A 48,187-nucleotide genomic window follows, 5' to 3' on the forward strand; every position below is an offset into this window, starting at 1 on the left:
TCGTCGATCTCCGCGTACGGACAGTCCTGCTCGGCGACGAAGACGTCCACGCGCAGTTTGTACAGCGCGTGGACGTCCATCGGGCCCAATTCGGCGAGGGGTGAGGCGATGACCCTCACGGCTGAGCCGTGCTCGCTCATACCGCGACGGTCAGGGCTTCTCGGTCGGCGTCCCGGTGACGGGGATGTCGTCCGACGGCTGCGGTGCGGATCCGGCGCCCACACCCGGGGCGGCGCTGCCGGCGGCGGGAGAGGTGCCGTCGGCCTGACCCGCGGGGCCATCGGGATCGGGGGAGTCGATCGTCAGATCCTCACCGGTCTCGGACGCCGGGGCCGGTGTGGGAGCGGGAGTCGCTGCCGTGGGCGTGGGCGCAGCCGCCGGGGCGGGTGCGGACGCGGGTGCGGACGCGCCGTGCTCGCGCAGGAAGTACGCGGTGGCGCCCGCGACGGCCGCGCCGCCGGCGAGTCCGACGATCCACAGCGGCGCGAACCGGCGCATCGGGCTGCGCTTCTGCTGGGGTTCGATCAGGGCCGAGGTGTGCTCGCGGAGCGCGTCGGAGTGCTTCTTGGCGTCCGCGGCCAGGCCGCTGAGGATCTCGGCCTGCTCGGCGCGGCGCTGGCGCAGCACCTCGATGCCGCGGCTCGCCCCGAAGAGGGCGAGGCCCACGGGGCCGCGGGTCGCGGCGACGGCGGCCTCGCCGAGGAACCGGGGGTCACGGAGGTCGAATGCCTTGCGGGCGGCGGTCCGGGCGTCCCGCTTGTCCTTGTCCGCCTGCTTCACTGCCTTGCGCTCGGCGGCGCGATCGCTACGTTTGCTCATAGGTAGATGGTGGCACAGCACCCGGGTACCGAGTACCTCCTCGCCGACATCCCCTGCGGACGCGTGGCAGGATGGACCCCGTGAGCATCGCAACGCAGACGGCAACCATCCACACGAACAAGGGCGACATCGTCGTCGACCTGTTCGGCAACCACGCCCCGGAGACGGTCGCGAACTTCGTCGGCCTGGCCGACGGGTCGAAGGACTACTCGCAGGCCAACGCCAAGGGCGAGAAGTCGGGACCGTTCTACGACGGCTCGATCTTCCACCGCATCATCTCCGGCTTCATGATCCAGGGCGGGGACCCCACGGGCACCGGACGTGGCGGCCCGGGCTACCAGTTCAAGGACGAGTTCCACCCCGAGCTGCAGTTCTCCGCGCCTTACCTGCTGGCCATGGCCAACGCCGGCCCGGGCACCAACGGCTCGCAGTTCTTCATCACCCTCGGCCCCACGCCGCACCTGAACAACAGGCACACCATCTTCGGCAAGGTCGCGGACGCGGACTCGCAGAAGGTCGTCGACGCCATCGGCGCCGCCAAGACCGGGGCCATGGACCGTCCCGTCGAGGACATCGTGATCGAGTCGATCGAGATCTCCTGACCCACGGGTCTTCGCACATCTGAACCCGGGCCCGTGGTGACACGGCCCTCTCGCGGCGCGGGAACCGGACGCCCCGGTCCCGCGCCGCAGGTCTATCCGGACCTCGACCAACTGAGCCAGGAATCATGACCACCCAGACCTACCGCGGCGGCGCCGTCTCGCGTTTCTTCCGTCTACAGCCGGTGACGGCGTGGCTCATCGCCGCCAACTTCGCGGTCTACGCGGCCACGGTTGCGCAGGCCCGGAGCCTCCTGGGAAACAACGCCTCAGCGTTGTTCGAGGCCACCGCGCTCTACCCGCCGCTGGTAGTGGTGTGGGACGAGTGGTGGCGGCTGCTGACCTCGGCCTTCCAGCACTTCGGGCCGGTGCACATCCTGCTCAACATGTACATGCTGTGGATCCTCGGCGTGGGGATCGAGCGCAGTATCGGGCACCTGCGGTTCCTGGCGCTCTACCTGGTCTCGGCGCTGGGCGGGTCCGTGGCGGTGATGTTCTTCAGCCAGAACGCCCTCACCGCCGGCGCGTCGGGCGCGATCTTCGGCCTGATGGGCGCCTACGCGATCGTCGCGGTGTCGATGCGCCTGGACGCCAAGGGGATCCTTCTGCTCCTGGTGATGAACATCGGCGTGAGCTTCCTGGTCCCCGGGGTCTCACTGGCCGCACACCTCGGTGGCCTCGTGGTGGGCGCGCTCGGGGCGTTCGCCCTCGTGGTGTTGCCCCGCCGGTTGCCGACGCGCGTGGGCCGCGGCGGGCGGGAGACCGTGTCGTGGGTCGGTTATCTGGTGGTGGTGGCGCTCGTCGCCGGTGCCGCCCGGGTCGCGGCCGACACCATGTCCGTGGGATTCATGGTCACCGGCTGAGCGTCCCCACCCGCTCGACACCACCCGCTCGACACCGCCCGCTGGACCCCGCGCCGCCAGTTCCCGCTGGCCCCCGCCGTCAGCCCCCGTGCGCGCGGGACCCTGACCCGGTGAAGCCCAACCCGGCCAGCGTCTCGACCACCTCGCGAGGATCGGTCCCCAGGTCGCCGCGGGTGAACACGTCGAGCTGCTCCCTGCCGCGGTCGTCGATGTACTCCAGGCGCATGAGGTGTTGTCGCGCGCCCCACCTCGCGACCCCCAGGGCCCGCACCTCCACGAGCTCCGCCGGCGACACGAAGATCACCCCGCCGAGCTTCTTGATCGCCAGCTGCCCGTCCACGACCTCTATCCGGGGACGACGGAGCAGCTGCAACGCGCCCGCCGGGATGAGGAAGAGCGCCAGCACGCCGGTGAGCAGCAGTGCCAGCGGATCCTGATCGGTGACGCCCACCACCACCGCGCCGATCCCCAGGGCGATCTGCGATACCGGCCACATCGTCCCGGACGACCAGGACGAGGCGCGATGTCCGCCGCCCGGAGTTGCTTCCTCACTCATGCCCGTCATCCTCCCTTATCCACAGGCGTTATCCACACTGTGAATGAATAACACCGTTGGAGTTCGATCCGCGTTCGAGGCGGCAGCACTCCGACCTGCAACGTCGTCCTCGTCGTCGTATTCCTGTAGTTATCCCCAGTGTGGAGGGAGTTGTCCACAGCCTGTGCGGGTGGGTCGGGGCGCGCGTGGACCCCGCTCACTTGGTGGTCCTACCACCTTGACCTGCACGGATGTCAATTCCGGAAATAAAAGCAGGTCACCCCCCGCACGTGGCGGGGGGTGACCTGTGGATAAAGCTGTGGAATGCCCGAAAAGGGGCTCCGGGAAGGGGCTACGTTCCGTGGCTGTGTGCTACCGCCAGTTCATGGTCATGAGCAGTCCCACCACAGCGAGGCCGAATCCGATGGCGAAGTTCTGCCAGGTCTCGAGATCCATCATGAACGGGATCTTCTCGCCGGCGAGGTAGTAGACGACCAGCCAGAGGAGTCCCAGGAGCATGAGGGCGAACATCGTGATGAGATACCACCGGCCGGTCGGCGTCCCCTTGACCTTCACGGGGGTGCGGCTGACGGCTGCGTCGGTGTACTCGGTCTTCGACCGGACCTTTGACTTGGGCATGGAGTCCTCGAACTGCTGGGGGATGTCCCGGCCACTCTAGCAAGGCCCGCTCCGGACGTTCACCTCGCGGACGGCAGTACGCTGCACCTATGCGCATCCTCGTCGTCGACAATTACGACAGCTTCGTCTACAACCTGGTCCAGTACCTGGGTCAGCTGGGCGCGTCGTGTGACGTGTGGCGCAACGACGACGAGAGGCTCGCCGGCCCGGACGGCGGCTACGACCCGGCGGTGCTCGAGCGCGTGATCTCGGAGTTCGACGGCGTCCTGCTCAGCCCGGGCCCGGGAACGCCGGACCGGGCGGGGGCCACGATCCCGCTGATCGGGGTGTGTGGCCGCGCCGGCGTCCCGGTGCTGGGCGTCTGCCTGGGGCACCAGGCGATCGGTGAGGCGTTCGGCGCCACGGTCGACCGGGCGGCGGAGCTCATGCACGGCAAGACCAGCCAGGTGACCCACGACGACTCGGGCGTGCTCGCCGGGATCCCCAGCCCGTTCACCGCGACCCGCTACCACTCGCTGACGGTGCTGCCCGAGACCGTGCCGGCCGATCTGGTGCCCACCGCGTGGACGGAATCCGGGCTGATCATGGCGATGCGACACCGCGAGTTCCCCGTCCACGGGGTGCAGTTCCACCCCGAGTCGGTGATGAGCGACGGCGGCCACCGGATGCTGGCCAACTGGATGGGGATGTGCGGCCGGCAGCCGTCGGAGACGCTGGTCTCGAGTCTCGAGCAAGAGCTCGACCGGGCCCGCGGCGCCGCGCTCGCCTGAGCCCCGCATCGAGACGAGCGTCCCGCACACATCCGCCGAGAAGGGGGTGTGCGGAACGCTCTTGTCGACGGTCGGGGCGGATCGGGGTCAGCCCAGCCGTCTAGCCCGGGCCGGGGATCAGGCCGAAGCGGATCACGCGGACCACGACCTGGTCGTTCACCCCGGCCTCGCCAACCGGGGGCTGCTGCGAGTAGATCCGGCCCACGCGGCTGAGGTCGGGATCGTTCTGCGGCAGCTCCACCAGTTGCGCGCGACCGCCCTGCCACCCGGCCTGCTCCAGCGCGGCCAGCGCCTCCGCCACGGTCGCCCCCACGACGTTGGGCATGAGGAAGCGGTTGCCCGCCGAGACCTGGATCGTGATGGTGGCGCCCTTGAGCTGGGTCTGGCCGGCCGGGGTCGACTGCTCCATCACCTGACCCTCCGGGGCGGTGCCGTCGACCCTCCTGGTGTCCACCCGGAATCCCGCGGCCTCGAGGGTGGCGCGGGCGGAGCCGATGGGCTGGCCCACCACGCCCGGAACCTGGATCTGCTCGGGGCCGGACCCCACCGTGAGCCGGACGGGCTGGTCTGACGGCACCTGTGCGCCCGGGGCGGGATCGGTGTCCACGACCTTGTCCAGGTCCTCGGCCGTGGACGGGCGGGCCTCGTTCTCCGGCACCACCTGGAAACCGGCGTTCTCGAGGGCTACGCGCGCGTCGGCGGGGGACATCCCCATGACGTTGGGCACCGACAGGATCGGCTTGCCCGTCGACACCACCAGCCGGATCTCGCTGCCCACCGGCAGGCGTTTGCCGGCGATCGGGTCCGAGGAGACCACGAGGCCCACCGGGACCTGCGGGTCGGGTCGGGGATCCTGGATCGGCTCGAGCCCCATGGCCGAGAGCTCGTCCACGACCTCCTGGACCGGGCGCTGGGCGACCTCGGGGATGGTCACCTCCTGGACCTGGACGGTCCCGCCGCCGCGGAGATCGGAGGTGGCCCAGATCGCGGCACCGGCGATGACGGCCAGGACCAGCAGGGCCGCGGCCGCGATCGTCACGCCCCGGGGTCGCCGGCCGTCGCCGTCGCGGGAATCCCTCCGGTGGCCCGGCCGGCCGTCCGACCCCGTCGTTCTCGGGGCGGGAGCACCAGAGCCCGTGTTCCCGCCTCCCCCAGCGGCGCCGGCCGCGAGACCGGGCAGCGCGTGCGCCTCGGTCGGGGCCTCGGACGGGGATGACCAGTCCGATCGGCCGGATCCGTACCCGGCGCCGGTGAACCCGTGCGGGGCGTCGGGCCGGTGCTCGTCGTCGAGCTCGTCGTCGGACAGCACGAGAGGCGCCGCCGGCCGCCCCCCGGACAGGACCGCGAGCAGGTCCGTACGCATGTCCCCGGACGAGTCGTAGCGGTTCTCCGGGTTCTTGGCCATCGACTGCATCACCACGGCGTCGACGTACCGGCCGATGTCCGGGTTGACCGTGGACGGCGGCTGGGGCGACTCGCGGACGTGTTGGTAGGCCACGGCCACCGGGGATTCGCCGGTGAACGGCGGGACACCGGTCACCAACTCGTACAGCACGCAGCCGGCGGAGTACAGGTCCGACCGGGCGTCGACCTTCTCGCCGCGGGCCTGCTCCGGGCTGAGGTACTGGGCGGTGCCGAGGACCGAGGAGGTCTTGGTGAGCGTGGAGGTGGAGTCGCTGATCGCCCGCGCGATGCCGAAGTCCATGACCTTGACCGCGCCGTCACGGGAGATCATGATGTTCGCCGGTTTGACGTCCCGGTGGATGATCCCCTTCTTGTGGGAGAAGTCGAGCGCACCGCAGACGTCGGCCATCACGCCGAGGGCCCGGTTGATCTCCATCGGACCGTCCATCTTGACGATGTCCCGGAGGGTGTCGCCCTCGACCAGCTCCATGACGATGAACGGCAGGTCGCCGTCGTCGGTGTGCTCCTCGCCCGTGTCGTAGATCGCGACGATGGACGGGTGGTTCAGGGACGCCGAGTTCTGGGCCTCGCGGCGGAAGCGCTGGTAGAAGGTGTCGTCGCGGGCCAGTTCGGGCCGCATGATCTTGACCGCCACGTCCCGCGAAAGGACTGTGTCGCGACCCCGGTGGACCTCCGACATGCCGCCGAAGCCCAGCGCCTCGCCGATCTCGTACCGACCTGCCAGCAGTCGAGGTGTGGTCATCCGCCGTCACCCCCTCCGCTGTTGCCCGCACGCCCGTTGTTCGCCAACCCGCCCGGGCCGTCGTCGTCTGCGCCGTTGTTGCCGTTGGCGTTCCCCGCACCGCCGTCGGCCGCGGGGCCGTCGCCCCCGCCCCCGTTGCCCTGTCCCTGCTGCGGGGCCGGGGAGCGGAACTCCGAGGTGAGCGAATCGAGCATGTCCTGCAGGTCGGGAGGCGGCGGCTGGATCGACGGCGACGGCTGGACCGTCGGCGTGGGCTCGGGCGTCGGGCTGGGCGTGGGAGTCGGGGTGGGCGTCGGTGACGGCCGCTCCGAGGTCGTCGACGGGGCCCGGGTCGTCGGGGTGGTCGGGCCGAACAGGCCGCCGGGGCCGAAGACGCCCGCGTTGGACAGGGCGATCGCGGCCGCGACGGTGAGTGCGGCGATCAGGACCACCACGACCAGGAGCCAGGCCGCGCATCCGCCGCCACGCCGTCGCCGGGCCGGTCGGGAGGAGACGGGCGGCGCCGGGGGTCGGCGGGCGGGAGCCTGCGCGGGGGGCTGGCTCCGGTACTGCGGCCGGCGCTGCGTTGACGGCGGCGAATGCGGGGGAGGCCCGGATGCGAGTCGCGTGTAGGCGCGGGTGGAGTCGGGTCGGGCGGCCGCGGTAGCCGCCCGGGTGCCGGTACCGGCGCGCTCGTCGGGCAGGACGGTCGTGGCGGCGGTCGCACCGGCTGCGCCGACCACTCCGCCCGCCGCTCCTCCGGCCAGGCCGGCCGCCACGGCGTGGAACGAGCTCGGCGGGCGGGGGTCGCGGCCGGCCCGCACGTCGGCGACCGCCTCGGCGAAGGCGGCTCCGTCGGGGTACCGGCGTCCCGCTTCCTTGGCCATCGCGCTGGTGATCAACCGCCGCACCGGAACCGGCACCGGGTCGGGGAGCGGCGGCGGGGTGTCCCGCACGTGCATCATCGCGATGGACACGGGCGAGTCGGCCACGAACGGCCGCCGCCCGGCCACGCACTCGTAGCCCACGACCCCGAGGGAGTAGACGTCCCCGGCCGGGGTGGTCTCGTGCCCCATGGCCTGTTCGGGGGCGATGTACTGGGCTGTGCCCACGACCATGCCGGTCTGGGTGACGGCGGCCGCGCCCATGGACTTGGCGATGCCGAAGTCGGTGAGTTTGACCTGCCCGGCGGGCGTGATGAGGATGTTGCCCGGCTTGACGTCCCGGTGCACGAGGCCGATCGCGTGCGCGGCGTTGAGCGCCCGCCCGGTCTGCTCGAGCATGTCGAGGGTGTGGCGCAGCGGCAGTGTCCCCTCGCGGGCCAGGACGTCCGAGAGCGGCTCGCCCACCACGAGTTCCATGACCAGGTAGGACAGCGGGCTGCCGGAGGACGGGTCGTCGATCTGGCCGTAGTCGTAGACCGTCGCGATCCCGGGATGCGAGATCCGCGCGGTCACCTTGGCCTCGGACCGGAACCGCTCCACGAACTCGGAGTCGGAGGAGAACTCGGCCTTGAGCACCTTGACGGCGACGTGACGATCGAGGACCGCGTCGTCGGCCTCCCACACCTGACCCATGCCGCCCGTGGCGATGAGGCGCAGCAGGCGGTACCGGTCGGAGAGCAGTGCTCCCGAGTTGAGGCTCATCGGGTGGCCCCGAGGAGGGCGCCCAGGACCTCGCGCCCGATGGGAGCGGCGTAGGTGGCGCCCACCGTGTCGCGGGTGATGCCCGGTCCGGATTCGATCGCCACCGCCACGGCGACGTCCTGCCCGGGGACGAACGCGATGTACCACGTGTAGGGGATCGACTCGGAGGAGTCCACGCCGTGCTCGGCGGTGCCGGTCTTGGACGCGATGGTCACCCCGGACTGCCCGCCGCCGGCGCCCCGCTCGGCGCCCACCATGAGCTCGGTGAGGGTGCCGGCCTGCTCGTCGGTCAGCGCCCGTCCGGCGTCCTCGGGTGTGAACCCCTCGACGACGGAGAGGTCGGGCGCCGTCAGGGAACGGATCAGCTGCGGCTGCATGCGGACCCCGCCGTTGGAGACGGTGGCGGCCACCATCGCGTTCTGCAGCGTGGTCATGCGGACGTCGCTCTGACCGATGGCGCTCATGGCCAGCTGGGCGTCGTCCTCCATCTGTCCGAGCCCCGAGGGCGCCGCGGGGATCCCCAGATCGTCGGGGCGACTGCCGTCCACCCCGAACTTCTCGGCCATCTCGGTGAAGGCCTCCGCGCCGATCTGCTGGCTGAGCTCGACAAACGGCACGTTGCACGAGAGCTCGAAGGCGGTCCGGAGGGTGACGGTGCCGCCGCCGCAGGTCTGGCCGGCGTAGTTCTCCAGGTAGGTCGTGGTCCCGGGCAACAGGGTCCGGTCGGCGCCGGAGACGGGAGTCTCCGGGTCCAGGCCCTGCTCGAGTGCGGCGGCGGCGGTGATCACCTTCATGGTGGAGCCGGGCGGCAGGGCCTGCTGGGTGGCGTGGTTGAGCAGGGGCCGGTCGGCGCTCTGCTCGATCATCGCCATCTCCTGGGTCCGGACGGTCTGCTCCTGACTGGAGAGCGCGTTGGGGTCGAAGGACGGGCTGGAGGCCAGGGTCAGCACCTCGCCGGTCGACGGGCGGACCGCCGCGACCGAGCCCACCACCGGCCCTTGGCCGGCGCCGCGCTGGAGGGCGGCGTAGGCGACCTCCTGGGCCACGGGGTCCAGCGTGAGCTCCACCGACCCGCCCTGCGGGGTGCGGCCGGAGATGAGGCCGGAGATGCGCTGGGAGAGCAGCCGGGAGTCCGACCCGTTGAGGAACTCGTCCTGGGAGCTCTCGATCCCGGAGGTGGCGAACTGCAGGGAGTAGTAGCCGACCGTGGGGCCGAACGCGGTCGGGTCGGTGGGGTAGGTGCGCTCGAACTCGTAGCGGCCCTCGGAGGGGAGCGACATCGCCAGGACGCGGCCGCCGGCGGTGATCTGCCCGCGCTGGCGGGAGTACTCGTCGAGCAACATCCGGGTGTTGCGGGCGTCGGCGCGCAGTTCGTCGGCCCGGAAGACCTGGACCCAGGTGAGCTGGAGCAGCAGCGCCACGATCATGAACATGGCGGCGATCGCGACCCGGCGGATGGCGGCGTTCATGCGGCGCTCACCCGGACTTCCTCATCCGCGACCTGAGCGGGGTCCGCATCATGCCCGTGGCGGCCTCGGCGAGCGCGGGCGCCTGACGCGGGGTGGGCAGCGGCCGGCGCGCGTCGTTGGACAGCCGGAGCAGGATGGCCAGTAGGGCGTAGTTGCTGAGCAGGCTGGATCCGCCGTAGGCCATGAACGGCAGGGTGAGCCCGGTGAGCGGGATGAGGGTGGAGACGCCGCCGACCACCACGAACACCTGGAAGGCCATGGTGAAGGCCAGGCCCACGGCCACGAGCTTGCCGAAGCTGTCGCGGATGGTCAGCCCCACCCGGATCCCGCGCAGGACCAGGATCGCGTAGATCATCAGCACGGCGGCCAGGCCGATCAGCCCCAGCTCCTCGCCGATGGTGGAGGTGATGAAGTCGGTGCCCGCGAACGGCACCTGGTCGGGCCGCCCGTTGCCGAGCCCGGTGCCGCCCATGCCGCCGGAGGCGAGCCCGAACAGGGCCTGCGAGCTCTGGTAGCCGCCGGTGTCGAAGAAGGCGAAGGGGTCCTCCCAGGTCTGGAACCGCACCCGGACGTGGCCGAAGAGGGCGTAGGCCAGCACGCCGCCGATGGCCACCAGGAGCACGCCGATCAGGAGCCAGCTCACGCGTTCGGTGGCCACGTACAGCATGGTCAGCACGGTGGCGAAGAGCAGCAGGCACATGCCCAGGTCGGTGTTGAACACCAGGACGCCGAGGGACAGGAACCAGGCCACGATGATCGGCCCGAGGTCTCGCGCCCGGGGCAGGTCCACACCCAGGACCCGCCGGCCGGCGGTGGTGAACAGCTCCCGCTTCTCCACGAGGATCGAGGCGAAGAAGATGATGAGCAGGATCTTGGCGAACTCGCCGGGCTGCAGGGTGAAGCCGGGCAGGATGATCCAGTTCTTGGCGCCGTTGATCTCGGAGAACCGCGAGGGCAGCACGGCCGGGATCGCGAGCAACACCAGGCCCGCGAACCCCGCGGTGTAGCCGTACCGGGACAGCACCCGGTGGTCGCGGAGGAAGAACAGGACCGCCGCCATGCCGGCCAGCGCGATGAGCGTCCACAGCAGCTGCCTGGTCACGTCCATCCCGGGCGGGTCGTCGCCGCTCGCCACGGCGCGAGCGGCGTACGCCAGGTCCAGGCGGTAGATCAGCACCAGTCCCAGACCGTTGAGCAGGGCGACGCCGGGAAGGAGAACCGGGTCCGAATAGGGGGCCAACCAGCGGATCACCAGATGGGCGCCGCCGAACAGGCCGAGGAACGCGAGCGTGATCCACAGCAGCGCCAGGCTGAGCTGCTGCTCCTGGGCCAGCTGGACCAGCAGCAGGGCGAAGCCGACGATCACCGAGGCGGCGACCAGCAGGACGAGCTCCTTGCCGCGGCGGGGCCGGGCCGGAGCCGGTGGGCGTCCGTTGTCAGGCGTGGATGCGGTCACAGGTCAGCTCACCGCCCGGCAGTTCTCCCCGGGCACCGGCGCGGGCGCGGGCCGGGATGCCGGCCGCGGGGTCGAGGTGGGGGACGATTCGGAGGAGGGGGCCGGCGTCGCGTCTGATGACGGGTCCGCGCCCGGTGTCGGGGTGGAGGAAGTCGTGGGTGAAGCGGTGGGTGATGCGGTGGGTGACGCGGTCGGGGACGACGACGAGGTGGCGCCGCCTGCCCGCGGTGTGACGCCCTCCGCCGGGTCGCAGGGGGGCAGGAGGTTGTCCTGCGCGAGCCGGGAGACCTGGGCTCCGGCATCGGAGAGGCTGCCCGACGGCATCCCGGCGCGCACCGACTCGCGGGCCGGCTCCCGCAGGTCGCCGAGTGTGAAGACGTTGCACCCCGACGGGATCGCGTCCGGGTCGTGCATGGTGAGCGTCCCGTCCGCCGTCAGGCACGCCACCTGGCTGACCGAGGCCAGCGAGATGCCGAACACCTGGCCGGCGATGCCCCGCTTGACCACCACCTGGCTGTCGGAGTCGGTGACGAAATAGTTGCTCCGGACGAGCAGCGTGGACACCCCGACGATGCCGGCGATCAGAACCAGTACCCCGACGACGCTCAGCGCGAAACGCCAGCTGCTGCCGCGCGGACCGGGAGGGTCCACCTCGTCGTCGTCGGATCCGTCCGCGTGCCCCGGACCCGATCCGGTTCCGGCCGGGGACCCGGCCCCGCCCGCCCCGCCTGCCGTACCCGCGCCGTCCTGCGAGGCGACCTGGGCGCGCGAGAACGCGGCGGCCCGGCCGGCGGCGGTGTTGGAGTGGGGGTCTGCGGCGGGGTCCACCACGCCCGGCTCGTCGGAGGACGCGGCGCCCACCACCACGGGGACGACCGGGGCGTCGCGGGGGGAGTCCGACACGTCCGCCACCACGACGGTGATGTTGTCCGGGCCGCCCGACCGCAGCGCCAACTGGACCAACCTGTCGGCGGCGACCTCCACCGTCCCGGTTCCGAGGGTCTCGGCGATGGTCTCGGCGCTGACCGGGTCCGACAACCCGTCAGAACACAGCAGGTAGCGGTCGCCGATCCGGGCCTCGCGGATGACGGCGGTCGGCTCGACCGGCTCCCCGGTGAGCGCCTTGAGGATGAGCGAGCGCCGGGGATGGGTGTGGGCCTCCTCGGCCGCCAGCTCCCCGCGGTCGACCAGCGACTGCACGAAGGTGTCGTCCTTGGTGATCTGGGTCAGCACTCCGTCGCGCAGCAGGTAGGCGCGCGAGTCGCCGACGTGGATCAGGCCCATCCGGCGGCCGTCGAAGAGCAGGGCGGTGGCCGTGCAGCCCATGCCCTCGGTCTCGGGGTGCGCGTCCACGTGCGCGGCGATCGCGTCGTTGCCGGCGGTCAGTGCCCGGGAGAGGGCGGCGGTGAGGTCCTGACCGGGCTCGTCCTCGTCCAGCCGGGCCAGCGACGCCACCACGAACTGGCTGGCGATCTCGCCGGCGGCGTGCCCGCCCATGCCGTCGGCCAGCGCGAGCAACCGGGGACCGGCGTAGGCCGAGTCCTCGTTGTTCTCCCGCACCATGCCCAGGTGGGATCGCGCCGTGTAGACGAGCGCCGGGGTCACGTTCGGAGCTCGATCACGGTCTTGCCGATCCGGATCGGCGTGCCGGCGGCCACCTTCACCGGGGTCGTCACCCGAGCCCTGTCCAGATAGGTGCCGTTGGTCGAACCGAGGTCCTCCAGGAACCAGTCGGGTCCGTGGGGTGAGATCCTCGCGTGCTGGTTGGAGGCGTAGTCGTCATCGATCATGAGGGTGCACGAATCCGCGCGGCCCAGCAGCACCGGTTGCTCGGTCAGGGTGATGCGGGTCCCGGCCAGCGCCCCCTGGGTGACGACGAGGTGGCGGATCGACTTGGCGCCGCGGTTGAAGACGCCGCTCCGACGCTCGCCCTGGGAGCCCGACCGCATGCCCACGTTGCCGAACACGTCCGTCTTCAGGGCCCGCAGTGTGAGGTAGATGAACAGCCACAACAGGACCAGGAGGAGCCCACGGGAGAGCTGGAGAACGAGTCCCTGCACGAGTTCGGCCCCCCTCTTGTCGATCCGGTCACCTCAGGGCAACGCGTGATGGCCCCGAGCGGTTCCCGGGGAGCATTCCTGTAGAGGCTAGTCGAACCGGACGGTGATCTCAGAGTGTCCGACGCGGATGACGTCGCCGTCGGCGAGCTGCCAGTCCTGGACGGGGCCACCGTTGACCGTGGTTCCGTTGGTGGAACCGAGGTCGCTCAGGAGCGCCTCGCGACCGTCGAAGCGGACGTCGGCGTGCTGACGCGACACCCCGGTGTCCGGGAGTCGGAACGCGGCGTCCTGGCCGCGTCCCAGCAGGTTGGAGCCGCGCTGCAGCCGGAAGGTGCGCCCGGATCCGTCCTCGAGGTGCAGTGTCACCGCGATCGAGGCCCGGCCCTGCGTGATCTGGGTGGGCGCGTCGGACGGCCCGCCCCAGCCGGTGTTCTTGCCGGCGGACCCGGGCCGGGTGGAGACGGGATAGTTGGAGGCGGGTGCCTGCATGGGGATGTCCTCCTGATCGGCGCCGGGCAGCTCTGGGGCCGGCGACGACGGCGCCGGGTGGGAAGGCGCCGGGTGGCCCGGCGCCGGTGCCGGCGCGGCGGCCGAGATGTGGAACGGGACGGCGTCGGGATCAACGACCCCGTTGATGCGCATCTGCCCGGTGTGGAGGTCGTCGCGCTCGATGAAGTTCACGGTGATCGGGCCGTAGGTCTCCCAGCCCTGCTCGGAGATGTGGTCCGAGAGGTGACGGGAGAAGGTCTTGACGGCGAGGGCCTCGTCCTCCGTGAACGACGCGTAGTCCGACCGGGCGAGCGTGATGGAGTAGCTGTTGGAGACCAGCAGGTGACCGTCGACCACCTTGAGGGAGTCCTCGGCCTGCTTGCGCAGTTGGGCTTCCACCTCGGCCGCCACGACCCTGCCGCCGAAGAGTCGGGCGAAGGCGTCGCCCACGGCGCCCTGCAGGCTGCGTTCGAACTTGCCGACGATTCCCACGGGCGTCTCCTCTCTCGTGTGCTGCTGGTCAGTAGATTGCGTCTTCCGCTTCCTCAGCCACCGCTGACGGCGGCATCCGGTAGATCATAGAGCCGTCGGCGGTGTGAAGCACGCGCCGAGGGACCCCACCAGCGGATTAGTACGGGTCGTTTGGCCCGTGTTAACGTATTCGCGTTGCTCGGGCGAGTGGCGGAATGGCAGACGCGCTGGCTTCAGGTGCCAGTGTCCTTCGGGACGTGGGGGTTCAAGTCCCCCTTCGCCCACAATCAGATGCCCTCGGATCCTCGCGATCCGGGGGCGTTTCCCGTCGGTGGCTGCTCGGCACCCGTCGGTTGCTGCCCCGCACCGGTCCGGGACCCCACGGTGGTGATCGGCACGAGCGACCGCAGCTGGGTGACGTGGCGGGGTTCGAGTTCGTCGACCGAGGCCACCTGCAGGAGCTTCATGGTGCGCCGGACCTCGGAGGCGAGGATCTCGATGGCCCGGTCCGCCCCCTGTCGCCCGCCGCTCATGAGCCCGTAGAGGTACGCCCTGCCGACGAGGGTGAAGGTGGCGCCGAGCGCGATGCTCGCGACGATGTCGGAGCCGTGCATGATGCCGGTGTCCACGATGATCTCCACCTCACCGCCCACCTCCCGGGCGACCCGGGGGAGCAGGTGGAACGGCACCGGTGCGGTGTCGAGCTGACGGCCCCCGTGGTTGGACAGGACGATGGCGTCCACGCCCAGCTCGGTCAGCTTGCGGGCGTCGGCCACGGTCTGGACGCCCTTGATCGCGAGCTTGCCCGGCCACAGCGCCCGGATCTCGGCGAGGTCGTCGTAGTCGATCGACGGGTCCATCGCGCTGTCGAGCAGCTGCCCGACCGTGCCCCCCGTGGTGGTGAGCGAGGCGAACTCCAGGGGTGGCGTGGTGAGGAGATCCCACCACCACCAGGGCCGGGGGAGGGCGTCCAGGACGGTCCTGGCCGTGAGCTGCGGTGGGATGGAGAAGCCGTTGCGGGCGTCCCTCATGCGGTTCCCGGCGATCGGGGTGTCGACGGTGAAGAGCAGGGCGTCGTACCCGGCCGCGGCCGCGCGCTCGACCAGGCCGTAGGAGATGGCCCGGTCCTTCATCACGTAGAGCTGGTACCAGAGGCGCCCGTCCGGCGCGGCCGCGCGGACGTCCTCGATGGACGTCGTCCCGAGGGTGGACAGGGTGAACGGGATCCCGGCGGCCGCTGCGGCGCCGGCCCCGGCGATCTCACCCTCGGTCTGCATGAGCCGGGTGAACCCGATCGGCGCGATGCCGAAGGGCAGCTCGGCCCGGCCGCCGAGCACCGATGTGGACGTGTCGAGGTGGGAGACGTCGGTCAGGACCCCGGGATGGAGTTCGATGTCCTCGAAGGCCTGTCGTGCCCGCGTCAGGGAGATCTCGCGATCAGCGGAGCCGTCCGTGTAGTCGAACGCGGCGGACGGCGTGCGTCGTCTGGCGATCGCGCGGAGGTCGGCGATCGACTGGGCGCGGGACAGGCGGGTGCTGCGGAAGTCGAGGCTCGGTCTCCTGAACTGCAGGAGTTCCCGCAGTTCGTGCGGCCTGGGCATCTGACGCTTGACCATCGCTCGGGCACCTTCCGGTTGCTTCGGGCTCCGACTGTGTCGCGCTTCACATGGTAGGCCCGCGCCGAGGCGCAGAGCCGGGCTTCTCGCCGAGCCCTGACGCTTGCGATCCACTACCTGAATCCAGTTCAATTACGGGTGTGACGTAGGCTCACCCGGAAGTTCGGACGGAGGACCAGACACCACCCTGCCTGCCCCGGAAGACGACGCCACTGCGGTGGATGAAGCACGGGCCACCATCTCTCCCGACACGCTTCGTGTGCTCTGATCCTGGATCGGTGACTGGAGCGCACCCTGGCAGACAAAGCGCCGGGGCCTGTGAACAATAGGTAGTGAACAGTCACGAACGCCTGAGCCGGTGCGAGGGCATCGGCTCGCCATACGCTGTCAAAGGAACCCCTATGGCCTCGAGCCTCGAAGAGATCCCCGATATGTCCCCGGAGACCGACGCCCGCGAGACCGCCGAAGCGCCGTCGGTGATCGGCGTGGTCGCGGAGTCCAATCCCGCCGAGAACCGCGTGTCGGCCACCCCGGCGACCGTGGCCAAGTTGATCGCACTGGGCTACCGCGTCGTCGTGGAATCCGGCGCCGGCAGGCGCGCCGAGTTCTCCGACGACTCCTACGCCGAGGCGGGCGCCGACCTGGTCTCCGGCGACCAGGCGTGGTCGAGCGACGTGGTGTTGAAGGTCGCCGTCCCCACCGAGGCCGAGGTCGCCCGACTCCGGTCCGGCGCGACCCTGGTCGGTCTGCTGGCGCCCGCCCAGAACGAGCGGCTGCTGTCGGTTCTGGCCGAGCGGGGCGTGACCGCGCTGGCGATGGACGCCGTCCCGCGGATCTCGCGCGCGCAGTCGATGGACGTGCTCTCCTCGATGGCCAACATCGCCGGCTACCGCGCCGTGATCGAGGCCGCCCACCACTTCGGCCGCTTCTTCACGGGCCAGGTCACCGCGGCCGGGAAGGTCCCGCCGGCCAAGGTGCTGGTGGCCGGCGCAGGTGTGGCCGGCCTTGCCGCGATCGGCGCCGCCAGCAGCCTGGGCGCGATCGTCCGCGCGACCGATCCGCGGCCCGAGGTGGCGGACCAGGTCAAGTCCATCGGTGGCGAGTACATCCCGATCGAGGTCGCCGAGGAGAACAAGGAGGTCTCCTCCGACGGCTACGCCAAGGCCACCAGCGAGGCCTACAACCAGCGCGCCGCCGAGGTGTACACCGAGCAGGCCGGCGACGTGGACATCGTCATCACCACCGCGCTGATCCCGGGCCGCGCGGCGCCGCGACTGCTCACCGCCGCGGATGTCGCGCTCATGAAGCGCGGCTCGGTGATCGTGGACATGGCCGCCGCGCAGGGCGGGAACGTCGAGGGCAGCGTCGCCGATCAGGTGGTGGTCACCGAGAACGGTGTGACCATCATCGGCTACACCGACCTGGCCGGGCGTCTGCCCGCGCAGGCCTCGCAGCTGTACGGCACCAACCTGGTCAACCTGACCAAGCTCGTCACCCCGGAGAAGGACGGCCGCTGGGCGCTGGACATGGACGACGTGGTCCAGCGCGGCGTGACCGTCACCCGGGGCGGCGACGTCATGTGGCCGCCGCCTCCCGTGCAGGTCAGTGCTGCGCCGGCAGCGGCCCCGGCAGTACAGGCCGAGCCGCCCGCGGAGAAGAAGAAGCTCTCCGCCGGGGCCAAGCTCGGCCTGATCGCACTGGGTATGGCGCTGCTGCTCGTGCTCACGGCCATCGCGCCGGATCCGATCCCGCGGCACATCACGGTCTTCGTGCTGGCGATCGTGATCGGTTACTACGTGATCGGCAACGTCCACCACGCACTGCACACGCCGCTGATGTCGGTGACCAACGCGATCTCCGGCGTGATCGTCGTGGGCGCGCTGCTGCAGATCGGGATCGACAACTCCGTCGGCCTCGCGCTGGCCACCATCGCGATCCTCTTCGCGTCCATCAACGTCTTCGGCGGTTTCGCCGTGACCCGTCGCATGCTCGGCATGTTCTCGAAGGGAGCTTGAGAAGATGTCACTCGTGACCGCCGCTAATGCGGCCTACCTCGTCGCCGCGCTGCTGTTCATCCTGTCGCTGGCCGGCCTGTCCAAGCACGAGACCGCCCGCCGCGGCCTGAACTTCGGCATCGCCGGCATGGCGCTCGCGCTCCTCGCCACCGTCGCGCTGGTGATCGATCACCAGCCCGCCACGGTCGGTATCGTCCTCATGGTCGGGGCGGTGCTCATCGGCGCCGCGGTGGGTTTGTGGCGCGCCCGCAGCGTGCAGATGACCGAGATGCCCGAGCTGATCGCCCTGCTCCACTCCTTCGTGGGCCTGGCCGCCGTCCTGGTGGGCTGGAACGGCTACCTCGAGCCGGACCTGCACGGTGAGCTCACCGGTTCGCTGCTGGGCATCCACCACGCGGAGGTGTTCATCGGCGTGTTCATCGGCGCCGTCACCCTCACCGGCTCGATCGTGGCCTACCTCAAGCTGTCCGGGAAGATGAAGTCCGCGCCGCTGGTGCTGCCGGGCAAGAACCTCATCAACGCCGGGATCCTGGTGGCGTTCGTCGCGCTCACCACGGCGTTCGTCATCAGCCCGGCGCTGTGGATGCTCGTCGTCGTCACCATCCTGGCCCTCGCGCTGGGCTGGCACCTGGTGGCCAGCATCGGAGGCGGCGACATGCCGGTCGTGGTCTCGATGCTCAACTCCTACTCGGGCTGGGCCGCCGCGGCCACGGGCTTCCTGCTGGGCAACGATCTGCTGATCGTCACCGGCGCGCTGGTCGGCTCCTCGGGCGCCTACCTGTCCTACATCATGTGCAAGGCCATGAACCGCTCGTTCTTCTCCGTCATCATGGGCGGCTTCGGGATCGCGGCCGCCTCCGGCGAGGGCAAGGACCACGGCGAGCACAGCGAGATCGACGTCGCCGGTGCGGCCGAGCTCCTCGCGGGCGCGTCCTCGGTGATCATCACCCCGGGCTACGGCATGGCCGTGGCGCAGGCCCAGTACCCGGTCGCCGACCTCACCCGCACCCTGCGCGAGCGGGGCGTGGACGTGAAGTTCGCCGTGCACCCGGTCGCCGGCCGCCTGCCCGGGCACATGAACGTGCTGCTGGCCGAGGCCAAGGTGCCGTACGACATCGTCCTGGAGCTCGACGAGATCAACGACGACTTCGCGGGCACCGACGTGGTCCTGGTGATCGGCGCCAACGACACCGTCAACCCGGACGCCGCCGAGGACCCCAGCAGCCCGATCGCCGGGATGCCCGTGCTCCACGTGTGGGAGGCCACCGACGTGATCGTGTTCAAGCGGTCCATGGCCGCCGGGTACGCCGGCGTGCAGAACCCGCTGTTCTTCCGCGAGAACACCCAGATGCTCTTCGGCGACGCCAAGGACCGCGTCGACGACATCCTGGGCGCGCTCAAGGACCAGCACGTCGGGGCGGCCCGCTAGCGCCGACCGGGTGGCGCCATCTGGTGAGCGCCCACCGGGAAGAAGTAGGTAAGACGACGACGAGGGGGGCGGTCCCAAGAGGGGCTGCCCCCCTCGTCGTCGTCGTAGAGGGGCTCCCACCAGCACTGCCGCTGGACGGCGGCAGCAGAGGGTGGGTCAGCGGGTAGAGGTGGGACATGAACTACCCGGACACCCAGCTCTTCATCGACCACCAGTGGACCGACCGACGTCCTCAACCCGGCCGACGGCCAGGTGATCGGCACGGTCGCCCATGCCTCCACCGCCGACGTCGACCGGGCGCTGGCGGCCGCGGACCGCGGATTCCAGGTGTGGCGCGAGGAGACGCCCGCGCAGCGCAGCAAGATCATGCGGGCGGCCGCCGACCACCTGCGCGAGCGCGCGGACGCGCCGTTCGGCGGGCTCAAGGACTCCGGCCAGGGCAGCGAGGGTGGCCCGGAGGCAATGGAGGCCTACCTCAACACTCGTGCGGTGAGCGTCAGGAACGTCCAGCGGCCACTTGTGTAGCGCGACTGGGTAGCGCCACTGTTTAGCGTCACCCGTGTAGCGCGACCGCGTAGCGGCGATCGTGGCGCGCCGAGGGCCGCTCAGCTCTCCTTGAGGGCATCCGTGCACGTCAGGCGCAACTGCTCGAGCGTTCTGCCGTGCTCCTCGGCGCGCTCCACCAGCTTCTCCAGCGTGGCGCGGGGCAGTCGTGGGTCGTTGACGTCGAGTAGCGCCTTGAAGCCGAGCGTCTTGCCGGTCACCGCGATCGTCAGGGCTTCCAGCTCGAGCAGGTTGCTCAGCGGCGACCGCTCGGCGAACCGCTGGTTGGGCTTGAGCTGCCCCAGCTTCTCCGCGGCCTTGGCGGGCAGGTCCTTGAGCAGGGACGGGGACGTGCCCGCCAGGGTCATGAGCTCCTCGAGGTTCCGCAGATCCTCCACGGTCTCGTCACCGATCCGGGCCACCTCGGCGCGGACCTTCGGGTCGTCGTGATCCTTGGCCACTCGCCGGAACAGGTCGATCCCGGCGGCGGCCCCGGCGTGGTGGTCCTGCATGTACGTGTGGATCATCTCGGTAGCCATCTCCCGACGGTACGAGAGCGGCCGGGAACGGCAACCGGTCACGGGTGGTGGTTCCGCCGCGACCGGTTGCCCGAACGACCGGGCGGGGTCTAGCGCGCGAGCAGCCCCTTGGCGATGTGGGTCACCTGGATCTCGTTGCTGCCCGCGTAGATCATGAGCGATTTGGCGTCGCGGGCCAGTTGCTCCACCCGGTACTCGGCCATGTATCCGTTGCCGCCGAAGAGCTGGACCGCGTCCATGGCGACGTCGGTGGCGGCCTCGGAGGAGTAGAGCTTCATCGCCGACGCCTCGGCCAATGTGAGCGGCTTGCCTGCGCGCGCTCGTTCGATGGAGTGGAACACCATGTTCCGCACATTGATGCGGGCGACTTCCATCTTGGCCAGCTTGAGCTGGATCAGTTGGAAGCGGCCGATCTCCTGGCCCCACAGCGTCCGCTCGCGGGCGTAGTCCACGCACAGACGGTGGCACTCCTCGATGATCCCCAGCGCCATCGTGGCCACGCCGGTCCGCTCGGCCGTGAAGCTCGACTTGGCGGACTCGCGCCCGTCCCCGCCGCGGCCGTCCTCGGACCCGCCGAGCAGGCGATCACGCCCGAGCCGGACATTGTCGAAGAACAGCTCGCCGGTGGGGGAGCTGTGCAGGCCCATCTTCTTGAACGGCGCGCTCTGCGTGAGACCTTCCATGCCCTTGTCCAGCACGAAGGTGAGGACCTTGCGGTTCCGCTTGGCCGCCACGACGTCGGACTCGCCCGCGCCGGCTGCGGCCGGGCCCCCCGCGCCGCCGGCGGCCGGGCCCTCGTCGAGCTTGGCGTAGACGATCATCACGTCGGCGTACGGGCCGTTGGTGATGAACGTCTTGCCGCCGTTGAGGATGTAGTCGTCGCCGTCCCGCCGGACGTAGGTCCGCATCCCGCCGAAGGCGTCGGAGCCGGAGTCCGGCTCGGTGATCGCCCAGGACGCGACCTTCTCCATGGTCACGATCCCCGGCAGCCAGCGCTCCTTCTGCTCCAGGGTTCCCCGGGACATGATGGTGGTCGCGCCGAGCCCGATGCTCACGCCCAGCGTCGAGACCAGGCCCATGCACACCCCGGCCAGCTCGCTGGTCACCACGGCCATCATGGAGTCCTGGTCCTTGAAGGCGCCGCCCGATTCGCCACTCCCGGATTCACTGCCGCCCGAGTCGTTGTGGGCCTCGGTGGCCGCAGGCGCGCCGGACTCCCGCGCCCGCTCCTTGGCGAGCATCTTCTGCACCCCGTCGGCGGCCATGGTGTCGATCCCGAAGTCGGCGAACAGCTTGCGGATGATCGGGTACGGCGGCATCTCACCGCTCTCCAGGGCGTCGAGATTGGGGCGGATCTCCTTGTCGATGAAACCGCGCACGGCCTCGCGGATCATCAGATCGGTCTCGGACCACTCGAACATCGGCTGCGTCTCCTCAGTGCCACACCTCAACGGTGTCGCAGGACGGTAAAGCGGCGCTACAGGTCAGTTCTGTAACACGTGTCAGCTCAGTCTGTCGCGGACCGCCGACCGGGGTCGGGGTTTCGCCCAGACCTCTTCCGAGTTCGGGCACACTCGGATGCATGAGCACCGACACCCAGATCGCCCCCGCCCGTGCCAACGACAATCGGGCTGGTCGCGATCATCTGGGCAGGGTCGGATTGTGGACCGGCTCACTCGAGGGCGTGCCGCCGGGTCAGCTCCCCGACCTCCTGGGCGAACTCGACGAGCAGGGCTGGGGGTCGCTGTGGTTCGGCGAGGCGGTGGGTCGCGAGGCGTTCACGGCCGCGCAGCTTTACCTGGGGGCCACGCGCCGGATGGCCATCGGTACGGGGATCGCCAACATCTACGGCCGGGACGCCTCGGCGGCGGGCGCGGCCGCGCGCACTCTCGAGGCCCTGCACCCGGGGCGGTTCGTGCTGGGCCTGGGGGTCTCGCACGCGCCGCTGGTCGAGCGCCACCGCGGCCACCACTACGGCCGGCCGCTGTCGGCGATGCGCGAGTACCTCGACGCGCTCGACAGGACCCGGCCGCTCGCCGCGGGCGAGGACACGATGCCGCCGGTCGTGCTCGCCGCGCTCGGGCCGAAGATGCTCGAGCTGTCCCGGGACCGCACCGCCGGCGCCCACCCGTACCTGACGCTGCCCGAGCACACCGCGCGGGCGCGGGAAATCCTCGGCGGGACCGCCGACGACGGGCCGGCCCTGGTCGTGGAACACGCCGCGGTGGTCGCTCCGGGTGTAGAGGACGACGACGAGGTCTGGCGCTCGCGGGCCCACGACCACCTCAACGTGTACACCGGGCTGCCCAACTACCGGAACTCCTGGACCCGGCAGGGCTTTGACGAGTCGGACTACGAGCGCGGGGGCAGCGACCGCCTCAAGCAGGCCATGGTCACCCGCGGGATCGAGGCCACCCGGGCCCGCGTGCAGGAGCACCTCGACGCCGGGGCCTCGACCGTGCTCGTGCAGGTCCTCGGGGAGAACGTGCTGGTCCCGCCGGTCGGGGACTGGCGGCATGCGGCCGAGGGGCTCCTGGGCTGACGGAACCGGGGCAGGCCGACAGGCGCTGTCGGCCAGGACGGGCGCGGTCAGCCGCTGTAGGCCACGGTGTCGACGACGATCGGCCCTGCCACCGCGCCCCCGGTGGTGGTGAGTCGGTACTCGACCCGACCCGAGCCGGTCGAGATGATCGCGTCGTACGGGTGCGCGATCGGATCCGGGACGCCGAGGGAGATCCGCGGCTGGGGGATCTGCGCGACCTTCTGCCCGCTCGTGTTGTTGTCGAGATTGCGCCACGAGAGAGTGGCGGTGAGGTTGCACGGACCCACCCCGACCACGGCGAAGGCCCAACTGACGCTGGCGGTACCGGGGTAACCGTTGCCGTTCAGGGTGGTCGACACGGCGCCGACGCAGGCTCCGGTGGGGCTGCCACCCGTGGCGACGAGCCGGTTGGGCGCGGGGAAGACCTGGGGGATGGCGTCGGCCGACCCCATGGAGGATCCCTGGGCGTTCGCTGATCCCTGGGCGTGCGCAGTGGCCGGGGCCGAGATGGCGGCGGCGACGGCGACGGCCGAGACGGCGAGAGTCGCCGCGACCTTGGCGGTGGAGCGGCGGGCGAGGCGCCGGGACGTGCTGGTGGTGTTCATTTCTGCCATGTTGGCACGAAGCGAGCACCTATATAAGTGTCTGCGGCGACAAAGTATCGGCGGGCAGAGGCAAGCCCATCAGCATCGCTCACCTCGTCGTCGTCGCCGTCAGGTTGTCACCCCGACCACCGCGGCGCCGGTGAGGCCCGCGGTCAGCACGACGAGCCCGAGCTACCCGGGTAGCACCATGGCGGCGAGGGTGGTGATGAGGGCGGTGCGGCGGGCGGAATGAGAACCGGTTCGACACCTGTCTGTAGTGTCCGACCAAAAGGTTTCCGAGAGGACACGTCGATGGGTGGCAGGACGCGCGGCGGGGACGCCGTACGGGCGGAGCAGAACGGGCTGATCGCTGTCCTGGCGTTCGGCGGCATCGTCATGTCGCTCAGCCAGACCCTGGTGATCCCCCTGCTGGGCATGCTGCCCGCGATCCTCGGCACCTCCGCCACCAACTCCGCGTGGGTCGTCACCGTCACGCTCCTCGCGGGCGCGGTGGCCGGACCGGTCATGGGTCGCCTCGGTGATCTCTACCCCAAGAAATACGTCCTGATCGGCTGCACCGCGATCATGGTGCTGGGGTCGATCCTCTGCGCACTGGCCGGTTCGCTGTGGCCGATGCTCATCGGTCGCGCGCTGCAGGGCGTGGGGATCGGCGTGATCCCCATCGGCATCGCGACCATGCGCGAGGTGCTGCCCGCCGTACGTCTCGGACCGTCGATCGCACTCATGAGCTCGTCGCTCGGCGTCGGCGGTGCCCTCGGACTCCCGGCCGCCGCCGCGCTGGCGCAGTACGGCTCCTGGCAGTGGATGTTCTGGGGTACGGCGGCGCTCGGCCTGGCGATCATCGCCGTGATGGCCGTCCGGATCCGGACCCAGCCCGCGGCCAAACCCGACGGCACGCTCGACCTGATCGGCGCGTTCGGTCTGGGCGTGGGTCTGATCTCGCTGTTGCTGGCCGTCTCCAAGGGCGCCGACTGGGGTTGGGCATCCGCCCTCACCCTCGGCCTGTTCGGTCTGGCCGCGATAGCGTTCCCCGCGTGGGGCTGGTGGGTGCTGCGCCATCCGTCCCCCGTGGTGGACCTGCGGGTGGCCGCCCGCCGCCCGGTGCTCATGACCAACATCGCCTCGGTGCTCGTGGGGATGGGTCTGTACGCGCAGCTGATCATCCTCCCGCAGATCCTCCAGTTGCCGGTGGCCACGGGGCACGGACTGGGGCAGTCGATGGTCGCCATGGGGTTGTGGATCGCCCCCGGCGGGCTGGCCATGATGGCCATCTCACCGATCAGCGGTCGACTCATCACCACCCGAGGTCCCAAGACCACGCTCATCCTGGGGTCGTCGGTGATCGCGGCGGGTTACGCCTCGGCCATCTTCCTCATGGGCTCGACCTGGGGCATCATGCTCGCCGGGGCGCTGACCAGCGCCGGGGTGGGGTTGGCGTACGGCTCGATGCCCGCCCTCATCATGGCCTCGGTACCGATGTCCGAGATGGGTTCGGCGAACAGCTTCAACACCCTGATGCGCTCGATCGGCACCACGACGGCGGCCGCGGTGCTCGGTGTGCTGCTCACGCAGATGTCCACGGACTTCCACGGACTGTTCGTCCCCACCGAGGCCGGGTTCCGGGTGGGCCTGATCCTGGGGTGCGTGGTGGCGCTGGTGGCCGCGGCGGTCGCGGCCGTGATCCCGCCGCCGTGGGAGTCGGAGGATCGATCGGTCAGCGCGGATCGGCAGGGTTGAGCCCGCACGCCTGCTCCGCCCAGCCTGATCAACCCTGAGCGCGGGCGATGATCTCCCGGGCCAGCTCGGCGGGACGCTCCTCGGGGATCCAGTGGCTCGCGCCGGTCATCTCGGCGAAGCGGTAGTCGGCGTCCACGAAGCGGGCCGTGCGCTCGGCGCCGCCGCGGCCGAGCGCCGGGTCCCGGTCGCTCCAGACAAAGGTCGTGGGAACCCGGACGCGGGCGGTGGCATCCCCGGGTGAGGCGAAGGGCAGCGCGCGGTACCAGCCCAGCCCTCCGGGTACCGCGCCGTCGGCGACCATCTCGCGACGGAAGCGCTCGACCATCTCCGCCGTCATCCCCATCCCGGTCAGCGCCCGCTCAGCCCGGGTGCCCCGCGACGTGAGGACACGCTCGGGCAACCACGGGAGCTGGAAGAAGCCGATGTACCACGAGCGCAGCAGCTGATCCGAGGCGAACATCGCGCGCAGGAACGCGCCCGGGTGGGGAACCGACACCGCGGTGAGGGTGCGTACCCGGTCGGGATGCGCGGCGGCGACGCCCCACGCGACGGCGGCGCCCCAGTCGTGCCCGACGATGTGGGCGGTGGGGCCGTGGGCGGCGGTGCTGCCGGCACCGTGGTGGTCGGCGCCGGCGAGGCCGGCGCTACTGAGGTCGACGTTGTCCAGCAGGGCGATCACGTCGTCGACCAGCTCGGCCAACCGGTACGCGCGTCGGCCCCGGGGCCGGGCGGTGGCGCAGTAGCCGCGCTGATCCAGCACCAGGGTTCGCAGGCCTGCCGCGTGGAGCAGCGGAACCACCGCGTCCCAGCTGCTCGTCCGCTGGGGGAAACCGTGGAGGAGGACAACCGGCTCGCCATCGAGGGGCCCGGAGTCGACCGCCCGGAACTGCAGAGGCCCCCGGGAGAAGCGGATCTCGCGGACCTGCGTCTGTTCAGCCACGGACGTAACCCCTCCGGACGGCCCGCTCGAGGATCCCGAGCGTGGCCTTGAGTGCAGATGCGTCCAGCACCGGCAGGATTCCCGAATCGCGCCACTTCGGATGGGCATCGGACCAGTCGTAGTAGCTCACGACCTCGGTCGTGCCGTCGCCGCCCGTCGAGGTCAGGCGGTACCCGTAGGTGTGGCCGATCGGTGGTTTGATCTGGCCGTCGATGGTCCACGCGATCTCGACGTCCTGCTCGAAGCGGGAGATGACCACCTCGACGTCGTACCTGCCGAGGTCGTAGTCACCGAGGGCCTCGCGGTCCATATGGACGACAAACCGGTCGCCCACCGCGCTGACCACCGAGCCCTCCGCGGACTGGAGCATGCCCGAGGAGTCGATCGCCACGTGCCCGTCAGGATCGCAGAGCACGGCGAAGATCTGGTCCGGCGCGGCGGCGATCAGCCGTCGCGCCTCCAGTCGGTGGAGGTCCAATGTGGACGTGCTGGTGTCGGGCCCGGTGTCGCTGAGCCCGCTGTCGCTCTGATGAGTGTCAGTCACGGCGCCGACGCTACCCGTGTGGGTAGCGCCGGCGCCGTGGATCAGACTTGCTCCGCTGAACGGAATCAGCGGAGTGGATCCCGGGGGATCAGATCCGCGCGGGGTCCGGCCGGTCCCAGGCGCGGTGCACCGCGAGCAGCGGCTTGAGCGCAGCAACGGCACTGGCGGAGTCGTCGAAGGACGCCACGCCGGGTGTGGCGTCGGTGATCCCGAAGTCGACCAGATCCCCCGCGGTTGCGGCCGAATGCACGATGGCCTTCTTGTGCCGGAACATCTCGCTCAGGAGCACGTCGACGCGCGGGTTGGCGGGCAGGTCGAGCACGACGAGAGCGTCGAACTCGATGGAACGCTGTGTCTGGTACGTGCGCGACACGGCGACCGTGGTGTCACCGTCGCCCAGCGTCCCCCCGTGCTCGGCGATCACGAGCGGCACCATGTCATCGGCGAAGACGCCGTCGACGACCGCCTTGATGGCGTCGGCGTCCGTCCCGGACGTGACGAGGACGCCGATGAGCCGACCATCGGACGGCCACTCGCCACCGATCTGAGAGACCGTCGGGCTCGGGGCGACCTCGCCCGGTGACGCCACCTTGCGCGGCGCGGGCAGTCCGAGCCCGGTGGCGACGGTGACGGCCAGGTCGTGGTCGATCTGCGCGAGGGCGTCGAGTTGGCGGACCTTGATCGCTTCCTCGTAGCACTTGCCCAGCTCGAAGGTGTACGCGTCCGCAGTGTGCTGCTTCTCCACGGCGGACAGGCTGTTGTAGAACAGCGTGGCCTGCGAGAAGTGGTCGTCGAAGGTGGCCGGCGACTCGCGGACGATCGTCGCGTCGGCGATCCTCTGTGCCACCTCGACGAGCGCCTTGTCCTCGGTCCCGGCGAGGAACGGGCATCCGCCGTCGAGGCTGTTGGGCTGGTACGGGGCCACGCCCACGTGGTCGGCGGTCTGGTGCATCCCGTCCCGGAGCATGTCGTTGACATCGGTGTGGGGCCGGTTGATGGGCAGTTGGCCGAAGTTCGGGCCGCCCAGTCGGGAGATCTGGGTGTCGAGGTACGAGAACAGGCGGCCCTGGAGCAGCGGATCGTTGGTCACGTCGATGCCCGGCACGAGGTGGCCGGGGTGGAACGCGATCTGCTCGGTCTCGGCGAAGAAGTTCTTCGGGTTCCCGTTGAGGGTCATGGTGCCGATGATCTGCACCGGTGCCAGCTCCTCGGGCACGAACTTGGTGGGGTCGAGCAGGTCGATGCCGTTGAACATCTCGTCCGCGTCGTCCGGGAACACCTGGATGCCCAGGTCCCATTCCGGGTAGGCGCCGGACTCGATCGCGTCGTAAAGGTCGCGACGGTGGAGATCCGGGTCCATACCGGCGGCGATCTGGGCCTCCTCCCACACCAGCGAGTGCACGCCGAGGCGGGGCTTCCAGTGGAACTTCACCAGGGCCGTCTCACCGGCGCCGTTGACCAGGCGGAAGGTGTGGACGCCGAAGCCCTCCATCATCCGGTAGGAGCGCGGGATGCCGCGGTCGGACATGTTCCACAGGGTGTGGGCCTGCGCCTCGGTGTGGAGGGAGACGAAGTCCCAGAAGGTGTCGTGCGCGCTCTGGGCCTGCGGGATCTCGCGGTCCGGGTGCGGCTTGGCGGCGTGGACAACGTCCGGGAACTTGATGGCGTCCTGGATGAAGAAGACCGGGATGTTGTTGCCGACCAGGTCCCACGTGCCCTCGTCGGTGTAGAACTTCGTCGCGAAACCACGGGTGTCGCGGACCGTGTCGGCGGAACCGCGGCTGCCGAGCACGGTGGAGAAGCGGACGAAGACCTCGGTCTCCTTGCCGTCCTCGAACACGCCGGCGCGGCAGACGCTCGTGGCGGCACCGTTGGCGCGGAAGACGCCGTGGGCGCCGGCGCCGCGGGCGTGGACGACGCGCTCCGGGATGCGCTCGTGGTCGAAGTGCGTGATCTTCTCGCGCAGGTGGTGGTCCTGCAGGAGCGTGGGCCCGCGACGCCCGGCCTTCTGGGAGTGGTCGGTGTCGGAGATCCGCGCACCCTGGGCGGTGGTGAGGAACTGCCCCTGCTGGCGGGCGGCGTCCTCGGAGTCGGCGGACGCGGCACCGGTGGGGCTGAACGGCGTGGCGCCCTTCTGGTCGGGCTTGGGAGGAAGGGGACCGGTCGGCTCGGTGGGCTCCGCGACGGTGGGGGGCTTGGACCCCGGGACGCCGGGCACGACGTCGCCGCTGCCGATGACCTCGTCGGCGAGCTTGCCGGCGGCGTCGGCGACCTTCTTGGCCGCGGCTCCGGCCGTCTTGGATGCGGCGGACTTCTTGTCAGACATGTGACTCCTGTCGAGAGTGACGCGTGGGAATTGTTCGTCACACGAACTCTTCCACCCAGGGAGAAGTTCGCAACCTGACGCGGAGCGACGAGTCCGGGAGTGAGCGCGTGGGTCGGCCGGGACGAGTCAGCGGCGCGCGAGTGCCTCGGCGCCCCTCTCGTGCCCCGGCCGCGGTCAGAGCCCTCCGGACAGGATCCGGTCGGCCTGGCCGCGGTCGATCCTCGTGCGCTGCCCGCACGCCGTGCAGGTGGCGGAGTAGGACGATCCCAGCGGGACGAGGGGGATGAAGAAGACGGAGAAGGCACGCTTGTCGCGGTCGACCCGATGCGCGGCGCGGTTGCCACAGTGCGGGCAGGTGGCCTGGGCCAGCCCCAGGTTCCGGGTGGAGTTCTTGAAGCCAAAGATGAGGAGCATCCGGCAAGCCTGGCAGCGTGGCCGACGGAGCGCACCCGGTCAGGCCGCATAAGGTAATCCCCATGACGATCCCGGGACCCCACGGCGCCGACGCCGGGACAGCCGCCATCTCACGAGACCATCTTCCCTATCCGGTGATCCTCGCGGCGGCGTGGTCGGCGTGTCTGCTCCTCATCGCCGGGGGCGGCTGGCTCCTGGGGCAGGCGGTCGGCCGGGTGTCCGTGATCCTCGCGCCGCTGGCTATCGCGGTGTTGCTCGCGGCCATGCTCAGACCGTTGGTGGACCGGATCCCCACGCGGGTCCCGCGGGCCGCGGCGGCCCTCGTCGTCGTCGTGGGTCTCCTTGTCCTGATCGTGGGCGCGCTCGCGGCGGTGACCACCCAGCTCGCCACCGGGGTGCCGGGGATGCGCGAGAAGCTCAGTGGCGGCATCGACTCCGCGCTGCGGTGGCTGGAGGACGGGCCCCTCCACCTGACCGCCGACCGGCTGCAGGAGGCCGTGGTCCAGTCGCGCACCTGGCTCGAGGCCCACTCCGATTCCGTGGCCGCCGGCGCCGTCCAGTTCGGCCACACCGCCGTGGACGCGGTGGCGGGGCTGCTGATCTGCCTGGTCTCGTTGTTCTTCTTCCTCTACCACGGCGAGAAACTGTGGGAGTTCTTCGTCCGCTGGCTCCCGCGGGCGAGCCGCGACCACGTCGACAGCGCGTTCCGTCACGGTTGGCGCAGCCTCGGCGCGTACACGCGGACCCAGCTCACCGTGGCCGCCATCAACGCCGGCGGGGTCGGCATCGGCGCGCTGGTGCTGGGCGTTCCGTTCGTGGTCCCCATCGTCGTGGTGGTGTTCCTGGCGTCCTTCGTCCCGATCATCGGGACCCTCGTCGCGGGCCTGGTCCCCACCGTCCTGGCGCTCGTGGACAGAGGGCTGGTGATCGCGATCGCGATGCTGGCGATCGTCGTGGTGGTGCACCAGATCGAGTCGCACCTGCTCCAGCCCATCCTCATGGGGCACGCGGTGGCACTGCACCCGCTCGCGGTGATCGTGGTGGTCACCGCCGGTACCTATCTGTTCGGCGTCGTGGGCGCGCTGTTCGCCGTGCCCGTCACCGCCCTGGTCAACACGGTCGTGAGGTACCTGGCCGCGCAGGGCGGGCGACCGGGCGAGGGGATCGTGCCCGAGCGCGACGAGGTGTCCGGGCCGGATAGTGACGACGACGAGCCCGCCGTGCCCGCGACCGCACCCGCCGATCGCTGAGGGGCGCGCGATGGCGTCGAACACGGCCGGGGGAACGGCTGGCGAACCGGCCCGGGGGATGGTCGAGGTGGTGCGGTCGAGCCTGGTCCGCGCCCCGCGCGACGAGGTGTGGGCGCGCGTCGTCACCGCCGAGGGGGTCAGCGACGAGTTCCGCCCCCTGCTGACCATGTGGTTCCCGGGGGCCCTGGCCGGGCTGTCCATCGCGGACCTGCCACCGGGTCGGTCGATCGGGCGGGCGTGGATCCTCCTCGGTGGGGTCATCCCGGTGGAGTACGACGACCTGGTGGTGGTGGGGCTGGAGGCGCCCCGCTACTTCCAGGAGCGCTCCCGCCTGGGCTCGTGTCGGGTCTGGGAGCACCGGCGGGAGCTCGACGCGCTGGCCGACGGTTCCACGCGCGTCACCGACACGCTGCGGGCCGTCCCCCGGGTTCTGGTGCCCCGTCCGCTCGTGCGTGTGGTGGTCGGCGCGCTGTTCGCCCACCGGCACCGGCGACTGGCCCGCGCCTTCGGGGCCGTCGGCAGTGGAGGGTGATCCGCGCGGTCGGTTCGGCAAAGTGTGACGCGGAGAACTGCCCACCAGGCTCCTGATGCCGCACAATGGGCGGGAGGTCCTCCCGACGTCGAGGTACGGCGCGGAGACCGTCCCCGAGGGGGAATGCGATATGCAGAAGACAATGCTCCACGGACGGGAACTGGCCTACCGCGAGGCGGGAGCCGGCGAGGGAAAGCCCACGCTGCTGCTCATCCACGGTATGGCGGGCAGCTCCAGAACCTGGCGCGAGTTGATCCCGCGCCTGGAATCGAACTTCCACATCATCGCCCCGGACCTGCCCGGTCACGGGGAGAGTTCACTCGATTTCGACGACTACTCGCTCGGTGCGATGGCCTCGGCCCTGCGCGACCTGCTGGTGGTCAAGGGCATCAAGCGCTGCACGGTGGCCGGCCAGTCGCTCGGCGGCGGCGTGGCCCTGCAGTTCGTCTACCAGTACCCCGATTTCTGCGAGCGGATCGTGCTGATCGGCAGTGGCGGGCTGGGCAAGGAGGTCAACTGGATCCTGCGCCTGCTGGCGGTCCCGGGTGCCGAGCTCCTGCTGTCCGCCGGCGCGGCCCCGTTCCTGGTGTCCGCCGGGGACAAGGCCCGCGGTTTCTTCAGCGGGAAGGGTGTCCGCGCGGTGGCGCTCGAGGAGCCTTGGGCGGCGTACGAGTCGCTCGGGAGGTCGGGTCATCGGCGCACCTTCTTCAAGACCCTGCGCGCCGTCGTCGACAACAAGGGCCAGGCAGTCTCGGCCAACAACCGGCTCCACCTGGCGGGACAGCTGCCGTTCCAGCTGATCTGGGGCGACCGCGACCCGATCATCCCCGTCTCCCACGGGCACACCACCCACGACGCGATTCCGGGCAGCCGCCTGGCGATCGTCGAGGGGACCGGGCACTACCCGCACGTGGAGGACCCGGCCGCGGTCGAGCGGATCCTCCGCGAGTTCATGGAGGTGACCGAGCCGGGGCTCATCGACCACGAGACGCTCAGCGGATTCGTGACCGCGGGCGACGACCAGGACTCCGCGCTGCGTGACTCCTGATCGCACGATTCTCCAATGAACTCGGCGGAATGAACTCAGCCCCGGTTCCCGCGATGGGGAACCGGGGCTGAAGCGCTCAGAAGCCGGGAATCAGGCGACGGCGTCTGCGTCGACCTCGGCGTCGGCGTCGGCGTCGGTCTCGCCACCGAGCGAACCGGTCACGTCGCTGAGGGAGCCGGCGTCGACGGTGTCGGTATCCTCGCCGTCCTCGACCTCGCCCGGGGTCTCGGCGTCGATGCCGCGGAGGATGTCGAGCGCACCGGCGATGTCACCGGTCATGGCGGCGGCCACGGCGGCGTCAGCGTTGGCCTCGCACTCGTCGCCGGACAGGCCCGGGACGACGGAGCCCGCGGAGCCGAGGAAGTCGTACGCGGAGATCGTGCCGCAGAGCTGCTGCGCGATCTCGGAGACCTCGGCGGGGGTCTCGACGTCGTCCGCCAAGGCGTCGATGGTGTCGGTGTCGGTCTCGGTCTCGGTGGTCTCGGTGGCGCCGAGCGAGCCGGCGTCGAGGCCGGGAAGTTCGCTCTGCGCGGCCGCGAGGCCGGCGCCCGCGAAGGACAGGGCGGCGGCGGAGCCGATAACAGCAATGGTCTTCTTCAAGCTCATCACCTTTCTGTTTCAGCACCGGGAATGTCCCGATGGCATGGCGGTTACCGTAACGGCCAAATCGGATCACTGCTGTGACGACGGTCACGACGGCGCGGAGGCGGGCTCGGGAAACCGCCTATGCGCAGGGCCGACGCCGTCCGGAGAAATTCCTCTTCATCTGGCCAAGAGTTTGCCGGGGCGCGCAACTGCAGGGATGCTGGACGCATGAGTGGAACCGCCGAGATCTATGACGCCGTCCTCACCCCGGGCAAGATGGACCTGCTCCGGGCGTGGGTCCGCCACCAGTCCTGGTTCGACGGCGACCCGGACCGGTTGGAGCAGGTGACCACCTACCGCTTCGTGGACCCGGAGGGCGAGGTGGGGATGGAGTCGTTCCTGCTCACCGACGGCACGCGCACACTCCACGTCCCCGTCACGTACCGCTCGGCAGAGCTTCCGGACGCCGGAGACGCGCTTGTCGGCACATTCGACCACTCGGTCCTCGGGCCGCGGTGGGTCTACGACGCACTGTCGGACCCCGTCTACGTGGCGGAGGTCCGCCGGGTGATCGGTCACCGGGACACCGCTGCCGACCATCTGGCCGTGGAGGACGGGACTATCACCCCGTCGCCCGTCAACATCCGCGGCGGCGGTTCCGGGTCGACCGCCGAGTCGGAGGCCGCGCCGCAGATCATCCGAGTGATCTCCGAGGAGAACGACGCCGAGGCGGACCGCCCGCTCATCGGCTCCCCGGGCACGCTCAGCGGGACGTGGCACGACGACAACGGGTCGCACACCGCCGTCCTCGTCGTCGTCGACTGATCCTCCCCGACTGATCCACCGCAACTGGTCCCTTCAACCCTGACCCGTGCGCGAAAAGCACCGCCCCACCTCGTCGGAGGTGGGGCGGTGCCGTTTCAGGGGCGTAACCGAGCGGGTCAGACGCTCTTGATGGCCGAGACCTCGATCTCGAGGGTGACCTTCTCGGAGACCAGCACGCCACCGGTCTCGAGCGCGGCATTCCAGGTGAGGTCGAAGTCGCTGCGGTTGATGGTGGTGGTGCCCTCGAAGCCGGCGCGGAGGTTGCCGAACGGATCGGTGGCGGTGCCCTCGTAGTCGAACGGGATGGTGAGCGACCGGGTCTTGCCCTTGATGGTGAGGTCGCCGGTCACGTCCACTCCGCCGGCGCCGTTGGCGGCGATCCCGGTGGAACGGAAGGTGATCTCCGGGTAGGTCTCCATCGCGAAGAAGTCGTTGGACTTGAGGTGGCCGTCGCGGTCGGCGTTGCGGGTGTCGATCGAGGAAGCGGTGACGACGACCTCGGCGCTCGCGCCCTCGATCCCCTCGGCGGGGACCGTGACGGTGCCCGTGAAGTCGTTGAACGAACCGCGGACCTTGGTGATCATCGCGTGGCGGGTGACGAAGCCGAGGCGGGTGTGCGTGGGATCGAGGGTCCAGGTGCCGGTCAGGTCGCTGAGGTTGGTGGTCATGGTGACTCCTTGGGGGTTGGCCCCGGCCGCGAGGCCGGGGCGAGTTCCTTGTTGTGTCACCTACCTTAGGCCAGGGTCCGTGACGTGTCAACAACGTTCCCGGAATCGGTCAGGGTCGGTCGGGGTCAGCCGACGTGACGACGCAGGAAGTGCAGGGCGTGGGCCACGGCGCGGTCGTGGCAGGGCCGGCCGGCAAACAGATCGAAGTGGTCGCCCGGGTAGTGGCGGACCTCGGCGCGGGCGGCGAACGCGGTAGTGGCAGCGGCATGCGGCGGAGCACTGCGGTCCAGGTCGGCGATCTGGACGAGCATGGGGACCTCGACGTGCTCCTCCGCGTGCCGACCGGGCCGGAACGACCCCAGCTCCGTGCCGATGGACGCACCCACCTCATTGCGCCAGCTGGGCCCGGCGACCGAGGTGTACGCCTTCTCGTACCCGTCGAGCGAGAGCAGCGCGGTGGATCCGGGCGGGCCGGCGAGCGGCAGCATGGGCTCGGGTCGTCCCGCCGCGGTGACGGCCTTCGCGGCGATCGCGGCGCCGGTCGACCGCAGCAACGCGGAGGGCTTGTGCTGGCGGGTCGCGGCCATGGCGGCGGCGCGGCCGTCGACCAGCGGGACCATGGAGATGATGGCGGCGACGTCATCCCGGCCGCGCGCCACCTCGAGAACGTGCCCCCCGGCCAGCGAGCAACCCCACAGCACGATCCGGGTGGGGTCCACTCCGGGTTGTGCGGCCGCGGCGGCGATGGCCGCGCGGTAGTCGTCCTGCTGCCGGGCCGGCGAGACCACCTGCCGGGGCTGCCCTCCGGAGCGGCCGAAGCCGCGGTAGTCAAAGGCGAAGGCCGCGTATCCGGCCGCGGCGAACGCCTCGGCGAACGGCATGAGGCCGGAGTCGGCGGTTCCACCCAGGCCATGGGCCAGGACCACGCAGGGGGCCGTGCCGTCCTGGCTCCCCACGGCGGGGAGGAACCAGCCGCGGCACTCTGCGGCGGCCGAGCCGCTGCCGGAGCGGAAGGTGATGTCGACGGGACTGTTCATTTATTGATTCCTCCGGGTGGTGTCGGAACTCCCCGCGGTCGCGGCGTCCTCTGTTGCACTACCAGCGGTAGCAACGGCGGTATCAACAGCGGTATCGGCGTCGACAGCGGAATCGAGAGCGGGGTCGAGGCGGCCGTAGACCGCGCGGACCCACAGGTCCGCCGCCGTGGTCAGCAGGGGCTGTCGGGGCGCGTCCCGGTCGTAGACCAGACGCTCGAGAACGGATTCGTTGATGTGGATCAGTGACTGCGCCAGAGTGCCGACGTCGGCACCGTCGGGGGCTCGTCCCGCAGCGCGCTCGGACCGGATGAAATCGGCGATCGGCGCGGCCAGGACGGCGCGTCCCCTGTCCCACAGTTCCCGGGTCGCCTGGTGCGTGGTGCGTGCGGTGAGCAGCGCCCGATAGATGTGGTCGCGCTCCAGGACCCGCTCGACCAGGAGGTTCAGCGCGGAGTCGACCCGGGCGCGGAAGTCGCCCTCCCCGCTGATGATCCTGGTCGTCGACTCGCGGGCCTGCTCGTGGACCAGCACCAGCAGCACCGAGACCGCCGCGGCCTTGGAGTCGAAGTAGAAGTAGAACGCCGACCGGGTGATGCCGGCGGCGTCGGTGAGGTCCGCGACCGAGATGTCGTCGAGTGCAGTCGTGCGCAACTGGGAGTCGAGTGCGGCGAGCAGCGCCTCCCGGCGCCGGTCGCCGCGCGGGGAGCCGCCGGTTGCCGACCCGCCCGGTACCGACCCGCCGGGCGCGGGACTGGCGGGTGTCACGCGGGCGCCCCGGCCCGCAGCGCGGAGCCCAGCCGGGCCGCCCGCTCGCGTCCACGGGGGATCTCGGAGTTCCGGAGATCGTGCTCGTAGAGGAAGTAGTCGACCTGCTGCTGGTGGCGCGGGGTGTCGAGCATGTGGCCGATGTACTTCTTCTCGTCGGCGACGATGACTCGCTCCATCTCCGGTGTCGGCGGTGTGCGGTACAGGCCGGCGGCCCACGCCCCGATGAGCCGGGCCTGCGCTTCGACGAAGGGGAACAGCGTCGGGGTGGACTGCGCGAAACCGGCGAACACCAGGTCGTCGATCCCGGGGGAGAACATCCGCTTGTAGAGCGGGATGTGGTTGTGCGCGTTGGCGGACAGGAACTCGGGGTCGAAGAACGGGAACGACGTGTTGTACCCGGTGGCCTGGATGACCACGTCGAACTCGGCGGCCGTTCCGTCCTCGAAGTGCACGGTCCGGCCGTCGAACCGGGCGATGTTCCCCTTGGCCGTGACGTCCCCCGAGCCCAGCCGCAGCGGCAGCTCCACCGACTGCGTGGGGTGCGCCTCGAAGAACTTGTGGTTGGGCTTGGGGAGCCCGTAGTCCTCCGGGCGACCTGCCGACATCGGCTGCATGGCCTGGATGGCCTTGCGCTGCCACGAGTACGGCAGGAACGGGAAGGTGGCGAAGTACTTGTCGGCCGGCTTGCCGGCGATGTACTTCGGGACGATCCACGCGCCCGAGCGCGAGGAGATCACCACCTCGTTGCGCATGATCTTGGAGGACAGCTCTACCGCGATGTCGGCGGCGCTGTTGCCCAGGCCCACCACGAGGATGCGCTTGTCCACCAGGTCCAGCGGGTCCCATGGGTCGACGTAGGCGTGCGAGTGGATCATCTCGCCGGTGAACTCGCCCGGGAAGTCGCCGAAGCGCGGGTCCCAGTGATGGCCGTTGCCCACCACGAGCGCATCGAAGCGCCGGGTGCCGGAGTTCTCGGTGGTGAGCTCCCAACCGCCGCCGGGCAGCCGCTCGGCGTGCAGGACCCGGTTCTCGAACTCGATGAGGCGCAGCAGGTCAAACGCCTCGGCATAGTCGTCGAGGTACTGCTTGATCTGCGAGTGATGCGGGAAGTCCGGGAACTCCTCCGGCATCGGGAAGTCCCGGAAGCTCAGTTGGTGCTTGGAGGTGTCGATGTGCAGAGAGCGGTACGCACTGGAGCTCCCGTTGGGGTTGTCGAACGCCCAGTTCCCGCCGATCCGGTCCGAGGCTTCAAAGCACACAGCGTCGACGCCGTAGTCCTCGAGCATCTTGAGCGTCGTCAGGCCGCTGATGCCCGCGCCGATGACGGCGATCGTGGGGGTGGATGTCATGTGGACCTCTTCTAACGAGAACTATGGCGTCGATCACATTATGGCCCTAGATTGACGGGCGTCAACAAGTTGCCCTCAGTGGCAGCCTCAGAGGGGAAGCCAGATGGCCCAGGATGAGTTCAACGGATCGGGACCCGGCGCGGAGCACGCCACCGGCTCCGGCGCCGGCAGCAGCGCCGCCACCAGCACCGGAGACGGCGGTGGCGCAGTCGCGAGGAACGCCGTGGTGGTGGGCGGTGCCTCCGGGATCGGGTGGGCCACCGCACGAGCGCTCGTCGCCGAGGGATGGCAGGTGACGATCGCCGACGTGAACGCCGCCCTCGTCGCCGCGAGGGCGGCCGAACTCGGTGGTGAGGACGGTTCGTCTGGGGACGGCCGGGTCCACACCGCCCGGGTCGTCGACGTCTCGGACGAGAGTTCCGTGGAGGCGCTGTTCAGCGGGACGCGACCGGACCTCGTCGTCACCACCGCGGGCGTCAGCACGATCGGTCTGGTCACCGACCATGACACCGCGGAGTTCCGCCGCGTGGTGGACGTGTGCCTGACCGGCACGTTCCTGGTGTTCAAGCACGGGGGTCGGGTGGTCTCCGGTGGCGGCTCCATGGTCGCGATCGCCTCACTCAACGCCCGGCAACCCGGCCGCGGGATGGTCGCGTACTGCGCTGCCAAGGCGGGCCTCGTCATGCTCGCGCAGGTCGCGGCGCTCGAGCTCGGGGAGCGGGGGATCCGGGTCAACACCGTCTCGCCCGGGTTCCTGGTCACCCCGCTCACCGAACCCGTGCTGCAGATCCCCGGACTCGCCGAGGAATACGCCGAGAACTCGAGCATCCCGCACCAGGGCACCGCGGAGGACGTGGCTCGGGCGGTCCTGTACCTCGCGGACTCGCCCTGGATGACTGGGGAGGACCTGGCCGTCGACGGCGGCGCGCAGCTCAAGCGCTACCCGGACGTCATCGGCCTGGCGACCAAGGCGTTCTCGTGAAGCTCAGGCGCGGCGGGACCCGGACGTCGCAGCTGGCCGGGCGATCCGCGATCGTCACGGGGGGCGGTTCCGGGATCGGCGCCGCCCTGTCCCGGGCGCTCGCGGCGGCGGGCGCTCACGTGGTGGTGGCGGACATCGACGTCGAGGCCGCCCGCAGGGTTGCGGAGGGAATCGAAGGGAGCGCTGCGGCGGGCGCTGCGGCGGGCGCCGAGGCGGGCACGGCCGGTTCCGGGACCGCGCGGGCGGTGCGGCTCGACGTCACCGACGCCGCAGCGGTGGCAGCGCTGGTCGACGAGGTGGTGGCCGAGCACGGCGGGCTCGATCTGATGTTCGCGAACGCCGGGATCACGTGGGGCGGTGACACGGAACTGCTCACGCTCGAGCAGTGGAACGCGATCGTGGACGTGAACATCCGCGGCGTCGTGCACTGCGTCCACGCCGCCTACCCGCACATGATCCGGCGAGGGTCGGGGGCACTGGTGCTCACCGCGTCGATGGGCGGGTTGTGCCCGGCGGGGCTCATCACCAGCTACGCGATGACCAAACACGCCGTGGTGGGACTGGGGCTCTCGCTGCGTGCGGAGGCCGCGGGCCACGGCATCGGGGTGACCGTCGTGTGCCCGGCGGCCGTGGAGACCGCGATTCTCGACAAGGGCGAGCTCGGCGGCTTCAACGGTCGGCACTACTACCTGGATGGTCAGGGTGTGCGGGAGCCCCTCGACCCCGATGAGCTGGCCCGGAGCGTGCTGGACGGAGTCGCGGCCAACCGCGCGCTGGTCATCGAGCCGGCGCGGGCCCGGGCGACCTGGCGGCTGCAGCGACTATCCCCGGCCCTCATGGACCGGATGCTGACGAGGTACGTGCGGGCGACGCGGCGCCGGCGGGACGGGGCCCCGGCCGGCGCCTGACGCTCGGGGGCATCGGCCGCTGAGTGTTCAGCAGCGCAGTGCTCCGACCGCAGAATGCTCGTCGACGGGCTCAGTGCTCCTCGGCGTCCGACTCGGCCTTGGTGACGTGGACGGTGCCGTGCTCGTGCTCGGGCGGGCCGTACAGGGAGTAGACCTTGAGCGGCTCGTCGCCGATGTTGGTCACGTTGTGCCACGACCCGGCGGGGACGAGGATCACCCAGTCGTCGCCGACCTCCTTGTCGAAGTCCAGCTGGTCCTCCGCCGGACCCATCTGGACGCGGCCGCGGCCCTGCTCGACCCGCAGGAACTGGTCGTGGTCCTCGTGGACCTCGAGGCCGATGTCGTCCCCGGGCGCGATCGCCATGACGGTCATCTGCATGTACTTCCCGGACCAGAGCGTGGTCCGGTAGTTGGTGTTCTCGAGGGTCTGCTCCTCGATATTGGTGACGAACGGCTTCGGTCCGTGATCGCGTGCTGCCATGGTGTGGTCCTCTCGGTTCGCGTGGTCCGGGTAGACCCTGCGGGTCGGCTCATGCCGGGGCCTCACCATCATGCCGCGCCCGGTCGGGCCGCGAGTCGTCGGCGGCGGGTCCCGGCGCCGGGCGCGCGGTCGAGGCGTGGGCGGCCCCCTTCTGCCACGGCCACCGCCCGGAGATCTCGAGCTCGAGCGACCAGCTGAGGAACGTCCTGATAAGCACGATGAGCCCGAGCACCGCGACGGATTCGAAAGTGGGGGAGATCGCGACCGTCCGGATGATGTCCGCGGCCACCAGGAGTTCGAGGCCCAGCAGGATGGCGCGGCCGAGACGGCGCCGGAAGGCGGTGTACGCGTCACCCTCCGGGCCGGGCCGGCGCCGTGGGGTCAGGGTCAGCAGCGCCGCCACCAACGCCCCCACGACGATGGCGGCCACGCCCGCCACGTCCATCGTCCTGCCGACGAGTTCCATGGCCTCCGTGAACGTCATGGCCGAACTCTAGACCGGCCCGGTCGCCCGTCGGGTGGGCTGCGGGACGAGTGTGGTTGACGGATCAACTATATTGGCGGCATGACTATCCCCACGAACTCCGGCCCCGACTCCGCACCCTCGTCGTCGTCCCCTGGCGTGACCTTCGGACTCGACACCTTCGGCGACACCACCGTCGATCAACACGGTGCGCGCGTCCACCACGCGCAGGTGATCCGCGACGTCGTCGAGCAGGCCGTGCTGGCCGACCGGGTGGGCGTCGACGCGTTCGGCGTGGGGGAGCACCACCGCCCCGATTTCGCCGTCTCCACGCCCGACGTGGTGCTGGCCGGAATCGCGACCCGCACCGAGCGGATCACGCTGGGGTCGGCGGTCACGGTGCTCTCCAGCGATGACCCGATCCGCGTGTTCCAGCGCTTCTCCACCATCGACGCGCTGTCGAACGGCCGCGCCGAGGTGGTGCTGGGGCGCGGGTCGTTCACCGAGTCGTTCCCGCTGTTCGGCCTGGACCTGCAGCAGTACGAGCAGCTGTTCAGCGAGAAGCTCGACCTGTTCGCCGCGTTGCTGCCCGAGGAGCCCGTCACGTGGTCCGGCGAGCTGCGGCCGCCGCTGGTCGACCAACGCGTGTACCCGGAGACCGAGGGCGGGCTGAGGGCGTGGATCGCCGTGGGCGGCAGCCCCGAGTCCGTGGTGCGCGCGGCGCGCTACCGGATGCCGCTGATGTTGGCGGTGATCGGTGGGCCGGCCGGGCGGTTCGCGCCGTTCGCCGACCTCTACCGCGAGGCCAATGCGCAGCTCGCGGGCACGGGATCGACTGGTGGCCCCGCGCCGCGGCTGCCGATCGCCGTGCACTCCCCGGGCTTCGTCGCGGAGACCGACCAGGAGGCCGCGGCCCTGGCGATGCCGCACTGGCTGGTCAACCGCAATCACATCGGCCGCGAGCGCGGGTGGGGCGACGCCGTGGAGGCCGATTTCCACCGTGAGGTCCGCTCCGGCGCGATGTACGCCGGGTCGCCCGAGACGGTCGCGCAGAAGATCGCCGCCACCGTCCGCACGCTGGGCCTGGACCGCTTCGATCTCAAGTACGCCAGCGGCCCCACTCCGCACGAGGACCTCATGAACTCCATTGATCTCTACGGCCGTAAGGTCATCCCGCGCGTGCGGGAACTGCTGGACGAGGCACGCTACGAGCCCGGCGTGCCGCAGACGGTCTCACGCGGCTGATCACGCGGCTGATCGCGCGGCTGACCGCGCCTGGTCGCGGGGCTGTACCGCTGGCATGGCCGGAGCACGCGGCCTACCGTGGGGCCATGCTCTTCGCCTTCTCCGTCGCACCCACGACCACCGCGGACGAGACAGCATCCATGAGCGAGGCTGTCGCCGAGGCGGTCCGGGTGGTCCGCGCCTCCGGCCTGCCCCACGAGACCACCTCGATGTTCACCACCATCGAGGGCGAGTGGGACGAGGTCATGCCCGTCATCCGCGCGGCCACGGAAGCCGTGCTGGCCGTGGCACCCCGGGTCAGCCTCGTGCTCAAAGCCGACCTGCGGCCCGGCCGCACCGGCGAGCTGCGCGGGAAGGTCGAGCGGGTGGAGCGGCACCTGGCGGGAAAGGCCGGCGGCGACGACGACGAGGTGGTCGCACCATGACCTCCCGCACCCCCTCGGAGCGACCCTCGCGCACCGACCCCGGATCCGACGCGGACGGTCATCGGCCGCGCGGCCTACAGACCGTCGCGTACGTGGCGGCCACCGCGCTCGGCGGGATCGGTGCGCTGGTCGTGGCTGTGGTGGAGCTGGTCTCCCCCGACGCCAGCCTCTTCGACGTTCTGGTGTGGGGCGCGCTCGCCATCCTGCTCCTGGGCGCGGCCGCCCACCGGTGGTGGTTCGGGGGCCGCGCGGAGGAGCGCTCTCACCTGGTTGCCGTGAACCTCGGTCGCGTGGAGGTCGCCGACGCCGAGCGGTCCTCGTCGGGCGAGATCGACACTGTCCGCAGGCTCCGGAGCGCGCATCCGCGTCTCGGTCTGCGGGACGCGTACGAGCTCGTCAAGCTCCACGGCACCGGGAACCGCTGACCAGCTGGCTCACTGACCAGCTGGCTCACTGAAGAGCTGAGTCGCGGACCTGCTGGGGGCTCAGCAGCGGCCGGAACCGCCCAACGCGCGGGCGACGAGCGAGTGGGTCCGCGAGTCGACGGCCATGCCGCCGTGCGAGTTCGGCCCGCCGCCACACGCGTCCTCGGTGACCCGCCACTGCACCCCGGGTCCGGGCACGAAGCTCCGCTCCGGCGGCAGCAGATGGTCCCCGCGCGTGGCGATGAGCGTGTAACCGACGCCGGGCAGGAACGGGGTGCGGTCCAGGCCGTACCAGGCGGTGAGTACCGGGCTGCCGGGCGACAGCTCCGCCAGACCGCGGAGGTTGGCGGCCCACAGCGCGGCGCCGGCGGCCTCCCGCGGCAGCTGGTGGGGGATCAGGCCGCTGTTGTCGGCGCCCCAGTACCCGCCCACCGAGACCACGCGCCCCACCGCGCCCGGCCGCAGCACCTTGGTGGTGTACCCGGCGATCGAGGCGCCCTGCGAATATCCCACCAGGTCGACCTGCGCCGCGCCGGTGACGGCCCGGACCCGGTCGATCACCCCGGCGAGCTGCGGGCCCGAGGCCCCTGCGATCGAGTCGAGGCCGCCGCGGGCCGGGTTGCCCACGTAGGCGCCCAGGGTCGGGGCGACCACGCAGAAGCCCTGCCTGCGCAGCGGCGCACCCAGCCGCGAGACGGTGTTGGGGCCGTTGTCAAAGGTCCCGTGGACCAGGATCACCGGCCGCGGGTGAGCTGCTGTCGGCCGGCAGTTGATGGGCGCGTCGACCGGGGCCGGCGGGCCGGGCGCGCCGAGTGGGCCGTTGATCCCGCCCAGCGCCTCGGTCACGTACGGTCCGAGCTCCCCGGTGGGATCGAGTGCCTGGATGGCGTCCTCCACCGGCCCGGCCTGCGCGACGGGCGCGGTCACGATCGAACCCGACGCCGCTGCGACCGGTATCCCCAGCGCGGCGGCGGCGACGGCACCGGCCAACCGGGAACGAACCGAGCGGTGTGGACGCCTGCGTGAACCGGTCATTGACACTCCCTGGAGCCTGAGGATCTGACCAGTATGCGAGCAGCTCGGGCGATTGGGAACCGCTTGCCTCGCGAACCTCCGCGGGAATCGCGAACCGCTGCCACCTCACACTTCGCCCTCGCAGGACGACTACCGGGGGAACCACATTCGGGGTGCGTCAGCGCCCGGCCGGCGACGAGGGGAGGATCTGACCCATGAGGGCAACCTTCGACGCCGCGGTGGTCCGGCACGGGCCGACAGTCCTGCGGGTGTGCCGCGCGGTCCTGGGGGTGGGTGCCGACGCCGACGACGCCTGGTCGGAGACGTTCCTGTCCGCGCTGCGGGCCTGGCCGGAGCTCCCGGAGGAGACCAACGTCGAGGCGTGGCTCGTCCGCGTCGCCCACCGGCGGGCGGTGGATGTGGTCCGGCGCTCGGCGCGCGCGGCCACCCCGGCGGGCGGCGCCGATGATGTCGCGCTGCTCGACGAGTGGGCGCGGGCGGGTGGCGGACGGTCCTGCGGCGCGCGGGGAACCTGGACCGGCGACGACGACGAGGCCGGCGACCCCGCGATCTGGGCGGCCGTCGCGGCACTGCCCACCCGGCAGCGACTCTGTGTGGCCTACCGGTATCTGGGCGGACTCCCGTACGCCGAGATCGCCGAGCTCACGGGCGGCGGTGAGGCGGCCGCGCGGCGCGCCGCCGCGGACGGGGTCGCGGCCCTGCGGAGAACACAACTCGAGGAGCAGCCGTCATGACCGACAGAGCCGATGTCAGTACCGCGTCAGACGTCAGTAACAGCACGGTGAGTAACAGCACCGTGGCGATGCTGCGCGGCGCGCCCGCTGACATCGCGCGACTGCGCGACCGGCTCACCCGGGAGGCCGAGCGGGACGACCTGGTCGACGTGGCGTTCCGAACGGTCGACTCGCCCATCGGGGGTCTGCTGCTGGCGGCCACCCCGCTGGGGCTCGTGTACGTGGCGTTCGAGATCGAGGACCAGCAGGCCGTGCTGGAGATGCTCGCGACGCGGATCGGGCCCCGCGTCCTGCGCGCGCCCGCCGACCCGGGAGGGGTCGGGTCACCGGGCCCCGCCTCTCGGGTTCTCGCGACCGCCACCGAGCAGATCGACGGGTACCTCGCGGGCCGCCGTCGCGAGTTCGATGTCGCGCTCGACCCCGCGCTGGCGACCGGGTTCCGCGGCGAGGTGCAGCGTCGTCTGGCCGGGGTGGCCTACGGGCGCACCGCCACCTACAAGGAGATCGCCGCCGCACTCGACCGGCCCGGGGCGGTCCGCGCGGTCGGCTCGGCGTGCGCCACCAACCCGCTCCCGCTGGTGTGGCCGTGCCACCGGATCCTGCGCTCGGACGGCGCGCTCGGTGGGTACCGGGGTGGGCTCGAGGCCAAGCGGCGGCTGCTGGCGATGGAGTCGGCGGCGTGACATCGGCACAGGTCGCCGCGCTGTTCGGCGTCTGGGCGATCGCGGTGGTCTCGCCGGGGCCGGACCTCGTCGTCGTCCTCCAACGCGCCCTGGCCGGCCGGCGCCACGGGGTCGCGACGGCGGTCGGGATCGTCGCCGGCATCTCCGTGTGGCTCGTGGCCGCGTTCGCTGGGCTCGCCGCCCTCGTCCGCGTGTACCCCGCACTCATGACCGGGCTCCAGGTGGCGGGCGGCGCGCTGCTCGCGACCCTCGGCGTGCTCGGGATGCGCGGTTGGTGGCGGGCCCGGGCCCGGTCCGGGACCTTTGCGGGAAACGAGGCCGGGGCGGGAACCGAGGCCGGGGTCGAAACCGGGTCAGGTGAGCGGCAACCCCCACCCCGCGGCGCAATCGGGTTCCCCGGTGGCGACGTCGCGCGGGGCCTGGCCACCAACCTCGCCAACCCCAAGGCGCTGGTGTTCTTCGGCGCGGTCCTCACCCCGTTCCTCAGCGGTGAGGTGCCGGCCGGGCGGTCGGCCTTCTTGGTCGTGGGGATGATCGCCGTGGCGCTGGCGTGGTTCTGCGGAATCGCCGTGGCGGCATCGCATCGGAGAGTCAACGAGCGGGTCGGGCGTCTGATGCCGTGGGTCGACGTGGTGGCGAGCGGGCTGTTCGTGGTGGTGGGGGTGGCGTTCGTGATCGAGGCTTTGGCCTGAGGATCCGGGGACTAGGTTCACCGATCATGGGCACAGGTGCAGGCGACGTGGTCGGAGTCCGGGACTGGGCCCGCGCGGCGCTGGCCATGTTCGCCGTGGGCTGGGGCGCGAACCAGTACGCGCCGTTGCTCACCATGTACAAGACCGAGCTGGGACTCGGGCAGGACGACGTCACCGCGATGTTCGCGATCTACATCGTGGGCCTGATCCCCGCGCTCGTCCTGGCCGGCCGCTGGTCCGACGCACACGGCCGGCTCGTCCTGATGCGACCCGTCCTGGTGCTCTCCCTGGTGGCGACCGTTCTCATGCTCCTCGCTCCGCAGGATCCGTTGTGGTTGTACCTGGGCCGGTTCCTCGCCGGGGTGGCCTCGGGCGCCGCGTTCGGCCCGGGCGGCGCGTGGATCCGTGAACTGTCGGCCGCCGCCCCGCCGGGGGCCGGGGCGCGACGGGCCGCGATCGCCGTGTCCGGCGGGTTCGGACTCAGCGCGCTCGCCGCCGGGATCCTGGGCGAGTTCCTCCCCGCTCCGGAACTGACGCCGTACCTGCCGCACCTGGTCCTGGGAGTGGTGGCGATGGTGTTCGCCTGGAACGCCCCGGACCCCTTCGTGCCCCGGCACGGGGCGGCGCGGGCGCCGTTGGTTCCGGCGGGCGCGCGCAGGCGCAGGTTCGCGCTGGGTGTCGCCCCCTGGGCGCCGCTGGTGTTCGGCTGCGCGTCGATGTCGTTCATCGTGCTGGCCGGGCTGCTCGGTGGGGACGCGGGGATGCCCGTGCTGTACGCGGGGGTCCTGGCCGGGCTCACCCTGGGTACCGGCGTGCTGGTGCAGCCGGCAGCTCGCCGGCTCGCCTCCGCCGCGGCCCCGTGGCGGGTGCCCGTGGCGGGGTTGGTGGCCGCGGCGGTCGGGATGGCGGCCGGGGCCGGGTTGGTGGCAGCGGCGGACCTGCCGCTGCGCGCTCTGGCGATGCTGCCCGTGGCGGTGGTGTTGGGCGCGGGTTACGGCACCCTGCTGGTGGGCGGGCTCGTGGAGGTTGAACTCCAGTCCGGTCCCGAGGAGCACGCCGGCATGGTGGCCGTGTTCTACGTCCTGGCCTACCTGGGCATGGCGACGCCGTACGCGATCGCCGCGGTCACGCCGATCGGCGGACCGATGCCGTGGATCGGGGCGATCGCGGTCGTGTGCGTGCTGCTCATCCCGCTGACGGTGTCCCAGCTACGCGAGAGCCCCGCACCTGCGTCGTGACGGGCGGTCTGCCCTCCGCGGACCATCGCACCCACCGGCGATCCCGGGCGGTCACGCTGAGCCGGGGCCGTCCCGGGGTTGGGCACCAGAACTACTGTCACGGTGACGTATCGGGCGCCGTTGCGGGAAACCGGCATGAACCCGATCGCCCATCGCGGCCCCGTCGAGGTCTTCCGGACGGGCCGGGTGAGTCCTACCCTGGTCAAGAGATTGCGGCGTCAATAGGTTGCGAGCGAAGAGATCACGAGCCCGCTCCACCCGCCCTCGACCCCGAAGGTGCGGCGACCAGGCGCACCAGGAAGTAAGGGAGGCCCGATGGGCAAGGTGGTGATGTACGCGTCGGTCTCGGTAGACGGGTTCATTGCAGACGAGGAAGACCAGCCCGGACCGCTGTTCGAATGGTTGACCAGCGGGGACGTCCCGTTGGACGAGAGCGGCGTGTTGAGGGTGTCGCAGGCTTCCTACGACTACACCCGGCAGTACTGGGATCAGGTCGGTGTGACGATCGTCGGCCGCCACGTCTTTGACCTGACGGACGGGTGGGATGGGAAGCCTCCGAGCGGGGTCGATCACATGGTCGTGGTGACGCACCGGCCGCGACCCGAGGGCTGGGACGCCGAGGCGCCCTTCCGCTTCGTCGATAGCGTCGAGGCAGCCGTCTCCAGCGCGCGGGAGCTCGCGGGTGACCGCATCGTCGAGGTCGCTGCCGGCGACGTCGGTGGACAGGTACTCGCAGCGGGCCTCGTCGACGAGGTGCGCATGGACGTCGTACCCGTCGTGTTGGGCTCCGGAAAGCGCTACTTCGGGTCGGTCCACGCACAGCGACTGCTGCAGGACCCCGACGAGGTGATTCAGGGCAACCGGGTGCTTCACCTGCGCTATCGGGTGCGCCGTTGACCGATTAAGCACAGTCGTCGTGCCGCGGTCGCGGAGGCTGTCTCGACTCTGCGGGAGCGTCTCGACTCTGCGGGACGTCGGCGTCCGTGTTGCGTGGGGCCGCGAAGTTGCGGCCGAGAACACAAAACGCCAGGTGAGAGCATGCGCGAAGACCGTTCGTGGCCGGTCGCCCGACGAACTCCCGGGCCTCCGATGTGGCGCTGAGCACGTTGTGTTCCCACAGTTAGGTGGCGGGAGGGGATCCGTGTAGCGTTGCCGAAGTCGCCAAGGACGGGGCCGAGCCGAGAGGTTGGGACCGGGAACAGGCGGAGGCTCCAAAAAGCAAGACGGACAAGCGGTTTGACTCGCAGAGTTCGGATCGCTAAGATGGAGAAGTTGCCCTCGAGAGAGGCGGCGAAGCCGCAAAGCAGAGGAAAAGCCCGGTTTTGTAACCGGGGAGTGAGCCTGCTAAGCTGGTGGAGTTGCCCCGAACAGGGGTGGCGGAATCATCCCGGACACTACGTGGCTAAGAATGCCACAAGGTGACGGTGTGTGGGTGTTGTTTGAGAACTCAACAGTGTGTTTTGTTTGTGATAGTGCCAAATTTTTTTGGTTTGCGACCTTCACACTCCCTGTCGTGGGGGTCGCGTTTTTTGAACAGCCAGTTATCTGGTTTGTTTTTTGCTTGGATTGTGCTTTTCGTAGTGCTGAGAAGCTTTTATGGAG

Annotated in this window: 49 protein-coding genes and 1 tRNA gene (1 of these 50 only partly in view); 23 read left to right on the plus strand and 27 right to left on the minus strand. The window is 70.7% G+C overall.

Going from position 1 to position 48,187, the window contains the following annotated elements:
• Both R4P08_RS02590 and R4P08_RS02595 read right to left on the minus strand, forming a co-directional pair.
• Positions 1–140, minus strand: the start of a protein-coding gene (locus R4P08_RS02590; protein WP_317812181.1) for a GNAT family N-acetyltransferase. 346 nt of this gene lie to the left of the window's left edge; 140 of the gene's 486 nt are visible here — the first part of the coding sequence; the start codon lies at positions 138–140; the stop codon falls past the left edge of the window.
• Between the two features lie 10 nt (positions 141–150).
• Positions 151–819 carry a hypothetical protein gene (locus R4P08_RS02595; RefSeq protein ID WP_317812182.1) on the minus strand — a complete coding sequence of 223 codons (669 nt, stop codon included), beginning with the start codon at positions 817–819 and terminating at the stop codon, positions 151–153.
• Positions 820–890: 71 nt separating this feature from the next.
• Between R4P08_RS02595 and R4P08_RS02600 the strand changes: the two genes are divergently transcribed.
• A complete protein-coding gene (locus R4P08_RS02600; RefSeq protein WP_317812183.1) occupies positions 891–1,421 on the plus strand; it encodes a peptidylprolyl isomerase in 531 nt (176 codons plus the stop codon).
• A gap of 125 nt (positions 1,422–1,546) precedes the next feature.
• Positions 1,547–2,281 (plus strand): rhomboid family intramembrane serine protease, encoded by a 735-nt coding sequence (locus R4P08_RS02605; RefSeq protein ID WP_317812184.1) that lies wholly within the window; start codon positions 1,547–1,549, stop codon positions 2,279–2,281.
• Positions 2,282–2,360: 79 nt separating this feature from the next.
• Here the strand turns inward: R4P08_RS02605 and R4P08_RS02610 are convergent, their stop codons facing one another.
• Positions 2,361–2,837: a PH domain-containing protein gene (locus R4P08_RS02610; RefSeq protein WP_317812185.1), complete on the minus strand. Its 477-nt coding sequence runs from the start codon at positions 2,835–2,837 to the stop codon at positions 2,361–2,363.
• A 351-nt stretch (positions 2,838–3,188) separates the two neighbouring features.
• On the minus strand, positions 3,189–3,455 hold the full coding sequence (gene crgA, locus R4P08_RS02615; RefSeq protein WP_317812186.1) for a cell division protein CrgA: 267 nt from the start codon (positions 3,453–3,455) through the stop codon (positions 3,189–3,191).
• 89 nt (positions 3,456–3,544) lie between these two features.
• Between crgA and R4P08_RS02620 the strand changes: the two genes are divergently transcribed.
• On the plus strand, positions 3,545–4,225 hold the full coding sequence (locus R4P08_RS02620) for an aminodeoxychorismate/anthranilate synthase component II (protein WP_317812187.1): 681 nt from the start codon (positions 3,545–3,547) through the stop codon (positions 4,223–4,225).
• Positions 4,226–4,325: 100 nt separating this feature from the next.
• On the opposite strand, the gene pknB is transcribed toward R4P08_RS02620, so the two are convergent.
• From pknB to R4P08_RS02655, 7 genes are all read right to left on the minus strand, one after another.
• Positions 4,326–6,392: a Stk1 family PASTA domain-containing Ser/Thr kinase gene (gene pknB, locus R4P08_RS02625; protein ID WP_317812188.1), complete on the minus strand. Its 2,067-nt coding sequence runs from the start codon at positions 6,390–6,392 to the stop codon at positions 4,326–4,328.
• Complete coding sequence (locus tag R4P08_RS02630; protein WP_317812189.1) at positions 6,389–8,017, minus strand: serine/threonine-protein kinase; 1,629 nt, start codon at positions 8,015–8,017, stop codon at positions 6,389–6,391. The genes pknB and R4P08_RS02630 overlap by 4 nt, the downstream gene beginning before the upstream one ends.
• On the minus strand, positions 8,014–9,486 hold the full coding sequence (locus R4P08_RS02635) for a penicillin-binding protein 2 (RefSeq protein ID WP_317812190.1): 1,473 nt from the start codon (positions 9,484–9,486) through the stop codon (positions 8,014–8,016). The genes R4P08_RS02630 and R4P08_RS02635 overlap by 4 nt, the downstream gene beginning before the upstream one ends.
• Positions 9,487–9,493: 7 nt before the next feature.
• Positions 9,494–10,942, minus strand: a complete 1,449-nt coding sequence (locus tag R4P08_RS02640) for an FtsW/RodA/SpoVE family cell cycle protein (protein WP_317812191.1) — start codon at positions 10,940–10,942, stop codon at positions 9,494–9,496.
• A 3-nt stretch (positions 10,943–10,945) separates the two neighbouring features.
• Entirely contained in the window at positions 10,946–12,547 is a 1,602-nt protein-coding gene (locus tag R4P08_RS02645; RefSeq protein ID WP_317812192.1) for a PP2C family serine/threonine-protein phosphatase, read from the minus strand.
• Complete coding sequence (locus R4P08_RS02650) at positions 12,544–13,002, minus strand: FHA domain-containing protein (RefSeq protein ID WP_317812193.1); 459 nt, start codon at positions 13,000–13,002, stop codon at positions 12,544–12,546. Before R4P08_RS02650 ends, R4P08_RS02645 begins: the two co-directional genes overlap by 4 nt.
• 87 nt (positions 13,003–13,089) lie before the next feature.
• The gene (locus R4P08_RS02655; protein ID WP_317812194.1) at positions 13,090–13,983 is read right to left on the minus strand and encodes a DUF3662 and FHA domain-containing protein; all 894 of its coding nucleotides are present in this window, start codon (positions 13,981–13,983) and stop codon (positions 13,090–13,092) included.
• 180 nt (positions 13,984–14,163) lie between these two features.
• Here R4P08_RS02655 and R4P08_RS02660 point away from each other — a divergent pair.
• A tRNA-Leu gene (locus R4P08_RS02660) sits at positions 14,164–14,246 on the plus strand.
• Between the two features lie 3 nt (positions 14,247–14,249).
• Here the strand turns inward: R4P08_RS02660 and R4P08_RS02665 are convergent.
• Positions 14,250–15,578, minus strand: a complete 1,329-nt coding sequence (locus R4P08_RS02665; RefSeq protein WP_317812195.1) for an alpha-hydroxy acid oxidase — start codon at positions 15,576–15,578, stop codon at positions 14,250–14,252.
• Between the two features lie 431 nt (positions 15,579–16,009).
• Between R4P08_RS02665 and R4P08_RS02670 the strand changes: the two genes are divergently transcribed.
• From R4P08_RS02670 to R4P08_RS02680, 3 genes are all read left to right on the plus strand, one after another.
• The gene (locus R4P08_RS02670; RefSeq protein ID WP_317812253.1) at positions 16,010–17,593 is read left to right on the plus strand and encodes a Re/Si-specific NAD(P)(+) transhydrogenase subunit alpha; all 1,584 of its coding nucleotides are present in this window, start codon (positions 16,010–16,012) and stop codon (positions 17,591–17,593) included.
• A gap of 4 nt (positions 17,594–17,597) precedes the next feature.
• Entirely contained in the window at positions 17,598–19,022 is a 1,425-nt protein-coding gene (gene pntB / locus R4P08_RS02675) for a Re/Si-specific NAD(P)(+) transhydrogenase subunit beta (protein WP_317812196.1), read from the plus strand.
• A gap of 252 nt (positions 19,023–19,274) precedes the next feature.
• Positions 19,275–19,547 carry an aldehyde dehydrogenase family protein gene (locus tag R4P08_RS02680; protein WP_317812197.1) on the plus strand — a complete coding sequence of 91 codons (273 nt, stop codon included), beginning with the start codon at positions 19,275–19,277 and terminating at the stop codon, positions 19,545–19,547.
• Positions 19,548–19,627: 80 nt separating this feature from the next.
• Here R4P08_RS02680 and R4P08_RS02685 read toward each other — a convergent pair whose 3' ends face one another.
• Complete coding sequence (locus R4P08_RS02685) at positions 19,628–20,104, minus strand: hypothetical protein (protein ID WP_317812198.1); 477 nt, start codon at positions 20,102–20,104, stop codon at positions 19,628–19,630.
• Positions 20,105–20,193: 89 nt separating this feature from the next.
• Positions 20,194–21,525: an acyl-CoA dehydrogenase family protein gene (locus R4P08_RS02690; RefSeq protein ID WP_317812199.1), complete on the minus strand. Its 1,332-nt coding sequence runs from the start codon at positions 21,523–21,525 to the stop codon at positions 20,194–20,196.
• 161 nt (positions 21,526–21,686) lie between these two features.
• On the opposite strand from R4P08_RS02690, the gene R4P08_RS02695 reads away from it, so the two are divergent.
• Positions 21,687–22,646, plus strand: a complete 960-nt coding sequence (locus tag R4P08_RS02695; RefSeq protein WP_317812200.1) for a TIGR03620 family F420-dependent LLM class oxidoreductase — start codon at positions 21,687–21,689, stop codon at positions 22,644–22,646.
• Between the two features lie 47 nt (positions 22,647–22,693).
• Here R4P08_RS02695 and R4P08_RS02700 read toward each other — a convergent pair whose 3' ends face one another.
• Positions 22,694–23,251, minus strand: a complete 558-nt coding sequence (locus R4P08_RS02700; protein WP_317812201.1) for a hypothetical protein — start codon at positions 23,249–23,251, stop codon at positions 22,694–22,696.
• Between the two features lie 291 nt (positions 23,252–23,542).
• On the opposite strand from R4P08_RS02700, the gene R4P08_RS02705 reads away from it, so the two are divergent.
• The gene (locus R4P08_RS02705) at positions 23,543–24,988 is read left to right on the plus strand and encodes an MFS transporter (RefSeq protein WP_317812202.1); all 1,446 of its coding nucleotides are present in this window, start codon (positions 23,543–23,545) and stop codon (positions 24,986–24,988) included.
• Between the two features lie 28 nt (positions 24,989–25,016).
• Here the strand turns inward: R4P08_RS02705 and R4P08_RS02710 are convergent, their stop codons facing one another.
• The 4 genes from R4P08_RS02710 to R4P08_RS02725 form a co-directional block, all read right to left on the minus strand.
• Positions 25,017–25,928 (minus strand): alpha/beta fold hydrolase, encoded by a 912-nt coding sequence (locus tag R4P08_RS02710; RefSeq protein WP_317812203.1) that lies wholly within the window; start codon positions 25,926–25,928, stop codon positions 25,017–25,019.
• Positions 25,921–26,406, minus strand: coding sequence for a polyketide cyclase (locus R4P08_RS02715; protein ID WP_317812254.1), 486 nt, complete (start codon positions 26,404–26,406; stop codon positions 25,921–25,923). Before R4P08_RS02715 ends, R4P08_RS02710 begins: the two co-directional genes overlap by 8 nt.
• 154 nt (positions 26,407–26,560) lie before the next feature.
• Positions 26,561–28,798, minus strand: coding sequence for a catalase (locus tag R4P08_RS02720; RefSeq protein ID WP_317812204.1), 2,238 nt, complete (start codon positions 28,796–28,798; stop codon positions 26,561–26,563).
• A gap of 174 nt (positions 28,799–28,972) precedes the next feature.
• Positions 28,973–29,212 (minus strand): zinc-ribbon domain-containing protein, encoded by a 240-nt coding sequence (locus R4P08_RS02725; RefSeq protein ID WP_317812205.1) that lies wholly within the window; start codon positions 29,210–29,212, stop codon positions 28,973–28,975.
• A gap of 62 nt (positions 29,213–29,274) precedes the next feature.
• On the opposite strand from R4P08_RS02725, the gene R4P08_RS02730 reads away from it, so the two are divergent.
• The 3 genes from R4P08_RS02730 (at position 29,275) to R4P08_RS02740 (ending at position 32,042) form a co-directional block, all read left to right on the plus strand.
• Positions 29,275–30,462, plus strand: coding sequence for an AI-2E family transporter (locus tag R4P08_RS02730; protein WP_317812206.1), 1,188 nt, complete (start codon positions 29,275–29,277; stop codon positions 30,460–30,462).
• 10 nt (positions 30,463–30,472) lie between these two features.
• A complete protein-coding gene (locus tag R4P08_RS02735) occupies positions 30,473–30,994 on the plus strand; it encodes a hypothetical protein (protein ID WP_317812207.1) in 522 nt (173 codons plus the stop codon).
• A gap of 130 nt (positions 30,995–31,124) precedes the next feature.
• Complete coding sequence (locus tag R4P08_RS02740) at positions 31,125–32,042, plus strand: alpha/beta fold hydrolase (protein WP_317812208.1); 918 nt, start codon at positions 31,125–31,127, stop codon at positions 32,040–32,042.
• A 90-nt stretch (positions 32,043–32,132) separates the two neighbouring features.
• Here R4P08_RS02740 and R4P08_RS02745 read toward each other — a convergent pair whose 3' ends face one another.
• Complete coding sequence (locus R4P08_RS02745; RefSeq protein WP_317812209.1) at positions 32,133–32,648, minus strand: hypothetical protein; 516 nt, start codon at positions 32,646–32,648, stop codon at positions 32,133–32,135.
• A 207-nt stretch (positions 32,649–32,855) separates the two neighbouring features.
• Between R4P08_RS02745 and R4P08_RS02750 the strand changes: the two genes are divergently transcribed.
• Positions 32,856–33,452, plus strand: a complete 597-nt coding sequence (locus R4P08_RS02750; RefSeq protein ID WP_317812210.1) for a maltokinase N-terminal cap-like domain-containing protein — start codon at positions 32,856–32,858, stop codon at positions 33,450–33,452.
• A 116-nt stretch (positions 33,453–33,568) separates the two neighbouring features.
• On the opposite strand, the gene R4P08_RS02755 is transcribed toward R4P08_RS02750, so the two are convergent.
• The 4 genes from R4P08_RS02755 to R4P08_RS02770 form a co-directional block, all read right to left on the minus strand.
• Entirely contained in the window at positions 33,569–34,120 is a 552-nt protein-coding gene (locus R4P08_RS02755) for a YceI family protein (RefSeq protein ID WP_317812211.1), read from the minus strand.
• Positions 34,121–34,245: 125 nt separating this feature from the next.
• Entirely contained in the window at positions 34,246–35,157 is a 912-nt protein-coding gene (locus R4P08_RS02760; protein WP_317812212.1) for an alpha/beta hydrolase, read from the minus strand.
• Positions 35,158–35,922, minus strand: a complete 765-nt coding sequence (locus R4P08_RS02765; protein ID WP_317812213.1) for a TetR/AcrR family transcriptional regulator — start codon at positions 35,920–35,922, stop codon at positions 35,158–35,160. It abuts the gene before it with no gap.
• The gene (locus R4P08_RS02770; protein WP_317812214.1) at positions 35,919–37,274 is read right to left on the minus strand and encodes a flavin-containing monooxygenase; all 1,356 of its coding nucleotides are present in this window, start codon (positions 37,272–37,274) and stop codon (positions 35,919–35,921) included. The genes R4P08_RS02765 and R4P08_RS02770 overlap by 4 nt, the downstream gene beginning before the upstream one ends.
• 223 nt (positions 37,275–37,497) lie before the next feature.
• Between R4P08_RS02770 and R4P08_RS02775 the strand changes: the two genes are divergently transcribed.
• The gene (locus R4P08_RS02775) at positions 37,498–38,256 is read left to right on the plus strand and encodes an SDR family oxidoreductase (protein ID WP_317812255.1); all 759 of its coding nucleotides are present in this window, start codon (positions 37,498–37,500) and stop codon (positions 38,254–38,256) included.
• Positions 38,253–39,164, plus strand: coding sequence for an SDR family NAD(P)-dependent oxidoreductase (locus R4P08_RS02780; RefSeq protein ID WP_317812215.1), 912 nt, complete (start codon positions 38,253–38,255; stop codon positions 39,162–39,164). The genes R4P08_RS02775 and R4P08_RS02780 overlap by 4 nt, the downstream gene beginning before the upstream one ends.
• 70 nt (positions 39,165–39,234) lie before the next feature.
• On the opposite strand, the gene R4P08_RS02785 is transcribed toward R4P08_RS02780, so the two are convergent.
• Both R4P08_RS02785 and R4P08_RS02790 read right to left on the minus strand, forming a co-directional pair.
• The gene (locus tag R4P08_RS02785; RefSeq protein ID WP_317812216.1) at positions 39,235–39,645 is read right to left on the minus strand and encodes a cupin domain-containing protein; all 411 of its coding nucleotides are present in this window, start codon (positions 39,643–39,645) and stop codon (positions 39,235–39,237) included.
• 49 nt (positions 39,646–39,694) lie between these two features.
• Complete coding sequence (locus tag R4P08_RS02790; protein ID WP_317812217.1) at positions 39,695–40,129, minus strand: DUF1622 domain-containing protein; 435 nt, start codon at positions 40,127–40,129, stop codon at positions 39,695–39,697.
• A gap of 81 nt (positions 40,130–40,210) precedes the next feature.
• Between R4P08_RS02790 and R4P08_RS02795 the strand changes: the two genes are divergently transcribed.
• The 3 genes from R4P08_RS02795 to R4P08_RS02805 all read left to right on the plus strand — a co-directional run bounded on the left by R4P08_RS02795 (position 40,211) and on the right by R4P08_RS02805 (position 42,203).
• Positions 40,211–41,353: an LLM class flavin-dependent oxidoreductase gene (locus R4P08_RS02795; RefSeq protein WP_317812218.1), complete on the plus strand. Its 1,143-nt coding sequence runs from the start codon at positions 40,211–40,213 to the stop codon at positions 41,351–41,353.
• An 86-nt stretch (positions 41,354–41,439) separates the two neighbouring features.
• Positions 41,440–41,778 carry an MTH1187 family thiamine-binding protein gene (locus tag R4P08_RS02800; RefSeq protein ID WP_317812219.1) on the plus strand — a complete coding sequence of 113 codons (339 nt, stop codon included), beginning with the start codon at positions 41,440–41,442 and terminating at the stop codon, positions 41,776–41,778.
• The gene (locus R4P08_RS02805) at positions 41,775–42,203 is read left to right on the plus strand and encodes a hypothetical protein (RefSeq protein WP_317812220.1); all 429 of its coding nucleotides are present in this window, start codon (positions 41,775–41,777) and stop codon (positions 42,201–42,203) included. The genes R4P08_RS02800 and R4P08_RS02805 overlap by 4 nt, the downstream gene beginning before the upstream one ends.
• 60 nt (positions 42,204–42,263) lie before the next feature.
• Here R4P08_RS02805 and R4P08_RS02810 read toward each other — a convergent pair whose 3' ends face one another.
• Complete coding sequence (locus R4P08_RS02810; RefSeq protein WP_317812221.1) at positions 42,264–43,238, minus strand: esterase/lipase family protein; 975 nt, start codon at positions 43,236–43,238, stop codon at positions 42,264–42,266.
• Between the two features lie 194 nt (positions 43,239–43,432).
• Between R4P08_RS02810 and R4P08_RS02815 the strand changes: the two genes are divergently transcribed.
• From R4P08_RS02815 to R4P08_RS02835, 5 genes are all read left to right on the plus strand, one after another.
• Positions 43,433–43,972 (plus strand): RNA polymerase sigma factor, encoded by a 540-nt coding sequence (locus R4P08_RS02815; protein ID WP_317812222.1) that lies wholly within the window; start codon positions 43,433–43,435, stop codon positions 43,970–43,972.
• A gap of 68 nt (positions 43,973–44,040) precedes the next feature.
• Positions 44,041–44,655, plus strand: a complete 615-nt coding sequence (locus R4P08_RS02820) for a methylated-DNA--[protein]-cysteine S-methyltransferase (RefSeq protein ID WP_317812256.1) — start codon at positions 44,041–44,043, stop codon at positions 44,653–44,655.
• Complete coding sequence (locus R4P08_RS02825; RefSeq protein ID WP_317812223.1) at positions 44,652–45,347, plus strand: LysE family translocator; 696 nt, start codon at positions 44,652–44,654, stop codon at positions 45,345–45,347. The genes R4P08_RS02820 and R4P08_RS02825 overlap by 4 nt, the downstream gene beginning before the upstream one ends.
• Before the next feature lie 26 nt (positions 45,348–45,373).
• On the plus strand, positions 45,374–46,585 hold the full coding sequence (locus tag R4P08_RS02830) for an MFS transporter (RefSeq protein WP_317812224.1): 1,212 nt from the start codon (positions 45,374–45,376) through the stop codon (positions 46,583–46,585).
• Positions 46,586–46,900: 315 nt separating this feature from the next.
• On the plus strand, positions 46,901–47,482 hold the full coding sequence (locus R4P08_RS02835) for a dihydrofolate reductase family protein (protein WP_317812225.1): 582 nt from the start codon (positions 46,901–46,903) through the stop codon (positions 47,480–47,482).
• The last annotated feature ends 705 nt before the right edge of the window (positions 47,483–48,187 follow it).

It is taken from the genome of Rhodococcus sp. IEGM 1408, from assembly GCF_033142235.1.
Lineage (GTDB): Bacteria > Actinomycetota > Actinomycetes > Mycobacteriales > Mycobacteriaceae > Dietzia.

Coding starts and splice junctions, on each gene's coding strand:
- R4P08_RS02595 (WP_317812182.1), bottom strand. CDS start 819: ATGAGCAAACGTAGCGATCGCGCCGCCGAGCGCAAGGCAGTGAAGCAG.
- R4P08_RS02600 (WP_317812183.1), top strand. CDS start 891: ATGGACCCCGTGAGCATCGCAACGCAGACGGCAACCATCCACACGAAC.
- R4P08_RS02605 (WP_317812184.1), top strand. CDS start 1,547: ATGACCACCCAGACCTACCGCGGCGGCGCCGTCTCGCGTTTCTTCCGT.
- R4P08_RS02610 (WP_317812185.1), bottom strand. CDS start 2,837: ATGAGTGAGGAAGCAACTCCGGGCGGCGGACATCGCGCCTCGTCCTGG.
- crgA (WP_317812186.1), bottom strand. CDS start 3,455: ATGCCCAAGTCAAAGGTCCGGTCGAAGACCGAGTACACCGACGCAGCC.
- R4P08_RS02620 (WP_317812187.1), top strand. CDS start 3,545: ATGCGCATCCTCGTCGTCGACAATTACGACAGCTTCGTCTACAACCTG.
- pknB (WP_317812188.1), bottom strand. CDS start 6,392: ATGACCACACCTCGACTGCTGGCAGGTCGGTACGAGATCGGCGAGGCG.
- R4P08_RS02630 (WP_317812189.1), bottom strand. CDS start 8,017: ATGAGCCTCAACTCGGGAGCACTGCTCTCCGACCGGTACCGCCTGCTG.
- R4P08_RS02635 (WP_317812190.1), bottom strand. CDS start 9,486: ATGAACGCCGCCATCCGCCGGGTCGCGATCGCCGCCATGTTCATGATC.
- R4P08_RS02665 (WP_317812195.1), bottom strand. CDS start 15,578: ATGGTCAAGCGTCAGATGCCCAGGCCGCACGAACTGCGGGAACTCCTG.
- R4P08_RS02670 (WP_317812253.1), top strand. CDS start 16,010: ATGTCCCCGGAGACCGACGCCCGCGAGACCGCCGAAGCGCCGTCGGTG.
- pntB (WP_317812196.1), top strand. CDS start 17,598: ATGTCACTCGTGACCGCCGCTAATGCGGCCTACCTCGTCGCCGCGCTG.
- R4P08_RS02685 (WP_317812198.1), bottom strand. CDS start 20,104: ATGGCTACCGAGATGATCCACACGTACATGCAGGACCACCACGCCGGG.
- R4P08_RS02690 (WP_317812199.1), bottom strand. CDS start 21,525: ATGTTCGAGTGGTCCGAGACCGATCTGATGATCCGCGAGGCCGTGCGC.
- R4P08_RS02695 (WP_317812200.1), top strand. CDS start 21,687: ATGAGCACCGACACCCAGATCGCCCCCGCCCGTGCCAACGACAATCGG.
- R4P08_RS02700 (WP_317812201.1), bottom strand. CDS start 23,251: ATGAACACCACCAGCACGTCCCGGCGCCTCGCCCGCCGCTCCACCGCC.
- R4P08_RS02705 (WP_317812202.1), top strand. CDS start 23,543: ATGGGTGGCAGGACGCGCGGCGGGGACGCCGTACGGGCGGAGCAGAAC.
- R4P08_RS02720 (WP_317812204.1), bottom strand. CDS start 28,798: ATGTCTGACAAGAAGTCCGCCGCATCCAAGACGGCCGGAGCCGCGGCC.
- R4P08_RS02725 (WP_317812205.1), bottom strand. CDS start 29,212: ATGCTCCTCATCTTTGGCTTCAAGAACTCCACCCGGAACCTGGGGCTG.
- R4P08_RS02730 (WP_317812206.1), top strand. CDS start 29,275: ATGACGATCCCGGGACCCCACGGCGCCGACGCCGGGACAGCCGCCATC.
- R4P08_RS02735 (WP_317812207.1), top strand. CDS start 30,473: ATGGCGTCGAACACGGCCGGGGGAACGGCTGGCGAACCGGCCCGGGGG.
- R4P08_RS02740 (WP_317812208.1), top strand. CDS start 31,125: ATGCAGAAGACAATGCTCCACGGACGGGAACTGGCCTACCGCGAGGCG.
- R4P08_RS02745 (WP_317812209.1), bottom strand. CDS start 32,648: ATGAGCTTGAAGAAGACCATTGCTGTTATCGGCTCCGCCGCCGCCCTG.
- R4P08_RS02750 (WP_317812210.1), top strand. CDS start 32,856: ATGAGTGGAACCGCCGAGATCTATGACGCCGTCCTCACCCCGGGCAAG.
- R4P08_RS02755 (WP_317812211.1), bottom strand. CDS start 34,120: ATGACCACCAACCTCAGCGACCTGACCGGCACCTGGACCCTCGATCCC.
- R4P08_RS02760 (WP_317812212.1), bottom strand. CDS start 35,157: ATGAACAGTCCCGTCGACATCACCTTCCGCTCCGGCAGCGGCTCGGCC.
- R4P08_RS02770 (WP_317812214.1), bottom strand. CDS start 37,274: ATGACATCCACCCCCACGATCGCCGTCATCGGCGCGGGCATCAGCGGC.
- R4P08_RS02785 (WP_317812216.1), bottom strand. CDS start 39,645: ATGGCAGCACGCGATCACGGACCGAAGCCGTTCGTCACCAATATCGAG.
- R4P08_RS02790 (WP_317812217.1), bottom strand. CDS start 40,129: ATGACGTTCACGGAGGCCATGGAACTCGTCGGCAGGACGATGGACGTG.
- R4P08_RS02795 (WP_317812218.1), top strand. CDS start 40,211: ATGACTATCCCCACGAACTCCGGCCCCGACTCCGCACCCTCGTCGTCG.
- R4P08_RS02800 (WP_317812219.1), top strand. CDS start 41,440: ATGCTCTTCGCCTTCTCCGTCGCACCCACGACCACCGCGGACGAGACA.
- R4P08_RS02805 (WP_317812220.1), top strand. CDS start 41,775: ATGACCTCCCGCACCCCCTCGGAGCGACCCTCGCGCACCGACCCCGGA.
- R4P08_RS02810 (WP_317812221.1), bottom strand. CDS start 43,238: ATGACCGGTTCACGCAGGCGTCCACACCGCTCGGTTCGTTCCCGGTTG.
- R4P08_RS02815 (WP_317812222.1), top strand. CDS start 43,433: ATGAGGGCAACCTTCGACGCCGCGGTGGTCCGGCACGGGCCGACAGTC.
- R4P08_RS02820 (WP_317812256.1), top strand. CDS start 44,041: ATGCTGCGCGGCGCGCCCGCTGACATCGCGCGACTGCGCGACCGGCTC.
- R4P08_RS02830 (WP_317812224.1), top strand. CDS start 45,374: ATGGGCACAGGTGCAGGCGACGTGGTCGGAGTCCGGGACTGGGCCCGC.
- R4P08_RS02835 (WP_317812225.1), top strand. CDS start 46,901: ATGGGCAAGGTGGTGATGTACGCGTCGGTCTCGGTAGACGGGTTCATT.